This is a genomic window from Robertkochia sediminum (assembly GCF_016786255.1).
In the GTDB taxonomy this organism is placed as follows: Bacteria; Bacteroidota; Bacteroidia; order Flavobacteriales; family Flavobacteriaceae; genus Robertkochia; species Robertkochia sediminum.
In genome coordinates, this window is record NZ_JADMKT010000078.1 from 317,958 (window position 1) to 367,828 (window position 49,871).

The window sequence follows — 49,871 nt, forward strand, 5'->3', positions numbered from 1 at the left end:
ATTTTGCCAAAATTAAGTGTTTGGAATCACCCCCGTTAAGGATTTAACCTCACCTTAACAAAAATGTTAAAATCTTTGATGTTTTTTAATTTTTAACATAAAGTTGGTGAATATTTTTCACTATTCGCAATGTTTCCTCCAATTCTATGTTTTCTATAACAATATCGGCCAGCGGAATCTTCTTTTCATCAGGCCATTGATTATTCATACGTTCCAGCACCTGTTCACGGCTGGCACGGTCTCTTTTGGTCACCCTGGAAATGCGTATTTCCCGGGGTGCTGTTACCAGGATCACCTTATCGCACTTTTCATTACCTCCCTGCTCGAACAAAATGGCAGCTTCGTAGATCACATAGGGGGCTTTTTGTGCCTTATACCAAGTATCAAACCTCTTGTGCACTGCAGGATGAATGATCCCATTGAGCTTATCGAGCATCTCCCGGTCTTTAAATACTACAGACGCGATATAGGCACGGTCCGGTCCATCATCATGATAAGCTTCCTTTCCCAACAAAGCACATATCGCCTCCTTCACCTCCTGATCGTGATCCATGATGCTTTTTGCTTCCTGATCGGCGATGAATACCGGAACACCTAAATCGCGAAACATGCCTGCTACTGTCGATTTTCCGCTCCCTATCCCTCCTGTTAATCCTACTATCATGACCTGTTTATTAAATATTCTACCTTGTTATCCAGTAGCGTTGCAGATCTTACGAATGATGGTTTTTCTGTGATATGGGGAAGTAAAAAAGGCTGGTCTGACCGGGTTTCCTTAAAATCGCATTCGACCCTGAACCCGGAAGGCACTAAACGCTTGAGGTCTGCAATATCGGCCTTACAAAGTACTCTTATGGCCGAAGGAAAGGTCTTGATACTTACCCCTTCCGGTACATTGGTCACCGATAAGGGTACTTCAAGCATCTTCTCTGAATATCGCGATACTTCTGCATTGATCACCACCTTTTGCTCATCAAACTTTAATTTTTTCAGGGAGTCGGGAATAAAGAGGCTCACCTCTCTTACAAAGTCTTCTTTTACCGAACGCAATACGATCTTTTCTGTAATTACACTGTCCATGGCAGAGACCATATCTTCCGGACCTCTTACCCATATACTGTCCGGCTCTACTTCTAGCGGAGTGGCATATTCATGGTCTTCCTGAAAAGTCACGGTCAGATCCGGAACTACTTTTACCTTTTTAGCAGCATTCGAACCAAGCGACAGCCATAAGGTATCTTTTAAGACCCGTCGGATCTCCAAGCCCTCCAGTTCTCCTTTCATTTGATTCTCCAAGTCGGTACGGGTGAGGTAATACCCTTGCTTACCCGCATTAAAAGACGACACATTAAGCGCCAGCTCCTTACCAAAGAACCGGTTGTTAAGCAAACGGTATCCGTTGGCATAAACACTGGCATCTACATAATGATCAGGGTCGCCAAGCAAAAGTTTTTCCTGGGGAACATTCACGTAAGCCACCTGCATTCTCACTGTAGTGATGTATTTCCCCGAAAGGGTGATCATGAGCCATATAAGGAAAGACAACAACAAAAATCCCAAAAAAACAAGGGATTTAGGTCTGCGTAATGCCTGGGAAACCTTTTTCACGAATAGCGATTTTAATTAAAGAAAAGATTTGGAAAGACCTGTTTCGGGTCCTTTCGCAGTAAATTAACTAAAATATGAGAGTATACAAAGGCCAAACCGTATCCTGTAAATTGCACCAGCACGGCGACAACGGCCATTAGCGCTACCTTGGGCGAACCTTCTTTTCTAAGGGCATCTGCGAATACGGCAACGAAATACGCACCATAAGCGAGTAATGGCAGATACCAACCCAACAAGGCGGCAAAGAGGGATATCAACAGTCCGAGCACAAAAACCGTCGGAAACCAGTAAGTGAGCTTTCGGGTATGAGGATGCCAGGAATTTAAGATCGGCCGCGTCTTTCCAAATTTCCTCACCTGTGTATAAAAGGTATTCCAGGAGATCCTGCGCTTATGAAACACATAGGCTTCCGGGAAGAGCCGGGTCTCGTATCCGGCCTTCCAGATCCTGATCGTGAGATCGGGATCTTCTCCGGGATGTATCGTACCGAATCCGCCGGTGCGTTCAAATGCCGCTTTAGAGATCCCCATATTGAAGCTCCTGGGCTGAAACTTGTTCACAGCCTTTTTACCACCGCGAATTCCTCCGGTGGTTAGTACCGAGGTCATAGCGTAGTTGATGGCTTTTTGCAGATCGGTGAACGAGGTGTGTGCAGCGTCAGGACCCCCGTAACAATCTACATAAGCCGTTCTAAGTTCCCTGTCTGCAGCCTGCAAATACGAAGGCGGTAACAGACAATCCGAATCGAGAATGATGAAGTAATTACCTCGCGCATGCCTCATACCATAATTACGAGAGTCTCCGGGTCCCGAGTTCTCCTTTTGATAATAGGAGATGTCAAGCAGGTTGTCAAATGCAGCAACCACCTCCCGGGCATCGAGGTCAGAGCCATCTTCCACGATAACCACCTCGAACGGAATATCCCCCTCCAGGGCGGTCATGGTCTCCAAAAGTTCCCTGATCTCCTGAGGCCTGTTATATACGGGGATAATAAAAGAATACGATAGATCCATAGCAGTAAAAAAATACTATTGGCGCCTAAGGCACCAATCCTTACAAAAATAGACATTATGGCATAAAAAAAGCCACCTTTGGGAAGGTGGCTTGTGGGATATTTTTTAAAATGAGTTACGACATGAACTTGTCCATAACCTCATTACTCACTCCGGTGTTCGAGAATCCTCCATCGTGGAAAAGATTCTGCATGGTTACCTTTTTAGTAAGGTCTGAGAACAGCGAAATGGTATAGTCTGCACAATCATCGGCAGTAGCATTCCCCAGAGGCGACATCATATCTGCATACGCCAGGAATCCGTCAAATCCTTTAACCCCTTGTCCGGCCGTGGTAGGAGTCGGAGACTGAGAAATAGTGTTTACACGAACCTTTTTGTCTTTACCGAAGAAGTATCCAAAACTTCTTGCGATCGACTCGAGGTACGCCTTGTTATCGGCCATATCATTGTAATCAGGGAAGGTACGTTGAGCAGCCATATAGGTAAGGGCTACTACACTACCCCACTCGTTCATAGCATCTTTCTTATAGAGCGTTTGACACACCTTGTGGAAAGAAAGCGCTGAAACGTCCCATCCTTTTTCTGTAAAACTGTAGTTCTCGTCGGTATAGGCGCGGCCTTTTCTAACGTTTACAGACATACCGATAGAGTGCAGCACAAAATCGAGCTTTCCTCCAAGGATCTCCATAGACTTCTCTACGAGATTCTCAAGATCTTCTATATTGGTCGCATCGGCCGGGATGATCTCTGCTCCGGTCATTTCTGCCAATTCCTTGATCTTACCCATACGCATGGCAATAGGCGCATTGGTCAAAACGAACTGAGCTCCTTCTTCATGAGCCCTTACAGCTGTTTTCCACGCGATCGAATTCTCATCAAGAGCTCCGAAGATGATCCCTCTTTTCCCTTTTAATAAGTTGTAAGCCATATACTTAATTGTTAATTTCTGTTATCAGTTGTTTATTGAGGGTTCAAAAATATTGAAATTATTCTTAAAACCTTGAGTGAAGCGCACAATTCTAAGGGCTTGGGCATCGCAAAAGCCTATTCTTTTACGGCCAGTAATTCCTTGGCATGAGCCAGTGCAGAATCGGTCAGGGTCTTCCCGCCCAGCATTTCTGCCAATTCTTCAACGCGTTCCTCATCGCTCAGTTCCTTGATCCCGGTAACGGTTCGCCCATTGGCCTCTGCCTTAAACACCTTAAATTGCCGGTTACCCCGCGCTGCTACCTGAGGGAGGTGCGTAATGGTGAACACCTGCATGGAAGCGCTCATTTTTTGCATGATCGCTGCCATTTTGTTAGACACCTCTCCCGACACTCCGGTATCGATCTCATCGAACATGATCGTAGGGAGCTTCATATATCCCGCCAGCATGGATTTGATCACCAGCATGATCCTCGACAATTCTCCCCCGGAAGCCACCTTCTTAAGTTCATTAAAGCTACCTCCTTTGTTGGCAGAAAAAAGGAATTCGAGTTCATCCATACCATTAGGTCTGAATTCATCAACCGGTACGATGGCCATATCAAAACGTGCATTGGGCATTCCCAAGGGCATAAGTGCTGTCTCCAACGCTTTCTTCAGACCGGGGATCACCTCGGTTCTTTTCACCCTAATGGCTTTGGCGGCGGTATGAAGCTCCTCCCTAAGGGCTGCAACCCTTGCCTCGGCCCTTGCGATCTCCTCGTCAAGTCCTTCGGTGGCCACTACCTTCTCTTCAAGGGCATCTCTGATCTCCATTAGTGTTTCTACTTCCTGCACCCCATGCTTCTTTTGCAGGTCATAGAGTTGTTGTAACCTGGTGTTTACCTGCTCAAGCAGGGCAGGATCGTCTTCCAAATTCCCCTCCAGGCCGATCAATTCATTCCCGGCATCATCGAGCTCGAGAAAAACCGATGCTATTCTTCCGGCCAGTTCTTTGTATTCCTCCCCAAAAGAAGCCAGCTTATTTACAGCATTCTTAAGGTCGGTAAGTTGGTTAAGGATGCCATATTGCTCTGCTTCGAGCAATTGTGTACCATAGCCTAACTGCTCTTTGATGAGCTCTACATTACTCAGGCGTTCGTACGTGCCTTCAAGCTCTTCAAGAAGTCCGGGTTCTAATTTTGCTTCGATGAGCTCATTGAGCAAAAACTGGTTGTAATCATGTTCCTTGATGGCCTGCTGTTTCTGCTCCTGCAATTGCATGAGTTGCTTTTCTTCTTTTCTGAAAGCGCGCAGTTTCTTTCTGTAATCCTGAAGCATGCCACCCACTCCGGCAACGGCATCGACAAACCTGAACTGAAAATCGTTCTCTGTAAGCCTCAGGGTTTGGTGTTGGGAGTGGATATCTACCAGCTGTTCCCCAAGTGATGCAAGAACGGTCAGGGTCACTGGGGTATCATTAATAAAAGCCCTTGATTTTCCACTAGGCAGGATCTCTCTCCTGATAATTGTTTGCTCCTCATAATCGAGATCTTCTTGCGCAAAGAATTCTGCCAGTTCGTAACCACGTACGTCAAAGGCTGCTTCCAGAACACATTTTGACTCCGGGTCCCTGAGACTGTTCAGGTCGGCTCGCTTCCCCAGGATCAGGGAGAGTCCGCCTAGGAGAATGGATTTTCCGGCCCCTGTTTCACCGGTTATGGTGATAAATCCCCCATCGAAATTCACTTGAAGTGTATCGATAAGGGCATAATTCTTAATACTTAGAGATCTTAGCAAGACTTAAAATTTTATCCCCAAATATAAAGGTATTTTACCCTCGAAAAAAAGAGATTTTACTTGATCCTTGACCAGGTATCAGTGTAAAGCGGAGCTATGTTTCCCAGAGTTTCGACCAGCTTGGCCGTATCCATGGCAGGACCACCGGAAAAGATATTGGCGATCTCATCAGATTTCGCGTCAAAGAAGGTTTGCAACACGAACGAATTAGGCCTGTTCTGATTCAAACGGGCAAATAAATTCATGGAAGCTGCAACAGACCGTTTTCCCAGCATCGGATTTTCTGCCATGTTGTCCATCCCTAGGCGGTGGTAATTATACAGCGCCAAACGGTATTCTCTAAAGGTATTCGACAACAGGTTATCGGTAAGCTCCCAACGGGTTCGGTTTCCGTCGGTTTGTTGCCAACCTGCAAATCCGCTTCCCTGCGCCAATCCTACGATATTCTGCGCCTGCTTGAAGAAGGGTGTTCCCCCTTCTCTTGAAAACGTATCTGCATCGATGCCAAGGATCACGTAGATATAATAGGTAAGCACGGCGGTGAGGTTCGAATCAAAAACATTAGGATTGAAGAACAACGGCTGAAATTCGACGTAATTAAAACTGAATTGTTTATCGCGGTGATTAAAAACCGGCGATTGGTAATTGCTGTTAAACACCTCTCGATTAGACTGTATCTGGAGGGTACCGTTAAAGCTGCTGTTCTCGTAATCGGTAATGGTTAACAGCATGCTGCACTCTATTCTTTTTTCGGGCTCCACCTGCATGTTGGTCCATCGCGTGCGGTTTACGAAGTCGTTCAGGGAGCGCTCGAGGGTTCTGAAGATCTGCTGATTGGTCTGATCTACCTGATCGGAATTTACAATTACGGTGCAGTTAATTTCCTGTGCAAAGGCACAATAACCAAAGATCAGGAATAAAAGGAAGTTAATTCTCTTGAGCATTTAAGCGCAGCAGGATTTGGTTAAAGATATCGGCTGCCACTTCGGTCTTTGACTTCAGGGCAAACGGCACAGACTTTCCGCGGTTATCGATAAAAGTAATTTTATTTGTCGGTTTATCAAAACCGGCTCCTTCATCATTTAACGAATTTAACACGATAGCATCAAGGTGCTTGCGCTCGAGCTTCCCTTGTGCATTTTCCATCTCATTCTCCGTTTCCAGTGCAAAACCTACCAGGTATTGCCCCTGTTTTGCTTTACCCAGGGATGCCAATATATCTTGTGTAGGCTCCAGGGCGATCTCCATTTTGGCGGTCTTCTTTTTGATCTTTTGGTCTGCAACCTTTGAAGGACGGAAATCGGCTACTGCCGCCGCCATGACCACAATATCGGTATGGGGATAGTACTCATGAACCTTTTCGTACATATCTCTGGCCGTTACCACCCTAACCAGGGTAATTTCTGTATTGGCCACTTCAAGATGGGTCGGTCCGGAAATAAGGGTAACCTCAGCACCCATATCGGCTGCGCAGTGCGCCAGTTCAAAGCCCATTTTTCCGGAGGCGCGATTCCCGATAAACCGCACCGGATCGATGGGTTCATGCGTCGGCCCGGCCGTGATCAAGACCTTTTTACCGAATAACGGAGCCTGACGCTTAAGATGATCACAAATAAAAGCAACAATATCATCAGGTTCTGCCATACGCCCCTCACCCACTAGTCCGCTGGCTAGCTCGCCGGTGCCGGCAGGGATCACCGTATTGCCGAAGGATCTTAATTTCTCAAGTGATTTTGATGTGGAGGGATGCTTGTACATATCCAGGTCCATAGCCGGGGCTACAAAAACCGGACATTTAGCAGAAAGGTATGTGGCCAGCAAGAGATTATCGCAAACCCCATTGGACATTTTCGAAAGTGTATTGGCAGTAGCGGGAGCTACCACCATCAGGTCTGCCCATAGCCCAAGGTCTACATGACTGTTCCATACATCGTTCTCATCTTCTTCATTTACAAAAGATGACAACACCGGATGTTTAGACAATGTAGAAAGCGTTAAAGGGGTAACGAATTCTTTAGCACTCTCCGTCATTACCACTTTAACGCTTGCTCCGGCCTTGATAAGTGATCTTACCAAAATGGCCGATTTATATGCGGCTATACCACCGGATATTCCAAGTAGAACTTTTTTGCCGCTAAGTATGGACATGCCCTACTCTTTTTCTGTGTTTCTGTAATAGATCTTATCGTTAAGCCACTCCTCGATAGCCATGGCATGAGGCTTAGGAAGCTTTTCGTAGAATTTAGAAACTTCAATTTGCTCCTTATTCTCAAAGATCTCCTCGAGACTGTCGGTATAGGTTGCAAACTCTTCGAGCTTTTCGATAAGTTCCTTTTTAATTTCTGCATTGATCTGGTTTGCTCTCTTAGCAACCACAGAAATAGCCTCGTAGATATTTTCTGTAGGGGTATCCACCTCATTACGGTTATAAGTAATGGTAGAAACCGGTGCTTCAGAATTTCTAAGTTCGCTCATGATCTTCGTTATTTACTAAATTGTTCTAATTCACTCTGTATATCGGCCAGCATTTTATCGGCCTCTTCGCGATAACTACCCTCAGGATAATCCTTTATGAGGGTCTCATAGGTAGCTACAGCGTTATTATATCGCTCTTCCCTCTTACTTAAAATACTGTTCGAGGCAAGGTTATATTCTGCAAGATACTTATTAAAAAGCGCATCTTCACGGTATGCTGAACCGGGATGATCTTTTAAAAATAACTCAAAAGCCTTTATCGAACCAAAATAATCGGATATGGTGTTGTATTGTTTCGCTATTTCAAAAGCTTTCTTATCCAGCTTATTTCTAAGCTCCTGCACCATGGCATTGGCTTCTTCCTGGTGCTGGGATTGAGGATACGAATTTATAAAAGCCTGCAATCCAGTTAAAGCCTCCCGTGTTAATTCCTGATCCAGACTGTATTTCGGAGCGGTAAGAAACTTACTCTTTGCACCCAAAAAAGAAGCTTCTTCTGCTTTTTCACTCTTTGGGTATGACTTCGAAAAACGTTCGAACTGGTAGGAAGACTGATAGTACTGACCTACCTGGTAATAACTGTCTGCATAGAAATAGATCAATCGCTCTCCCTGTGGCTTACCAATATAGTTAGGAACGATCTGGTCAAAAAGCCTTAAGGCCTTTCTGTGATCACCTTCATTATACAGCTTTTCAGCCATATCGTATTTCTGCTTCATATCATCTTCCTTGAGCACTTTCTGATACTCACTACATGAAGACAATAGCACAGTGGTCAATATACCGGCAATAAGGGGTAGGTACTTTTTAATCATCGGGCAAAATTAGATAAATATCTTAAAATTAAAAAACTATTTAATCCGTACTAAAAGTAAAACAGGCAAGTTAAAGTTAAAACAGATTAATACAACTTTAACGCCCGCCTGTATTTTGGCAATTTAGCATAAAAAAAGGCTTTAACAAGGATATTGCTAAAACCTTTCCATGTATTTGTTCATGTCCCGGATCAGGTAAATGCCGTACCTACCTGAAGGTATCTGGAGATCCTGGAACGCAATTCTGAAGTTGCCACTACCAAAGGGAGGCGAACCTCAGCACTCTCGACAATATCAAGTTGTTCCAGTACCGCTTTGATCCCGGCAGGATTCCCTTCCTCAAAAATAAGATCGATAATATCCATGAGATCGTAATGGAGGGCATTGGCCTTCTCGAGATTACCCTCGAGCGCTGCATTGACCATAGCAGTGAACTTTTCGGGAAGTCCTTGTGCGATAACCGAGATCACTCCTGCCCCTCCGCTAAGCGTCATAGGCAAGGTAAGCATATCGTCTCCTGAGATCACCATAAAATCATCCGGCACACCTTTAAGCAATCTAAAAGCCTGAACAAGGTCACCCGCAGCTTCTTTAATACCGATGATGTTGCCAAATTTCTCTGCCAGACGAATTACGGTTTCCGGGAGCATATTAGACCCGGTTCTGCCCGGAACATTATAAAGGATAACCGGCAGTGGGGAGTTCAGGGCTACCTGCTCGAAATGCTTATAAATACCTTCCTGCGTAGGTTTGTTATAATAAGGAGATACCGATAATACGGCATCGAAACCATTAAGCGCTTCTTTGTTGAGCGCTTTTACAACGGCCGCGGTATTATTACCGCCTACACCCAAAACAAGAGGCAAACGGCCGGCATTAACCCGAATCACGGTATCCTTCACCAATTGCTGCTCTTCTGCGGTAAGGGTAGCCGGCTCTCCGGTAGTTCCCAATACCACGAGGTAGTCGACACCTCCGGCAACAGCATACTCCACCAAACGCTCCAGTGAGCGCACATCAACACTTAGATCGTGCCTGAACGGTGTAACCAGCGCTACACCTGTTCCTGTAAATGATTTCATCCTTACAATTTATTTAAGATCCTTAAATACTTTACCAACTCTTTCTGAAACCCCTCCAGATCATTCTCTCCAACCATTAGGGTAAGATCATTGATACCGGAATTAGCCTCACCAAGACCTACCTTAAAGGAAGCCCTTGTCAACACCGAAACCAAATGCATCACACTTTCAGCACCTGAATAATAATTCACCAACAGGTCGTAATCCCGGGTTAAAAACTCCTTTGCTTCAGGCGTCCGGACCGTACCATTAGACTTTACAGAACTTGAAGCGAACACAGGAATAAGGTAATTCACATTCTTATACACCTTTTCTACGTGCCCCAGGATGTAAACACTGTTGTTGTCTACACCCAAAGCTGATGCCAAATTCATTAACGGCTTAAAATCGGAAAGCTTATCGTAATCGATAATGATCGCCAGGGTATTAATCCCCTTTTTATCCGTATTGCCAGGAACCACGGCATTTCCGAGCTCCTTTTTAATGATTTTATTTATGGCCTTTTCCTTTAAACTCCTGAAAATCATCTATCTTTAAGATTTGGAGACAAAGGTAAAATTTTAATGGTTATCGTTCTCAAATTTACAACAGTCATGCGTATTTTTTTGAAACATTTTGTTGTATTTATAACACTTGTAGGTGTTGTAAGTTGCAAGCAAGAAAACAAACATTTGGAAAAGGTCTCCTGGGAAGAGATCGAAGTTACTGAAGTACTGGAAAAGCCAGACAGCCTGGAGCAATTTGTAGCTCCTTACAGGAAACACCTCGATTCGGTATTGGCAGAACCCCTGTGCTATGCCCCTACCACCTTATCGAAGAGCGACGGCCAATACAATACAGCCATAGGAAATCTGCTCTGCGATATCATTTACGAACAAGGCGCTCCGATCTTCGAATCGCGAACAGGGAAAAAGATCGATATGGTCCTGATCAACCACGGTGGGATACGCGCTGTGATCTCACAAGGCCCCGTAACCCGCAGAACAGCCTATGAGGTCATGCCTTTTGAAAACACCATCAACGTACTGGAGATAAGCAGCGAGAAACTAAATGAAATGGTTGACTACCTCGTACGATCAAATCGCCCGCACCCATTTAGCGGACTCACCATTTCGATCAATGAGAACGGAGAGCTTCTGGAATACAAGGTGAACGGCCGTGATCCCAAAAAAGGAGACACCTATTTTGTAGCAACCTCCAACTACCTCGCTAACATGGGCGACAATATGAAATTCTTTGGCAACCCCATACAGCGTTATGAATTGGATTATCTCATTCGCAATGCAATGATCGATTATTTTGAAAAGACCGACACCCTTCGGGCAGCGACAGACAAGCGATTCGCTATTATTAATTAAGCTGAGACCGTTATGAAAAGAAGAACATTTATAAAACAGACCCTGGCCGGTTCGGTAATTTTAGGATCGGGAGCCCTGGGATGGCAAAGTTGCAAGACCGACCCAAAACAGTACCACGTTACCATATTGCACACTAACGATGTACACAGTCATATAGACCCCTTCCCGGCCGACCACGCACAATACGCCAATATGGGAGGAGTGGCAAGACGCGCTTCCCTTATCGAACAGATACGCCGGGAGAATCCTAACAACCTCTTACTTGATGCCGGAGACATCTTCCAGGGCACACCCTACTTCAACTTCTATGGAGGAGAACTCGAATTTAAGCTCATGAGCAAACTGGGTTATGATGTAGCTACCCTGGGAAATCATGATTTCGACAACGGCATAGAAGGGTTTTATGCCCAGCTACCCCATGCAAAATTTCCTTTTGTAAACGCTAATTACGATTTTTCGAATACGGTACTCGACGGACTCGTATCTCCTTACAAGACCTTTCAAAGAGGAGCCATTAAGATCGGTGTGTTCGGATTGGGCATACAGCTCGAAGGCCTGGTAAATTCCAAACACTACAAGGAAACCAAATATTTAGACCCTGTTGAGATATCACAAGACATGACCCGCATTCTTCGTGAAGAGGAACAATGTGACCTCATCATCTGCCTGTCTCACCTCGGATATGCTTACGAGTCTGATAAGGTAAGTGATCGTACCCTGGCCGCTCAAAGCCGCAATATCGATCTGATCATAGGAGGACACACGCACACCTTTATGGAACAACCCGAGATCGTAAAAGACCTGGACGGAGAATCAGTTGTGATCAACCAGGCAGGGTGCCATGGTATTCTTGTGGGTCGGGTAGATTTCTTCTTCGAACAGGGAAAGAAAAAAACAGGCGCAGAGGTTATATACGTTTAAAGTCAAACTCATCTACAAAACGCATCAGGAAAAAGTAACCTGCCGCAGTCGCAAATGAAAAGGAGATCTCAAAGATCAAGGCCGGTGTTACGTAATAATACATTCCCATTACGATATAACGCCCCACAAAGGTAAGTGCCACGATCACCAGATAGAGAAACACCTTTTGCTCATCATTAAAGAACTTGATAAGCGTAATGATAAAATAGACGCTTAAAAGTATCGCATAGGCCATAATATACGGATAGGATTCACCCATCTGTGCTCCGAAGATATCTTTCATACTATAATTAAAGTAAATGAGCCACAAGGCGATAAACGGGATGGCTGAAAAGAGAATACGCTTCACATTAAAATCTTCCATACAACGGTAGCATATATATGAAATGATGAGATGACCGATCGAATACCCTATCAGGATAATAGGCGCTATAACAGGAGTCGTCCAGGGCTGAAGCACATCGGCAATGTAGTATCCTCCAAGGATTGCCCACACCCACCCACTTAGTTTGGAATGACGACTGGCGTAAAAACCAAAAACCAACGGAAGCAATCCGAGCCGGAGCAGATCCCTCACCGGCTCCCACTCAAAAACTGTAGCCAGCATGTAGAGCAGGCTTAACAGTAAATACCACTTCCATTGTAAGAATTTTTTCATTCGAGCATATTCATGAATTCTTCTTCGCTGATGATTGGAACATCCAGTTTTTCTGCCTTCTCACGTTTGCTTGGCCCCATTTTATCACCGGCGACCAAATACGTGGTCTTCGAAGAGATGGAAGAAGCTACTTTACCCCCATTGTCCTCAATAAGTTTTTTGAGGTCGTTCCTGCTAATTTCGGCAAACACTCCGGAAACCACAAAATTCATTCCCTTGAAACGCTCGCTCGACGGAACTCCTTCTCCTTCAGGCATCTCTAATTTAACACCATAATTGCGAAGACGTTCTACAATTTCGATATTTTTTTCATTTTTAAAGAATTCTACTACACTTTCAGCGATCTTGATCCCGATCTCATCTACAGCGACCAATTGCGCTACATCTGCTTTTGCAAGAGCATCAACCGTCCGGAAGTTTCTGGCGAGCTTCTTGGCAACGGTTTCGCCTACAAATCGAATTCCCAAAGCAAAGAGCACGCGCTCAAAGGGAATTTCCCTGGAATTCGCGATACCCATGATCAGATTCTCTGCCGATTTCTCTGCCATGCGCTCCAACGGGATCACCTGCTCTTTTGTAAGTTCATAAAGATCGGCGTAATTTTCAATGAGCCCCTCCTTGAACAGCAATTCTACAGTTTCTCCACCAAGCCCTTCTATATCCATAGCCTTTCTGGAAATAAAATGCTGGATCCTCCCGGTGATCTGGGGCGGACACCCATAAGTGTTCGGGCAGTAGTGTTGTGCTTCCCCTTCCTTTCGCACCAGGGCAGTACCACATTCAGGGCATTCAGAGATATAATTGGTAGGCAGCATTTCTTTGGATCGCTTGGAAAAATCGACTCCCGTGATCTTAGGAATGATCTCCCCACCCTTTTCAACATATACGGTATCACCCTCCCTGACATCCAGTTTCTGGATCTGGTCGGCGTTGTGGAGCGAAGCCCTTTTTACGGTAGTTCCTGCAAGAAGCACCGGCTTAAGATTGGCAACAGGAGTTATGGCACCTGTTCGCCCCACCTGGTAGGAAATATGCTCCAAAATGGTTGCAGCCTGCTCTGCCTTAAACTTGTACGCCATGGCCCATCGCGGCGATTTGGCGGTATAACCCAACTCTTCTTGCTGGTTCAGATCATTGACCTTAACAACGACCCCATCGATCTCATAGGGCAGCTCATGACGATGCTGCTCCCAATGATCTACATACGCAAGAACCTCTTTCAGATTCTTACAATGTGTTGCTGCTTCCGGAACCTTAAACCCCCATTCCCGGGCTTTCTCCAAGCCCTCATACTGGGTGGTCACACCCAGGTTATTACCGGCCAGGTTGTACAGGAAACATTCCAGCGGTCGTTTTGCCACCTCTGAACTATCCTGCAGCTTTAAACTCCCACTAGCCGTATTTCTCGGATTCATATACGGATCTTCCCCTTCGGCAATACGCTCGGCATTCATCTTAGCGAAGCCCTCTAATGGCAGAATGATCTCTCCCCGGATATCAAAACGCTCAGGATGATCGCCACCCTTAAGCGTTAATGGCACAGATCGAATGGTACGCACATTATTGGTGACATCGTCGCCCTGCATTCCATCACCACGTGTTACTGCTCGCACCAACTCCCCATTTTCATAGGTAAGACTAATCGAAGCGCCATCGTATTTAAGCTCACAGGTAAACGACACATTGGCCGCACCCAGCACACGCTCAATTCGCTTCTCCCAATCTTCGAGGTCTTCGCGGGAATACGAATTATCAAGCGAATACATTCGATGCTCATGAGCAACAGTCTCGAACTTTTTGGTAACAGCACCCCCAACGCGCACCGTTGGTGAATTGGGATCGTACATCTCAGGATGTGCTGCTTCGAGTTGTTGCAATTCACGAAGTTTCATATCGAACTCGTAATCGCTTATTTCGGGAGTATCTAATACGTAGTACAGGTAGTTGTGTTTGCTGAGTTCTTCTCTCAGCGCTTTGATCTTCTGGATCGCGTCCATATGGTTATACTCGATCTTTGGTGATGCGAATTCGGGCATCTTGAGCCTTCCAGTTTCGCATTGATGTTAACAATTCATTCTTTGATTCACTCTCTAAGAGTCGGCTTCGGAATTGCGGCTTTAAGAGGCCATGGGCAACCATATGATCCAGCAGGGCAAAAAGATGGTCATAGTACCCTCCGCAATTCAATACTCCTACAGGCTTATGATGCAGACCTAACTGAGACCAGGTGATGATCTCAAAAAGCTCCTCCAGGGTTCCGAATCCTCCGGGAAGGGTTATGAACCCATCTGCTCTTTCATTCATGATAAGCTTACGCTCATGCATATTTTCTGTTGTCACCAGCTCTGTTAGTCTGGTGTGCACCACTTCTTCTTTCTTTAAAAATTCAGGGATCACCCCCGTTACAGTTCCGCCGGCATCAAGCACACCATCGGCAACACATCCCATAAGGCCATTCTTACCACCCCCGTAAACAAGTCGGATCTCCTCACGGGCCAGGAGTTGCCCCAGGCCATATGCTTCTTCCCTAAAAGACGCTTCATTCCCGGGAGCACTTCCGCAAAACACTGCTATACTCTTCATTTTACAGCTTTTATCATTCTGAAATTACCTAACAGATCTTTCCTGAGCTCCACTTCAGTAAATCCGGTCTCCCGCAACAAGGCTTCTGTTTCCGGACCAAGATACTGATTGATCTCAAAATAAAGTCGCCCCCCTTTCAATAAATTGGCATAGGCCAGGGATGCGATCTTCCGGTAAAAGATCAACGGATCGTCATCAGACACAAAAAGTGCCGACCCCGGCTCATGATCCAAAACATGAGGTGCGATCTCTTCTTTTTCAAGGTTTCTTACATAGGGCGGATTGGACACGATCACCTCGTAAGACGGGTCATCCTCCCGGTCACGAAGATCAGCCAGCGAGGCAACCTCCAGAATATCCTTTTGCAAAAACCGTACTTCTGCCCCCTGTTCCCTTGCATTTTCACGAGCTACTTTAAGTGCTTCTGTACTCACATCTACGGCATCGATATTGACCTTTTCAAACGCTTTTGCCAGGGCAATGGCGATACACCCTGACCCGGTACCAATATCGAGTATTGCAGCTCCGGGCACAACACCATCGCCGGTGATCCAGGCTACCAACTCTTCGGTTTCCTGCCGCGGAATTAAGGTATGTTTATTTACCTGTAAATGCATCCCCCCGAACCAGGCCCTTCCCAAGATGTATTGCAGAGGCTCATGAGCCAACAATCGTTCAACCACCTGTTGCAGACACAGGAGATCTTCGCTTTCTAAGACTTCTGAACGCCTCAGGCTCATCTCAAAAGGCTTGTAACCCAGCACTTCGGTTATCATAACCTTACACAAAGAAGAAGCCTCTTCCCTGCCGTAAATAGCAGTAAGCGCTTCGGTAGTTTGACGTTGAAAGGTTTCGAGGTTCATAGGCTGGTCAGAGATCTTTTAGCAACCAAACAGGGCAGGCCGAATGCCCTGTATCGCCCATGGGTTTATCAATATAACGAAAGCCGTTCTTTACATATAGCTTTTGAGCCTGCTTCATATACGGCATGGTTTCTATGTACATCTGTTCAAATCCGAACTTACGTGCATAATCCATACACGCCAGGATCATTTGCCTGCCATACCCCTTTCCTCTTACTTCGGAACGGAAGTACATTTTTTGAAGCTCACAAACCGGTCCGTCATAATTCTCGAGTTGTGCCACTCCAACACCGCCCAAAACAACACCGTCTTGCTCGAGCACCAGGTAAACGGCCCTATCGGTGTTGTAGGTCTCGTACATTTCGTCCACTGCAGGGTCGGCATAGGCCGTACCTACCTTTGGCACTCCAAGTTCTTCGAGCACGGTGCGAAGCACGGTTGCCACTTGTTTATTATCTTCCGGCTGTATTTCTCTTATCACTATGCTACTCATAGCAGATTTAAAATAGTAATTTTGCGAGGGTGAAGATACATGAATTCTACATAAACCGATGCCTTGAACTCGCTAAAAACGGACTGGGGAACACCTATCCTAATCCGTCTGTAGGCTGCGTGATCGTCCATAAAGACAAGATCATTGGCGAGGGATATACCAGTGCGGCAGGAGGCCCGCATGCCGAGGTCAATGCCATCAATGCAGTAGCCAACAAGGAGTTACTCAGGTCATCGACCATTTACGTTACCCTGGAGCCATGCTCTCATTACGGTAAGACACCACCATGTGCCAACCTCATAGCAGACATGGGAATCCCAAAAGCGGTGATCGGCGCTACAGACAGCAATAAGGCGGTTAGCGGAAAAGGCATACAAAAACTCGAGGACAGTGGTTGTGAAGTCATAACCGGAGTGCTGGAAGAAGCGTGCAGGGCATCGAACAAACGCTTTTTTTGCTTTCATGAAAAAAAACGCCCTTACATTATTCTTAAATGGGCAGAAAGCCAGGACGGATTCATCGCTCCGGACCCGGAACAAAGAAGCTCCCTGCATCCCGAACCGGTATGGCTAAGCGGTAAAGCCTCCCGACAATTGGTGCATAAATGGCGGAGTGAAGAACAGGCGATATTAGTCGGAACCACGACGGTACTTGCAGACAATCCCAGCCTGACCACCAGAGACTGGTTTGGAGCCCATGCACTACGCGTATTTATAGACAAACACGGAAAGGTACCTCAGAAAAGCCACCTTCTCGATGGCAGCACGCCTACCCTCGTGTTCACCGAGAACGAAGCTCATTACAACAACAGCAATACCAACCAGCTGGAAGTTTGTATTTTAAACAAGGAACTGCCTTACGAGCAGCAACTCATAAAAGCCCTTTATGCAAGAAACATTCAAAGTATGATCATAGAGGGAGGAGCCACTACCTTAAAGGGATTTATCGAGAGCGGACTCTGGGATGAAGCCAGGATCTTCAAATCCCCTGTCAGCCTGGATCATGGCATTACAGCTCCGGATATTAACGGCCGAAAAAGGGTCGTATCACAAATAGGCAGCGATACCCTCACCGTGATCACCCATTCAGAAGAATAGCATTTAAAACGCACATGAACGAGAAGATAAAAAACATCATTTTTGACTTTGGCGATATATTCATCAACCTCGACAAAGAAGCGCCGCTAAAAGGGATCTTCGAACTGGACCCTCATTTTAGCCTGGACCCTGAGACCGACAAAGCCAATAAGAATTACGAAACAGGCCAGATCGATACCGACGCCTTTGTAGCACATTACCTGGATAAGATACCGGGCGCTCATGAAAAAGACCTGATCAGGGTATGGAATTCGATCATCCTGGACCTTCCTGACTTCCGCGTTGACTTCCTTGAATCCCTGTCAGCCAGCGGTAAATACCGCCTATTCCTGCTAAGCAATACAAATGCCCTTCATATGGAACAGGTATTGATCAACACAGGGATGCCACTCTTTGAACGCTTCAAAGGGCAATTTGAACAGTTCTACCTTTCTCATGAAATAGGCATGCGAAAACCCGATGCCGAGATCTACAATTTTGTTATTGAAGAGAACAAGCTGGAAGTATCAGAAACCCTGTTTGTAGACGACCTTCCGGAAAATACCGATTCGGCAGCGAGCATTGGACTGCACACCTGGAACCTCCAACCCGGAAAAGAAGACGTTACCCAATTATTTTCTAAAGACCTTCCCCTGTGATCTATCTCGTTCTAAGTATTCTGGTATCGAGTTCACTTTTCGTGATCTTCAAACTCTTTAACAGGTTTCAGGTAAACACCTTTAACGCCATTGTGATCAATTATCTGGTCGCCTGTGTCACCGGGTTACTTATGTACGACGCACCCTGGAACCTAAAGGATATCACCAACAGCCCCTGGTTTCCGGGAACGATCTTTTTAGGTCTCATGTTCATTGTGATCTTTATGGTCATGGCCCGAACCGCACAACAGATCGGACTAAGTGTTGCCTCGGTCGCCGGAAAGATGTCGCTAATTATTCCGGTGATGTTCGGTATCATAGCGTATAAGGAATCGCTAAACCCTGTGAAGATCGCAGGGATACTTTTAGCGCTGGCTGCAGTATACCTGGTATCGGCAAAAAAAGAAGAAACCCGCCTGAGCAGAAGAGACCTGCTCCTGCCCCTCCTGCTATTTGCTGGTTCGGGCATTATCGACACCACGCTTAAGTACCTGGAATCGAAGTACGTTGCCCCAAGGGAGTTCCCGCTGTATTCCTCGAGCATTTTTGCTATTGCTGCGATCGCAGGAACCGTTATACTTCTTTTCCGAACCCTATTGCACCGACAGCCCTTCAGACCGAAAGATATCCTTGGAGGCTTTGCCCTGGGAATTCCCAATTACTTTTCGATATACTTTATCTTAAAAGCCCTGGGACAGGACACTATGGAAAGTTCTGTAGTATTCTCTATTAATAATGTTGCGATCGTTATGCTCACAACGCTTTTAGGTATTGCTTTGTTCGGAGAACGACTCCGACCAAGAAACTGGCTGGGAGTAGCCCTTGCTATCGTTAGCATCATCCTTATTTCATTACCCAAAACCTGACAAGACCATGACCAACGACACCTATAAAACCCTCGAAAGCCCGGGAAGTGAAGTCCTGTTTAAAGAGAAAGGCAGCAAGTTCTTCGGATATGCCTTTCCGGTAACCTCAGAAGATGAGGTCAGGGAATGCCTGGACACCATAAAAGCGCAACACCACAGCGCAAGGCACTGGTGTTATGCCTGGCAACTGGGCACCGAAAAACAGCGGCATCGCGCCAATGACGACGGAGAACCTTCAAATTCGGCAGGAATGCCTATCTACGGACAAATACAAAGTTTTGAGCTTACGAATGTCCTGGTGATCGTTGTGCGCTATTTCGGAGGCACGAAATTGGGTGTAGGCGGACTCATACAGGCCTACAAAACAGCGGCACAAATGGCACTGGAAGCATCTGCCGTTGAAGAAAGAACCATTGACACCGAATTTCTTCTGGAATTCCAGTACAAGGATATGAGCCACGTCATGCGGGTGATCAAAGAGAGAAATCTTAACCTGTTAAACCAGGAAATGGGCATGGACTGCCGCATCACCGTAAGCACGCGAAAAAGTGAGGCTCACCTCGTGATACCGGCTTTTGAACCCTATTACGAAGTAAAGGTAACCCCCGCAGACCAGGACTAATACCTTTTACGCCAACCCCCACGTCTTACGATCCGTAACCGGCAAATGTGCAAAGTGGCTGCGGTATATCCCCCTTACGAAAAACACCCTTAAAAACGCAACATACGTATCGTTAATATGGGATGATATTAAGGGTTAAGCCCCATAGCTGTTAACTCATACCCCAAACGTTAGCGAAAATCAGGTGTAGTAATTATTCTACGATTCATACCCTTGAAACTGTCAGTAAATTTTTCTTCTATAATTTTTCAAGGATATATTCGGGGCATTTCATAGGCTTTCCTGTCTCCATATTTACGAAAGCTAAAACCGTATTTGCCTCGACCAAAACCACCCCATTTTCACCCAGGATCGTATAATCAAATTCGATCTTGACACCGGGTGCTTTTTTAAGGTTAACAACTACGGTTAAAAGGTCGTCGTAACGGGCCGGATTTTTGTAATTGATATTCAATGAGATAACCGGTAACATCACTCCGTTATCCTCCATCCATTTATAAGAAACTCCGAGGTTCCGAAGCCACTCAACCCGCGCTACCTCCAGATAATTCGCGTAGTTCGCGTGATACACCACTCCCATCTTATCGGTTTCACCATAGCGAACACGAATGTTAATTTCCATTGTTTTCTTCATTATCCCTGTTAATTTTTGTAGTTTAAGTAACTGTGAATAAAACGTTAAACGATATGAGAAAAAAATATCGTAAAATCAACGCCATTTTCATTTTTTTTTTAAAATAATTGTTCACATATTTGTTTGACCTTAACGGGGTAGTTAATGAGTATTTTTTGGCACGCTATCTCTCCTAACTAACTAAACAAAATTAATTCTGGTAATGAACTTAACTGCGGAATCAGTATGGAAGAATTGTCTTACGTTCATAAAAGATAATATTCAACCTCAGGCCTACAAAACATGGTTTGAACCCATTAAATCCGTAAAATTAACAGATAATGCCCTAAGTATTCAAGTACCGAGTAAATTCTTTTACGAATGGCTGGAAGAACACTACGTTAAACTGTTAAAAGTTGCCCTTACCAAAGAACTGGGAGAAAACGCCAAATTGGTCTATGTGATCAAGATGGAAAACACTTACGGAAACAAAAAGCCGTATACCGAAAGTATCCCCAGTTCCAATCGCGCAAATATGACTCCCCAGGAACTTGATGTTCCTGTAAAGAACAAAAATCCCGAACTCAAGAATCCATTCGTGATTCCCGGGATCAGAAACATCAAGATCGAGTCACAGCTTAATCCGAACTACAGTTTTGATAATTTCCTGGAAGGCGACTCCAACCGTCTGGCACGCTCGGCAGGTTTAGCCGTAGCCAGCAAACCGGGAGGAACCTCCTTTAATCCGCTTCTCATTTTTGGTGGTGTAGGTTTAGGGAAAACACACCTCGCCCACGCTATCGGAGTGGAGATCAAAGACAAGTATCCGGAAAAAACAGTACTCTATATTTCAGCTGAGAAGTTCACTCAGCAATACATCGAATCGGTAAAGAAGAATACGCGTAACGACTTTATTCACTTTTACCAACTTATCGATGTTCTTATCATCGACGACGTTCAGTTCTTCTCTGGGAAATCAGGGACACAGGATGTATTTTTCCACATCTTCAACCACCTGCATCAAAATGGGAAGCAGGTGATCCTCACCTCAGACAAGGCTCCTGTAGACATGCAGGATATTGAGCAACGTCTTCTGTCAAGGTTCAAGTGGGGCTTATCTGCAGAATTACAGAGCCCGGACTTTGAAACACGTATCTCCATCGTGAAGAACAGATTGTACCGCGACGGTGTAGAAATGCCCGACGAGATCATTAATTGCGTTGCTCAGAACATCAAGACCAACGTAAGAGAACTCGAGGGTGCAATTATCTCTTTGATCGCCCAGTCGTCTTTCAATAAGAAAGAGGTTACTCTGGAGCTCGCCCAACAGGTGGTTGAGAAATTCGTAAAGAACACCAAAAGAGAGGTATCTATCGATTACATACAAAAGGTGATCTCCGAATACTTCCAGATGGATGTTGAAACCCTGCAGTCGAAGACCAGAAAACGCCATATTGTTCAGGCCAGACAGCTCGCCATGTTCTTTGCTAAAAAGTACACCAAAGCATCTTTGGCCAGCATCGGCTCTCAGATCGGAAAAAGGGACCACGCCACCGTGCTTCACGCCTGTAAGACCGTTGACAACCTCGCCGATACCGATAAGCAATTCAGAAAGTATATCGAAGACCTGAATAAAAAGTTCGCCCAGTAATGGCAAAGATCAACGTTCTTATGGTTTGCCTTGGCAATATATGCCGCTCTCCCCTGGCAGAAGGTATCCTTAAGCACAAAGCCCCATCTGGCGAAGTATTCGTTGATTCTGCAGGAACCTCTAATTACCATATCGGAGAATTACCGGACCAACGCTCAGTTGCGACGGCCAGAAAATACGGGATCGACATCACCGATCAACGGGGACGTCAATTCAAAACCTCCGACTTTGACGCTTTTGATCTGATCTACGCCATGGACCAAAGCAATTACCAGCACCTGGTAGCCATGGCCCCTGACGAGGCCTCGCGACAAAAGGTTCATCTTATCCTTGACGAAGTTTATCCCGGCGAGCGCATGGATGTTCCCGATCCTTACTATGGCGGAGATATGGGGTTTGACAATGTCTTTAAAATGCTGGACCAGGCCTGCGACCGTATCCTTGAAAAGATCCTGTAAAAACACTCCTATAATTTTGTAACTTGGGCCATAAATGGTCTTATGAACACTGCATCTCAACAGAAGGGAAAATTATACCTGATCCCCTCAACTCTCGGAGACAACGATCCGCTGGAAGTTCTTCCTGTCACGGTTAAAGCGGTTATTGAGAACACCACCTATTTCATTGTAGAAAATCAGAAAACCGCCCGAAGGTTCATCAAAAGGATCGCCCCCGAGAAATCACAGCCTTCTCTTCAACTTTTCACACTCAACAAACGAACAGAGGCATCAGAGTATGCCGATTTTATTGCACCCTGTCTAAAAGGCCATGATGTGGGCATACTCTCTGAGGCCGGATGCCCGGGAATTGCAGATCCCGGCGCCGATATTGTCGCCCTGGCCCATCGCAATGCGATCGAGGTATTACCACTGGTAGGGCCTTCGTCTATATTACTGGCCATGATGGCAAGCGGTATGAACGGGCAGAGCTTTGCTTTTAATGGCTATCTGCCTATTGACAAAGGGGAACGCAAACAAGCCTTAAAACGCTACGAAAGAATATCCAGAGAGCAACAACAATCACAGTTATTCATAGAAACCCCATACCGCAACGACAAATTATTGCAGGACCTCATTCAACAGCTGCATCCGGAAACCAGGCTTTGCGTAGCAGCAGACCTTACCCTGCCCACTGCGTATATCAAGACCTTACCGGTCATTGCCTGGAAAAAGGAACATCCGGACCTCCATAAACGACCGGCTATATTTATTCTCCACGCCACATAAAAAAAGCCCCGGCCTGAAAAGCCGGGGCTATTATTTTTTTATATGTTCACTACCATGGGTCAGATCCTTGCCCGACGCATGGGTTTTATGTGCGATACATCATACCCGGCAAACTTCTTCATGTAATACCTGATAGATGTTCCGAAGGCATCTTCAAAGCCTTGCTCTCCATAAGATCTCAGGAATCGCTTCACATTAAGCGCCCCACCCAGGTGAGCAGCAGCAAGAATACCGGATTCGGTGATCTTCACCCCGCCGATGGTTTGCCCGGCATATCGGTCTATGTACTCTCTGAGGATCCATTTATTACGTTGCAGGATAGCTTCGAACGCACGCTCCTGCATTTCGGGGTCGTGTAGAAAAGCTTCTTTATTCTTAACACCCACAGCCTTCATGGCCGAGGCACCAAACTGATACTTTCCCATATACCCATATGAATTCACCACAAAGTAATTACCGCGCGACTCGCTGTGAGCCAGAGCCTCTTTAAATCCGTTAAAGGATCTGCCGAGAAAAGGAGGAGCTACCTCTGTATTTTCATCGGGGGTCATTGCAACTTCGTAATTAAGGGGTTGTGTTGCACTATGTACTAAAAGAACTTCTTCGGCTTTGTTTATTTGAGTAAAACCGAAACTCAGTAAAATAATTAAAACAGCTATTAAACAAGGTAATTTAAATGCCTGTTTCTCCATAAGAACATTTTTCTTAAGCGATTGATCCTGACGGATTTTTGCTTAAAATTTGGTCGACAAAGATAGGCTTTTATTTAATATCTCCCAGCCCTTATAGATAAAGCGTACGAAACTCCCTTCCTAGCGCTTAACTCCCTGACTATCAATCCACTGCCTGTATTTCGCAGCATTTCTGTTGTGCTCTGCCAAGGTCTTTGCAAATTTGTGATAGCCGAAATTCTGCGTATCGGCGACAAAATAGAGGTAATTATGTCTTTCTGCCTGAAGCACAGCATCTATAGAAGAAATGTCGGGCATGGCAATTGGCCCGGGAGGAATTCCCGCATTGCGATAGGTGTTGTATGGCGAATCGATCTTAAGGTCTTTTAAAAGCACTCTTTTAACGACCATGTCGAAGTTTCCCGATTCCTTTTTCATGGCATAGATCACCGTTGGATCTGCTTGTAAAGGCATGCGCTTTCTAACCCGGTTCAGGTACACTCCGGCCACTCTTGGTCTTTCATCGACCTTAGCCGTTTCTTTTTGAACTATGGCAGCAAGGGCAGTTACCTCTCCCGGAGTTAGATTAAGCTTATCGGCTTTTGCCAGGCGATCTTCATTCCAAAACCGGTTGTACTCTTTTAGCATGCGGTCCCTGAACGATTCAGCACCGGTATTCCAGAAGAACTCATAGGTATTTGGTATATACATACCCAAGGCGGTATCTTCATTAAAACCATTTTCCTTTAAAAATGCTGCATCCCGAAACGCCTGAATAAGCTCCAGGCTGTCGGCTTCAATTTGCACCGCTATACGTCCCGCGAGATCTTCCAGACGTTCCTGGTTGTTGAAGGAGATATCTAAGGGCAGGTTGCGACTGCGAATCGAGTTAACGATATCATTATTGTTCATCCCCTTCTTTATGAGAAAACGCCCAGGTTTGATATTAGACACATAGCCTTTTTTACCGGCTATATCGGCAAAACTCTCAGGATCTTTCAAAAGGGGTGAGATCTGCTGGAGAACATCTTTAAACGTATCATCAGAAGCCACATAGACATAGGCCTCTTTATTATCAAAAGCCGTGTTCGGAGCGAAAATAGCATCGTAAACCATATACACGAACACACCTCCTGCCAATACCCCCAGAAGGGCTATGGCCAATAAAATCTTTTTAATGTACATCTCTTAATTTTTGAAACATCAATTCATCTTTAAACTCCCCGTCGCGCAATACCCAGTCTTTTTTAATTCCTGATTGCACAAACCCCAGGCTGGTGAAAAGATGAATACTTGGTTTATTATCCTGGTTGATATTTGCGTAGAGCTGATGCATATCCAAAACACCAAAAGCATAATCCATCAACAGTTTAAGCGACTCTCTGCCGAGCCCTTTATTGCGATCGTCCCTATTCAGGATAACGATACCTACCCCTGCCCTCTTATGCCTTGGGTTAAAGTCGAAAAGATCGATAAATCCGACCACATGATGACTCATATCGCAAATGGCCAATCGCAACTGTTTTACCTCGTAAATATCTTTATGACTATTGGCAAGATATTCTTTAAGCACGAACCTGGAATATGGTGCCAGGGTCTCACTCACCTCCCAAACTGCAGTATCGTTCTCCAGGGTGTAGAGAAATTGCAGGTCTTCGGGCTCCAGAGCCCTGAGGTAACAATGGGATCCTTTTAAACTGATCATGAATCTATATTTATGGTGCCCTCGAACACGTTAACCGCAGGGCCCTGCAGCGTTATCTTGTGATACCCCTCCTCATTTCTGATAAAGGAGACCTTTAGCTCCCCTCCTTCGGTTCGCAACTTCACCGTAGATCTATCGGTTTCACCACGGTCGTACATGGCAAGCGCCACCGCAGTAACACCCGTTCCACAGGAAAGGGTTTCACCCTCTACCCCGCGTTCGTAGGTTCTTACCGCATAATGAGCGTCGCCCAGTTTTTCGACAAAATTGATATTACTGCCTTTTGCTCCGTATTTACCATAGCGGAGCCTTGCCCCCTCTTTATGCACATCAAGTTGCTCCAGCTGCTCACAAAGTTGCACGTGATGCGGTGACCCCGTATCTAAAAAACTATAGCCTTCAAAATTCTCCACTGTTCGCACATCGGTCATTTCGAGACTTACCTCTTCTCCACTAATGGAAGCCAGGTGTAATCCATCTACAGCCATAAACCGGGCCTCTTTCCCGACAATACCCAAATGATGGGCAAATGCCACGAGGCAACGTCCCCCGTTACCACACATGGTGCTTTGATTTCCATCGGCATTGTAATAGACCATACGGAAATCGGTGGTCTCATCATGCTCCAGAAGGATCAATCCGTCTGCTCCAATACCAAATTTCCTGTCGCAAAGATGCCTGACCAACGCCGTGTCATTTTTCGGAAAGAACAAGGCACGGTTATCGATCATGACAAAATCGTTTCCTGTACCCTGATATTTATAAAAATGCAGTTTCATGACGGTGAGGTTAGGCTGCAAATATACAATAATGTCGTGCGGAATTCCATTGTTAAAAATGGGTTAAATGCGTCACCCAAATACAATATTCAATTAATTTTATTGGTTAGTCGAACACAATCAAACAATTGTACCATGAAGAAAATTTCTAGTTTACTCTTGTTAGCGTTATTGAGTGGGGCCATTACCTTAGGAGCCTACAAAGTGTTCTTTGAGCCTCAACCAGTAGTCGTAAACGACAGGGAAGAAAACTCCCCTTTTGTAGCAACATCCCTACCTTCGATCCCCTTGGGCGAAGACGAGGTTAATTTCACTACAGCTGCCGAAAAAACCGTAAATGCCGTAGTTCACGTTAAGAACGTAACCCTGAGCCGTGGGCCATCCAGCCTTCTGGAGTTCTATTACGGTCATGGAGGAACACCAAGAGCCCAGGTGGGAACCGGTTCGGGTGTGATCATTTCTCCCGATGGTTATATCGTAACCAACAATCACGTGATCGCCAATGCTTCTAAATTGGAGATCACCCTGAACGACAACCGTTCATTTGAAGCCGAGTTAATAGGGGCCGATCCCGAAACGGATATTGCCCTTCTTAAAATAGACTCCGATAAAGAGTTACCCTACCTCCCTTTTGGAGATTCCAACCAGATACGCCTTGGCGAGTGGGTACTTGCCGTGGGTAATCCGTTTAACCTCACCTCTACCGTAACCGCCGGAATTATCAGTGCGAAGGGACGCGATCTGAACGACAGGGATCGCAGGTTCCAATCGTTCATACAGACCGATGCAGCCGTAAACCCCGGTAATAGCGGGGGCGCCCTGGTAAACACCAGAGGTGAACTGGTAGGTATTAATACCGCCATCTCCTCGCAAACGGGTTCTTACGTTGGTTATTCTTTTGCCGTGCCCAGTAATATTGCCAGAAAGGTCGTGGAAGACATCATGGAATACGGGAATGTTCAGATCGGGAACATCGGGATCATGGGTAGCGACCTGAAGAACATCAATACAGAACAATTCGGTATCGATGAAACCGAAGGGATCTATATCGCAGAGATCATTGAAGATTCCGGAGCCGATCGCGCAGGACTGAAAAGCGGAGACATCATCAAATCGATCGATGGTATCAAGATCACCAAATTCGCCGACCTTTCGGGATACCTCAGAAGTAAGCGTCCTGACGATAAGGTATCGCTAATGATCTTAAGAGACAATAAAGAGGTTACGGTACCGGTAACCCTCTTAAAAGAAAACACCTACCAGATCGACTTTTTAGACCTGAAGGTGAAAGAGCTTAGTAACAATGACAAAAAGACCTTTGGACGTAAAAAGGGTGTCAAGATCATTGATGCCGGAGAATACATTCGGGAAGAGCGATTTGAAGGCAAACTTCTTGTTGGCATTAACGATATGGAGATCGGCAGTATAGACGATCTTAAAAAAGCCCTGTCTAACCTCGAACAATACCGAGGCTTAAGCATCGTGATCATGGACGAGGACGGGGAGAAAGAGCGACTCATATTTAGAAATTGATCCTTATAAGTACATCGAAAAACCACATATAGAAAGAGCCTTTAAATAAGGCTCTTTTTTTTGGGAATTTAATTTTACGAAAACGTTTGAAATATCTACTTTTGCCGCAAAATCTTATACGCTTTAAACAACACTAACATTATGAGGTTAACTACTACCTACGACAAAGAGCTAGCTTACCAGGCCGACCGCCGAAAGGCTGCCGTAGAATTCATCAAAGTCGTTAGCGACCTTTGGTATGAGAATTCCATAGAGCTTGTACTCTTCAGGAATCAACTCATCGACAAGAGCATTAGCGAGGTGATGAATCTGCACAAATACGCTGCTGAGTTCGTAGAAAAGCCCATCTCCATCTTTGATACTGTAGAGATCGCTTACGCTATCAGAGACATGAACCTTCCTGCCGCTAAGATCGATATCGGGAAACTTACCTATGAGTATCACCTGGAAGACAATCACAAAGAAGACGCCAGCGAGTTTGTTCACCACAAACTAAGGGATGCCAGAAATTGTGATGATATCGCTCCCAAAGATGTAGTACTCTATGGATTCGGCCGTATCGGGAGACTTCTTGCCCGCGAACTTATGCTCAAGACCGGAAGCGGAACACAGTTGCGACTGAGAGCCATTGTAACCCGTGGAGCGGTAACCCGCGAGGTCCTTGAGAAAAGAGCTTCTTTGCTTCAAAATGACTCTGTGCATGGAGAATTTCCAGGAACTGTCGGGATCAATGAAGAAAAGCAGGCGCTTATTATTAACGACACCACCGTATATATTATTAGCGCTAATGATCCCGAAAGCATCGATTACACCAACTACGGGATCAAAGATGCCTTAGTGATCGATAACACCGGAGCCTTCCGCGACCAGGAGGCGCTAAGCCGACACCTTAAAGCCAAGGGAACAGAAAAAGTGCTCCTTACCGCACCGGGTAAGGGTGTTCCTAATATTGTTCACGGAGTTAACCACCGTGAATACGATGCAGACGAATTAAATATATTCTCTGCGGCTTCCTGTACCACCAACGCCATTACACCAATTCTCAAAGTTGTCGAAGATACCCTGGGTATTGAAAAAGGACACCTTGAGACCATTCACGCTTACACCAACGACCAGAACCTTGTTGATAATATGCACAGCAAATACCGACGCGGTCGCGCTGCTGCCCTCAACATGGTGATCACAGAAACCGGAGCCGGAAAGGCCGTTTCAAAAGCCCTGCCTGCCCTTGAGGGGAAACTCACCTCGAACGCCATTCGCGTTCCCGTTCCTAACGGATCACTGGCCGTACTCAATTTACAGGTGAAGAAAGCCACCGACAAAGAAGAGATCAACAATATCGTAAAGCGATATGCCCTGCAGGGAGAGCTGGTAGAGCAGATCAAGTATTCCTTGAACAATGAATTGGTTTCTTCTGATATCGTGGGTACCTCTGCCCCATCGATCTACGACAGTAAGGCCACTTTGGTGTCTGAAGACGGTGAAAACATTGTGTTATACATATGGTATGACAATGAATATGGATACAGTCAACAGGTGATCCGACTCGCAAAATACATCGCGAAAGTAAGAAGATTCACATATTACTAGTATTCAAATCGTTGAAATTTTTTTTTTGGGTAAAAACAATATGCAAAAGGTATGTTCGTTACCAAGTAAATAACATAAATTTGCATCCCAAATATTAATTTTTCAGGACATGATGAAGACCAAAAAGAACTTGTTGACCGCCTTTGCTCTAACCTTGGTTGTAAGTTTTTCGGTATGGGCCCAGGAAAAGGAAGAACCTTCTTTGAATGACGGCAGTATCGATCAACAATTTGAATACATAATGACCGAGGCTAACAACTACCGTAATTACAAGGTGGTTAAAACGGCCTGGCTGAATACCTTGAAAAAGAACACCCTTGACTCCATAGCCAGACTGGAGAAAGAATTAAGTTCAAGCATCGAGCTTACTTCTACCCAAAAGGCAGAGATCGACGGACTAAAAGAGGAATTGGCAGGTACCAATGAGCAATTGACCAATGTAACCGAGGAGAAGGACAGTATCTCTTTCTTTGGTGCATGGATCGCCAAGCCGGTTTACAAATCGATCATGTGGGGTATCGTTGGTGTACTCACCCTGGTACTGTTGTTCTTTATTTACAGGTTCAAGAACGCCAATGCTGTAACCCAGCAGGCCAAGAAATCGCTTGCAGAGCTTGAAATGGAATATGAAGAGCACCGCAGAAAAGCACTTGAAAGAGAGCAAAAAGCCAGAAGACAGTTACAAGACGAGATCAACAAGCAGAAAATGCAGAAGTAATCTCAACGAGAACATATGCTAAAATCATAGAAAAGCTTCCCCTTGAGGGAAGCTTTTTATTTGTAGCACCTCCTCGTTCAAAAGGTGAATATTTCGCATCTTTGCAAAAATCTTCGAAACACATGCGCATTGATATCATTACCGTACTACCCGAACTCATGAAGAGTCCGTTCGAGGCTTCGATCTTGCGACGTGCCATTGATAAAGGACTGGTAGAGGTACACTTTCACAATTTACGGGATTACGCCACCAACAATTACAAAACGGTAGACGACTACCAATTTGGAGGCGGGGCCGGAATGGTTATGATGATCGAACCCATCGATAAGTGCATAAGCGCATTACAGGCAGAGCGCACCTATGATGAAGTGATCTATATGACGCCAGACGGTACCACCCTCAACCAGGGCATCGCCAACACCTTGTCGTTACAAGAGAATATGATCATACTTTGCGGACACTATAAAGGGGTAGACCAAAGGGTACGAGATAAATTCGTTACCCGCGAGATCTCCATAGGCGACTATGTGTTATCGGGAGGCGAATTGGGCGCTGCTGTACTTTGCGACGCAGTGATCCGTTTAATTCCGGGAGTGCTGAATGACGAGACCTCTGCCCTTACCGATTCTTTCCAGGATAATTTATTGGCTCCCCCCGTATATACAAGGCCGGCCAATTATAAAGGCTTGGAGGTTCCCGAAGTATTACTTAGCGGAAATTTTGCACGGATCGAAGCATGGCGTGAAGAACAAGCCCTAAAACGCACTCAGGAAAGAAGACCCGACCTTTTAGAAGAGTAATTTTTTTTGGGCTAAGATTGTATATTAGAATTAAATAACTAATTTTGCATCCAATTTCAGATCAACCTCTGGCGATAATCGTGAATGTTGGTATGATATAATCCTAAATTTAGCATAATGGAAGCTTTAATTAAATTTGTTCAGGACGAATTTGTAGAAAGAAAAGAATTTCCTGAATTCTCTGCAGGAGACACTATTACTGTGTATTACGAGATTAAAGAGGGTGAAAAGACCCGTACCCAGTTCTTTAGAGGAGTAGTTATTCAAAGAAGAGGTACCGGTGCTTCAGAAACCTTTACTATCAGAAAGATGTCTGGTACTGTTGGGGTAGAAAGAATTTTCCCTGTTAACATGCCTGCACTTCAAAAGATCGAGATCAACAAAAGAGGTAAAGTGCGTAGAGCACGTATCTTCTACTTTAGAGGACTTACCGGGAAGAAAGCGAGAATCAAAGAGGCTCGTTCTTAATTCCTTACCTTTTAAGCATACAGAAATCCCGCCTCGTGCGGGATTTTTTTTGTTCATAACTCAAAGCTCCGGAACACCCAACCCTGTTGATAAATACACTACACAAACTATTGCTTTTCAGCGACTTATGTCGTATCTTTAAAAGACTAAAACGTTCTTAAATACATTAAAGAAATTGCAATTCGATTATGTCTGAAAACATTATAGCTGCCAACCAAAAAGAGTAGTATGTTTTCAGAAAGTTTGAATCTTTCATCGAATTGAAAGGTCAGTGCCAAAAGCCTGATTTAACATCAGGAAAAAGGAGATCTGAATTGTAATATCAGAGCTATTCCACATATCATTTACAGGTATCAAGAATAACTCAACATCGGAAAACGGATCAATACATGTAGTTGAAGTAATTATTTAGAGTTTTTAAGTATTGAACCCTTTCCAAAGAAAGCCATATCATCTCAATTATGTCATGATATGGCTTTTGTTTTTTACGCACATCGTACCAACTACGCAGGATACATGGAGAAAACAGGTTTAAAATTGTATATTAGCGCAGTTTAATAAAAAAAGTACGTAAGATACATGTCTGATAAACCAACAATTTATTACACCAAGACTGATGAGGCCCCGGCCCTGGCCACTTATTCATGGTTGCCTGTGGTTAAGGCTTTTACCTCTTCATCTGCAATCGATATAGAAACTGCCGACATCTCTCTAGCCGGTAGAATTTTAGCTGTTTTTCCAGATAAACTGGACACACCATACCCTGACGCATTAAGCCAGTTGGGTGCTTTGGCCAAAACTCCGGAAGCGAATATTATTAAACTTCCGAATATTAGTGCCTCCATTCCTCAGCTGGAAGATGCTATTGAAGAGCTTCAGGCTAAAGGATTTAACATCCCGGATTATCCTCACAATCCTCAAACAGAAGAGGAGAAAGACATTAAGTCCCGATTTGACAGTGTTAAAGGTAGTGCCGTAAATCCTGTGCTTCGCGAAGGGAACTCAGACCGTCGTGCGCCAAAGGCTGTTAAGAACTACGCCAAAAAGAATCCACATTCCATGGGGGCATGGAGCAGCGATTCTAAATCGCATGTAGCTACCATGAGCGAAGGTGATTTTAGACATAATGAAAGATCGGCTACCCTTTACAAAACTCAGGAACTTTCTATCGAGCTGGTAAAAGCTAACGGTGAAGCTACTGTATTAAAAGATCATTTACGTGTTCTCGAGGGCGAAGTGATCGATGCCAGTGTTATGAGCAAAAAGGCGCTGGTGGCATTTCTTGAAAGGGAGATCGCCGATGCCAAAGAACAAGGCGTACTGTTCTCACTGCACATGAAGGCTACCATGATGAAGGTATCAGACCCTATCATCTTTGGTCATGCTGTACGCATCTTCTTTAAAGAGCTATTTGAAGAATTCGCGACTACTTTTAAAGAGATCGGAGTAAACGAAAACAACGGATTGGGAGATCTTACCGATAAGCTTAACACCCTTCCGGAAGATAAGAAGAACGAGATCCAAAACAAGCTCAAAGAGCTTATGGATGTACGTCCGGACCTTGCCATGGTGAATTCAGACAAGGGAATCACCAACCTTCATGTTCCCAGCGACGTGATCATCGATGCATCCATGCCTGCCATGATCAGAAACTCCGGACAAATGTGGAATGCCGAAGGCAATCCTCAGGATACCAAAGCCGTAATTCCCGACAGCAGCTATTCTGGTGTTTACCAGGCTACCATTGACTTCTGTAAAGAAAATGGAGCATTTGACCCTACTACCATGGGAACTGTTCCGAACATCGGACTAATGGCTCAAAAAGCAGAAGAATACGGTTCACACGACAAGACCTTTGAAATTTCTGAGAACGGTACGGTTCAGGTTAAAGACGAGGCAGGAAACATAGTTCTGGAGCACAAGGTTGAAGCGGGTGACATCTGGAGAATGTGCCAGGTAAAAGACCTTCCTGTTCAGGACTGGGTAAAACTTGCCGTTACCAGAGCCCGCGCCACAGAAACTCCGGCGGTATTCTGGCTCGATAAAGACAGAGCACACGATGCCGAACTCATCAAAAAAGTAGAGCGTTACCTGAACGATCACGATACTGAGGGACTGGAGATCCATATCATGTCTCCTAAGGAGGCTACCCTGTTTACCCTAAAGCGTATTAAAGAAGGTAAAGACACCATCTCTGTTACCGGTAACGTGTTAAGAGATTACCTTACCGACCTCTTCCCTATCCTCGAGGTGGGAACCAGTGCGAAGATGCTCTCTATCGTTCCTTTAATGAATGGTGGCGGACTCTTCGAAACCGGTGCAGGAGGTTCTGCTCCAAAACACGTACAGCAATTCGTGGAAGAAGGCCACCTGAGATGGGATTCTCTTGGAGAATTCCTGGCCCTGGCCGTTTCATTAGAACATTTCGGTAACAAGAACAATAACCCTAAGGCCCTGGTATTGGCAGAGGCTTTAGATAAGGCTACTGAGCGATTCCTTGACGAGGATAGATCTCCTAAGCGCAAGGTAGGGCAGCTTGATACCCGTGGAAGTCATTTCTATATGTGCTTGTATTGGGCCCAGGAACTAGCCGGTCAATCGGCAAATACCGAGTTACAAGCAGAGTTTAAACCCATTGCAGAAGCCCTTACCGCAAAAGAAGCGGTGATCGTTGAGGAGATCAACAAGACCCAAGGGAATACGATCGATATTGGCGGATACTACCTTCCTTCTGAAGATAAGGCCGGAAAAGCCATGCGACCAAGTGCCACTTTTAATGAGATCTTGTCGCGACTAAATTAGAAGTAAAATACACGTAGAAAGATCAAAGGCCCGTTGTCTATAACGGGCCTTTTTCTTTACCATTTAGTACAAAAAGTCGTTAATTCTGTTTAACTTTATCGCTAAAAAGTTATGCAAAATAAATGCCGGCTTGTCTGCATTTCAATACTACTGCTCAGTATGCTCTCTGTTGCCAGGGCGCAAACCATGCATACCATCAGTGGGGAGATCAACGAACTAAGCACCAAGGAATCTGTGATCGGAGCCAGCATCTTTGCCGTAGGAACCCGACTAGGTACAGCCACCAACGAATATGGGTTCTATTCCCTTACCTTACCCGAAGGCCGGTATGAACTGGTGGTCTCTGCGCTGGGTTATAAGACCATCACCAGGAAGATCGACCTTAAAGAAAATCTGCGACTTGACTTTTTACTGGAAGAAGACGCCCAACTTCTTGAAGAGGTGGTGGTTACCGAAAACAGTGAGCGCATAGATATCAAACGACCTCAGATGAGCGTGAATTCACTGCGTTCCACCACCATAAAGAACATCCCTGTAGTGCTTGGAGAGCCCGATGTGCTGCGGTCTCTCGTACTCCTGCCCGGTGTTTCCAACGGCGGTGAAGGAGCCTCCGGCTTTAATGTACGAGGTGGTGCTGCCGATCAGAATCTTATTCTTCTCGATGAGGCGATCATCTTTAATTCTTCTCACCTTTTTGGCTTCTTCTCTGTATTTAACCCCGACGCTATTAAAGATCTCAAGTTGTTTAAAGGTGGTATTCCCGCGCGATATGGCGGAAGGGTATCCTCGGTATTAGATATCTACCAGAAAGAAGGAAATAAGAACGATATCAAGGTTACCGGAGGTATAGGAGCAGTAGCCTCAAGACTTCTGGTCGAAGGCCCTATTAATAAGGAGCGTTCATCCTTTCTTTTTGGAGGAAGAAGCTCTTACGCCCAACTTTTCCTTCCTCTCCTTGACATTGACAATTCGGCGAGCTTTTACGACCTGAATACCAAATTCAGCTTTAAACTCAACCAGAATAACAACATCTATTTTTCAGGATACTTTGGTCGTGATAAGTTCCGTATCTCCGAAAGCTTCGTCAATTATTATGGCAATGCGGTATTCAATTTCAGGTGGAATCACATTTTCTCAGAAAAACTATTCTCTAACCTCTCCATGATCTATTCAGACTACGATTACGGACTGGAGCTCGATTTTGTCGGATTCGAGTGGGATTCGGGAATACAGAACCTGAACTTCAAGTATGACCTGAAGTATTACCTGAACAACGACATACAGGTAAACTTTGGAACCAACAACATCTATTATACCTTTAACCCGGGAAGGATCTCTCCGAACCGCGAGGATTCCGGGATCACCGAAGATCAGCTCACCAGAAAGTACGCAAATGAGTTTGCCTTATATGCCGACATAGAGCAAAGGATCACAGAACAACTAAGCGTGCAATACGGTATCCGTTTCAGTCACTTTACTCGTTTGGGACAGGATGACCTGGCCATTTATGAAAACGATCACGCCGTAAAGTTCAACCCTGAACTTGGTATTTACGAGGAGGCCGAACCTATCGAGATCATTAACCCCGGAAGGGGAAAGAGTCTGGCCACCTTTGCCAATCTCGAACCACGAGTATCTCTTACCTATTACTGGAATGATCAAAATGCGATCAAAGCCAGTTATATGCGGGTCACTCAATACCTGCACCTACTTTCAAATACCAGCTCTCCTACTCCTTTGGATGTATGGACGCCGAGCGGGCCATTCATTGAACCCCAGATCGCAGATCAGATCGCTGCGGGGTATTTCAGAGAATTTTCAGAGAAAGGCTATAGTCTTGAGGCCGAGGTTTTCTATAAAAAGATTCAAAATCGGATCGATTATATTGACGGGGCCGACCTGATCGCCAAAGAATATATAGAATGTATTATCCTCAACGGGGAGGCCAGGGCTTACGGAGCCGAATTACTGCTGCGAAAGAACACCGGTAACCTTCAGGGATGGCTGGCCTATACCCTAAGCCGCTCGGAACAGCGAACCCCGGGAAGAGGCCCTGTAGAATTCGACGGTCAATCGGTAGATGAACCGGGCATCAATAACGGAGCCTGGTACAACACCCCATGGGACAAAACCCATGATATTTCATTATACACCAGTTATAAGTTGAATTCGAAATGGAAATTCAATGCCAACTTTATTTACCAGACGGGCCAGCCTACGAACTACCCTACAGGTCAATTTGAGTTTGAAGGTATCAGTGTTCCGTATTACGGGTTGCGCAATGAAGCACGGCTGCCCGATTATCACAGACTGGATCTGGCAGTGACCCTCACTCCCGAAAAGAACAGAAACAGAAAATGGCAGGGCGAATGGGTATTTAGCGTCTATAATGCCTACAACCGAAGGAACGCCGCTTCGATCAATTTTCGCCGCAACAGCGATAGCGGAGTTAATGAAGCCGTGCGTACAGCCATCTTTGGTATCGTTCCTTCAGTAACCTATAATTTCAACTTCTAGATCATGAAAAGATTTCTATATACGACCCTCAGCACGTTATTCTTACTGTTCTCTTCATGTGAAGATGTGGTAGATATCCCTTTGGAAGATCCGGAACCGCGGTTGGTGGTCAATGCGTTGATCAGGGTCAATTCACAGGAACCCATCAATACCGTGACCGTGGGCTTACTGCTCTCCAGTAATTTTTTCGCAGACAATCCGCCTGTAAACGATGCCTCGGTAACCCTCGAAGACCTGGAAACAGGAACGCAGTATGCATTGGACCTTCAACCGGACAACACCGGCACATACACCGCAGACATTTCTACCGAAGTATTAACTTCAGGAGTCATGGAACTACAGATCTTATATAAGGGTGAACTATATACGGCTACCAGTGAGTTCGTTCCCTCTACCCCTATTATAGTGCTGGAACAGGGAGACAGTTCGTTGTTCGACGAAGAGAGTATCGAGATCATCATTGGCTACAACGATCCTGCCGACCAAGTCAACTACTATCTGCTGGATTATGATCAGGGGGAATTCTTTACCTCAGAAGACACCTTTTACCAGGGACAATTCATTGAATTCTCCTTTTTTCACGGTAAAGCTTCACCCGGAGATGTACTGGAGGTCTCTATACTTGGAGCAGACCAGCGATTCACGAATTATATGAATCAAATTCTTGAATTGAGCGGTGCCCAGGGATTTACCCCCTTTCAAACTCCGGTTTCTGCAGCGCGCGGAAATATTATCGGGCCCAACGACCACAACAGGAACTTTGCCCTGGGATATTTCGCCATTGCCGAAGCCTACTCCCAAACCTTATTGATCGAATAACACAACGCGTTTGAAAGGCCTTCTAACTCATTTTAAAAAGACTTAATGAGTTCATCATCATTAAGAACATTGTAGCGCAATACATCCAATAAGGTGGGTTTTTAGTACCTTTAACGGCGAAACCCGTCCAAATGAAAAAGACTAACAGAGAACTCATGTTCAAGAGCTTTAAGTATTTTGCCTATACGGTACTCCTCATGTTTACAGCTCCCGTGGTGATCTACCAGGCATTTAAGAACCAAACCCACCCGTTTTACTGGCCTGTACTTATTGTTGGGATCATACTGTGTATTGCAGCCATAGGTATGGGATTTTTCAGCCTTAGACTTATTATGAGATCCTTGTTTGGTAAAAAAGAGTAACCCTGCCGGTAAGCGTGCTATTCATCACATAAATGATGATCCTGAAAGTAGTTACCGGCCATGTGATACAATTTTTGCTGAGCATGGTCAAGATTCCATCTTAAAGATCGTTCCATATCATTAATTACCACCACCTCGCTGATCCCGATAACCACAGCTCTTTCTTTGTCAAGTGTATTTTCCCCACAGAATGCCACTAAGAGTGTTTTGAGGCCCGTAAACGCGAGCCGCCCCATGAGGGCCATAAAGTACATTAATCACATCGTGTACGGCATACACCTCCAGATCAGGCCATTTCCGGCCAGGCGCAAGAATATGCAGTGATCTCCCGCCCCAATGGATCGGTTACCCGTGCATATACCCTTTCTGCATCGGGAATTACAGCACCAACAGCCAACAGAAATCCATCGCCCCCGTCAGACAACGTATAGGTATCGATATGCGCCTCAGGGAACGTTTCAGACAACGACTTGCACAATGTCTCTTTAGCATCCTGCTGGGTCAGAGCTCCTTTAAACTTATCTGATGCTACAAGTATTTTCACTGGCATATACTATACGATTAAAGACAATGTAAATTGAAAGGATGCGTCCGTGCCAGTATGCACTTTGATCCGGCTCAAAAAAAAAAAAAAAGAGCCTCTAAAGAGACTCTTTTACCCGAACATTTACATATCTATGAACAGCTCAGGAAAATTCATGACATGCCTTATGATCATTGAGATAGGATTCTTTTAACGCTTTCCGGTTAAGTTTTCCGGTATCGTTCTTAGGCAGCGTTTGGCAGTGCACCACTTTAGCGGGGATCTTAAATTTAGCAAGTTTATCGCTACAGTAAGACCGCACCTCTTCAGTACTTAGGGCTTTGTCGCTCACGACAAAGGCTACTCCACTTTCGCCCCATTTCTCATCGGGAACACCAATAACCACCACCTCTTTTATTTCGCTATGGGTAAGTAAGACCCGTTCAACTTCTACGGGGTAAACATTTTCCCCACCGCTTATGTACATATTCTTTTTACGGTCTACGATATAGATAAAGCCTTCTTTGTCGCGAATAGCAACATCACCGGTTCGCATCCACGCCCCGAACCTGGCTTTTTCTGTTGCTTCAGGGTTATTCCAGTACCCGGGACTCACCATCGGGCCGCCAATGAGCAGCTCTCCGCGTTCGCCCTGAGGCACATCTTTCCCCTGGTCATCTACTACGCGGATGTCAACGTAAAAGTTGGGTTTCCCTATAGAGCCTTCCTTTCGGTTAGCATCATCCTGGTGAAGTGATGTCAGGTTAGGTCCTGCTTCGGTAAGTCCGTACCCCTGCCTAACCGGTATCCCCTTTCGGTGAAAGGTTTCTATAAGTGGTACAGGCATACTTTCTCCACCAACGATAAGATACTTTAGTGATGACAGATCCCTCGAATTAAAGTCCTCCTGATCTACCATCATTTTAAGCATGGTGGGTACCGCCATGAACAGATCTAGTCGTTCTTCTTCGATACAATCCATCACGGCAGAAGGATCGAACTTATTAAAAAGCAAAAGGGTACCACCGTGGTGCAATACCGGGGTGAGGAAGACATTCCATCCTCCGGTATGAAAAAGAGGCATACAATTAAGGGTCGTTGTATTATTAGCAAGGCTAAGACTCAAGGCGGTATTGATACTATTCCAGAACATCATCTTATGCGTATACACAGCACCTTTTGGAAAGCCTGTGGTTCCACTTGTGTAGAGTATGAACACGGGATCATCATTATCGAGCTTTTCCTGCACCGGAGCAGATCGCTGGTCAAAACATTTCGCTAAATCATCAATAGGAATACGTTCTCCGGTAAATTGCAATTTCTCTTTTTCGACCACGGTATCCCTGTAAAATAAAAGCTTACACCCTGAATCATCCAGCATATAGTCCAGCTCCTCCGGCGCAAGCCTGAAATTAAGCGGCACCAGAACAAATCCTGTTTTAAGGGCTGCTGCGAAGAGCATGACCTGGTAGATGCTGTTATCACAAATGATACCCAGGCGGTCTCCCCGATCAATAGTGTAGGTATCCTTCAACCAGGTAGCAAGCGTATTGGCCGCCTCATTGAGTTGCCTGTAGGTAAAGGCCTCTCCGGTTTCTCCGATCTTTATAGCTGTTTTTTCAGGGCTGTATTCGGCCCATTTTGAGAACCAGTCGTAGGTATTGATCATAGTGTCATTTTAAATTAGAGAACAAAGGCATTTGCAGCGAAGGCCAAGCCACCTCCTGAGCCGATAAAAAAGAGGGTGTCGCCTTCTTTGATCTTTCCGTTTTCCCAGGCTTCATGAAAAGCGATTGGAATACAGGCCGATCCCGTATATCCGTATTCGTGCATCACGGTTTGCGCCTTATCTTCCGGCACTCCTAATATATCTAAAGTAGCGCGAATAGCATTGATATTGATCTGAGTGATCAGGAACTGATCTACCTCTTCCATACCAATATTCATCTCGCTCGCAAGATCTTTCGCAAGGTTACTCCACATGGTAGGGTTGAGTTCCGGCGGAAATTTCTTTACGAATTTTAATTGATGGTCGTTATTCTGGATCCTGTTACAGTTAACCGGTTGCTGGGTACCTCCGGAATAGATTCCCATCCAATCGGCATACTCTCCTCGGGTTTGCAATTTTCCGGTTTGAAATCCGGTTTTCATATCGTCTGTTGCCGTGAGCAATACAGCTCCGGCCCCATCGGCAAAAAGTGTAACGGTTTTCTTATCGGTCTTATTCAGGTACTTACTCATGGCATAAGCCCCGATAACCAGTGCGTTCTTTACACTGCCGCTACGTATAAAATGTGAAGCTGTTTCCATGGCAGTCACAAAACCGGCACAAGCCGAATTCAGGTCAAAGGTTCCTGCCTTGGTAGCCTTCAGGCGATCCTGTAAAATGGCCGCTGTAGAAGGAGAAACATATTCAGGGGTATCTGTCGCGATAATGATCAGGTCCAGACTGTCGGCCGACATTCCTGCCCTGTCTAAACATTGCCTTGCTGCATTTTCACACAGATCGGCAGTTGACTCGTGCTCTGTACACCACCTTCGGTTGTATATTTCTACATTTTGTCTGAGCCAGGTATCTACATCTTCACCCAGCACTTCATTAAAGTAAGAATTGGGAATGATCTGATCAGGAACATACATCCCTGAAGAGATGATCTTTGCATTTTTCATTCGCACATTTGCTTTTTTTTAAAACCGGGCAGGCATGGTACATGCCCATCGCCCTGCCCGGCTCTTAAATATTCTGTTATCTTCTGTTTACGGGACTAAAAGTTAAATTTGGTTTCCAAAAGGTAGAGTCCGCGTGTTGGAGGAGCTGCTGTAAATTCTCTCAGGTCCTGGTTCAACAAATTGGTTACAGCTAAGCCTAGGCTAAACTTCTCGCTAAAGCGATACCCAAGGTTGAAGTCTACTGAAGCAAATCCTCCTAATGGTCCGTAGTTGAATGAATCGGTACCCGGAGCTCCCTCTACGATAGGCGTACCTCTGTAGGTCTCCCCTGGAATAGTTTCAGAAGCGATCTGGAAACTTGAGAAATAATTGTACTTCTCTACCCAACGGGTAAATACACTTCCGTATAAACGATCACCCGAATAGTTCACTGCGATACTTCCCTTGTTGTTAGGAGCATTCACGAGGAAATCAAAATTATTTACCTCGCCATCGCGATTGAAGTCATTTTCAGGATTGTCTTCGTCATAAGAATAATCAAAGAATGAATAGTTTGCCGTTACATTTAAAGAAGGGTTGATCATATAGGTAACGCTAAGATCTGTACCATAGGTATTCACTTCCCCGAAGTTAATGTACGTTGCTACCAGTCCGTAAGGAATGGCCTGTACTTCTTCGATCGGAGTGTCTCCTCTGAACGTTGGGGCAAGAAAGGCAGTAACCGGACTTAAGAAGTCCTTGTTGTTATTGTAGAATGCGTTCACATCGATATAAAGTTTCTTACCAATGGTTCCGCGGTATCCGATCTCATAGGTGTTAAGTTTCTCAACGGTCTGAGGATCAATAACGGTTCCATCTGCAAGGGTAAATCCTTCTGCATTACCAAGAATAAGACCTCCGAAAAGGTTACCGTACATGTTCAGGATCGTTGGCGCAGCAATACCCTGACCATAAGTAAGACGAAGCGTACCTTTGGCGAACTCCTTAATAATACCTGCTTTAGGGATAAAGTTCGTACCGTAAACTTCGTGATTATCGATCCTTGCGGCTCCAAGCGCCTTAAATCCAAGACCCATATCCCAAAGTAAGTGACCGTATCCACCGATCTGACCTACTTCGATAAAATCGTCTTCGTTCTCATCTAACAGGTAAGACCCTAAACTGTTTGCTCTATCCAGCTGCCACTGTACTCCGGCAACCACTTCCAGTTTGTCATTAAACACGCTATTGGTATACTGAGCCTCTGCATTCCAGCGATTGGAATCATCGCGAAAACGCGCTCCTGTGGCGAAAGAAGCCTCTCCACCGGCGATGTCTTCAGGAACACCTGCATCGATAGCGGCATAATAAGCCTTGGTTCTGTCATCAATGCTATAGGTATCATCGGTTTTTGAGGTCGTATGATATACTTGGGCAAAGAAGTTCTTAGTCTTAAAACGAAGTTGGAATACGTTGATCTTCCAGTCTACGATCTGGTTTCTACCAACGTTGGTTGGAGAAAGATATGTACTGTTACTATGCTCATAGGTAGCGATAAGGTCTGTACCCGGTGATGGTGTATAGATCGCAGTGGCACCGGCCTTAATGAACTCTACATCAGGATCGAGCTGAAACTCGTTATATCCCTCTTTCACTCCGTCGAGTCCGGCAAAGTTCGGATCTGAAGGCAGACGTCCGGCAGCATCCTTACGATCGATATATACAGAGTCTACATACTCGAACTCCTCAGCACGGGTATATTCTCCGGTAACCTTATAGGCAAATTTCTCACTCACCTTATCGGCCCAGCGCATTCTAAGTGAATTAAAGGCATTTCCATCGCCATTCACTCCAATATTACCTACTACAGTACCTCCCTGATAAACGCGTGGATCTTTGGTTCTGATATTGATGAGACCATTGTGTGCATTCGGTCCGTACAAGGTAGCGTTAGGTCCGAGAATTACCTCGGCCTGCTCGGTATCTTCCTTGATAACGGTTGATAGCGGACCAAGAGGGAGGCCTGTAGCAACAAGTGATGAAATACGGTTATCGATCACCTGAAGGTTCTTTGAGTTAAAGTTAGAGTTGAATCCGCGAATGTTAAACGCAGGAGCGGCAATACCGGCGCGGAAATAATCAACACCTTTTTTACGCGCTACTAACTCCGCAGGATTTCCAGGGAATTCTTCGATCTCACGCGGACTAATAGAAACGATCGTCGAAGGTGAGTTCGTTAGTTTTTCTGCTTTTTTGGAACCGGAATAAACAACCACTTCATCCAGAGCTACTCCGGGACTCAGGCTAAAGTCTACTCCTGTCTTGTCTTCATTTACCAGGATCTCTCTCGAAGATTTAGAGAATCCTACATAGGTAACCTCGAGGATCACTTTTCCGGAAGAAACAGTAACCTCATAAACCCCATCTGCATTGGCAGAGGTTCCTACCCCCTGATTGGCCACAAATACAGCAGCACCGGGAAGGGGTGTTCCAGAATTGTCAGTTACCGTACCCTTAATGGTGTACTGTTGGGCAAACACCCCGGTACTAAAGACCAGAGCGAAGAGCACCAAAAAGAAATTCACAATTTTCATAATGTTCAAGTTTAGGTGATTTAAAAAAGTTAGTTGGTTTTGTTATTGATCTATTTTAAAGTGAAGCGAACTCCATAAGGAGCAACGCTAATTTTTCAGGCTGATCCCAGGTTAAAAAATGCCCTCCGTTATCTACGGTCATGAACCTGCTCTCATCATGAGGAAAGTTGCATTTAGCCTTTAGATCTTCAAGGGTCATATCAGGGTGCAAGATCTTATTCGGGATCAGGTAATCCTGTTTACCGTAAACTACCCATACGGGCACTTCAATACTTTCAAACTTATCGGCAACCGGCTCGCTGAGCATGGCTTCCACATTTCGGCTTACGGTCTCCAGATAAGTTCGGTAAGCATCCGGATCTGATTTTATAGCCATACGCTCCTTCAGCATAAACATCGCATCTTCAGGGAGTTTCCCCGCTGCGAAATTGATGTCGAAATTCTTGCGTATTTGTTCGTCGGGTAGCATGGACATCATTTCTGGCGTCATATATTGCATGAACCAGCTTTTCTCTTCTGCTGTAAAAGTCTCGATCCCGGCGGGAGCGATCAGGAAAAGTCCGTGAAGCCAGGCTTGAGATCGGGGGTCCATGGCGATGGTCATCGCTATTTGTCCACCCATAGAATGTCCGGCCAATACCACATCCTTATATCCGCGCTGCCGAACAAACTCAATGATCAGTGCAGCATAATTTTCCATACCGGGGTCAAAACTACCCTGTTCACTATTTCCGTATCCGGGAAGGTCAATGACCACAGTCTTATGTTGCTCACTAATGAGCTCCTCCATTTTTTTAAATCCACCGGAATTACTTCCTAGTCCGTGGATCATGAGCACAACCTTATCGCCTTCTCCTGACTCTCTGTAAAACATAGACACATCAGAAGATTCGGGAGCATATGCGCCGGACGCAATCGTTTGCGAAGAAATAAAATGAACAGGCATGAGCATGATGAATAATATGAAGTACTTCATTTGTTTTGTTTACTAATTAAGTTGATCTGTGTGGTTAATTGCTTCCCAGGGTTTGAGGTTTACTTACCACCTTTTTTCCCGCGGCAATACGGTCATAAAAAAAGATGACCGAAGCAACTGCAAAAGAACACATCAAGGACAAGGCCGAAGCTATAGCCGGATTCTTAGGACTTACATCTTGCATATAGGGAGTAAGCTCCAGATAGTATACCGAATAATACACCAGTAAGGCGGTAAGTGTTCCCACTGTCGGGATGATCTTATTTTTGGTTTTAGTGAAGATCCCAAAGAACACCGGAACAAAGGCAGCACTAAAAAAAGCATATACCCCGTTTTGGGCGAAAATAGCAACACTCAGGTTGGGCGATACCAGCTGTTGGTACGACAAGAAAACTACCACAACAGCGATACAAACCGTGATCACCCTGTTTATCTTCATAGCCGAACTGTGCTCAGAATCTTTCCCTGTAAGTGGCAGGAACAGATCGTTAGTTAATGACGTAGGCAGGGATTGTATAAGTCCTTCAAGGGTAGACAGTCCTGCGGCAATGAGCCCGATGATAAGCAATAAACTAATGTATCCGGGAAATCTGGCAATTACAAAAGCCGGAATGATCCCATCCATCTGAAGAAGCTCTCCTTCAAACATCAGGTCAGGGAAATAAGCCCTGGCGTAAAATCCAACAAATACAACAGAAAAGAATAGTATTAAAAGGAGGATAGAATACAACAGGAACCGATTTACCTCGCTGTCTTTTTTAAGCATTAGTGATTTGGTCAATATATGGGGCTGACAAACGATTGCGATCCCGATCACCGCGTTGCAAACCACTACTTCGAAGAAATCGCGAAACAACGGACTAGTCTTATTGAAGGGTTCTACCAATTGCGGATCTATTCCTTTTAACTGAGAAAAAAGATCCTCACCACCACCTGAAAAAATAGTATGAGCCCCCGAATACAGCAAGATCCCGGCAACGATCACCATAACGACCGCCTGTGCAGAATTCGTGTATACAAGAGAATTTGCCCCACCAAACATAATATAGGTGAACACCACAATAACAAGACCGATAAGAACATAGAGCTCTTGAACATCTATCGCTTTTGAGATCACTTTGGTGATCCCCACACATATAAGTACGATGAAGGCAATGAGCAAAATGCTCAAAGCACCAAATAACTTTTGAAGAAATGAAGAGTCAAATCGTTTACCTACCCAGTCGGCAATACTGAGTGATCCAACATTTACACCATATTTCCTGAATCGCTTCATTAAAAAGACCAGAGCTATAAAGATCGCAAGAGGCATAACCACCCCAAAAGCGAGATAAGCCCCCATACCATATAATGAAATAAAACCCGGATTAATAATAAAGGTAGCCGCACTGGTAAGCGATGATGCCAGAGCAAGAGCAACCATTAAAGGACTGAAACTCAGACTCCCAACAGCATAAGATTTTAAATTGTCTGCAGTTGTCCTTGACTTTAAGACCATTCCGATCATTAAAAGCACGAACACTGCCAAAGCCACCATAGTAAGTCCGGGAGAAAGCTGATTCATAGTATAAATTCTGCAATTTTATAATAAACTCGTTATAGCATTCTTAATAGGGATGCCATCTTTTTCATAATTTGATGGCTAATATTAATTATTATTACACCAGCTGCAAGAAAATATATCTAAAATAATAGGGGTGGACTTTTTTTTAATGATTGCTACTTAATTTCAAAAAATGCTAACAAATTAACAGGAAAACCTCATTATTCATGCATATATTTTTACTGAAGAAGAAAAATCAAACGTTTGAACAGCAGCAAAACACAAAAGTCCACAATAGTAAAAACCAATGCTAACTTCTATCCTACAGCACTTTACAATATTTTCTGCATTATTTATCAGATAAGTCAATATTTGTTATATTTATTTGCTCATGATTTCACGGTTCTTTTATAAATAGATTTGAAAAAAAATCTTACATATGTCTCAATTCAACAACAAAGTCATTATTATAACCGGTGGAGCAAACGGTATCGGAAAGTCCACTGCAGAGCTGTTCTTAAGCCGAGGAGGTACTGTGATCTGCTGGGATATAAACGAAGCACAAGGTGCTGCGCTTCTCGAAGAACACAAGGGAGCCGATCTGGAATTCCAAAAAGTCAACGTTACCGATCGCAATTCTGTTTCTGAAGCAGTAGATAAAGTGATCGCTAAGCACGGTAAGATCGATGTTCTGATCAATAATGCCGGGATCACCAAGGATGCGACCCTGAAGAAAATGACCCCGGAACAATGGCAACAGGTTATTGATGTTAACCTTACCGGAGTATTTAACTGCACCCAATTGGTATCGGCTCATATGGTCGAGGCAGGCTCAGGAGCGATCCTGAATGCTGCATCTGTGGTTGGCCTCTACGGAAACTTCGGTCAAACTAATTATGTAGCCACAAAGTCAGGGGTTATCGGGATGACCAAAGTTTGGGCACGTGAGTTAGGACGAAAGGGCATCAGAGTAAATGCTGTAGCGCCAGGATTTATTGCTACCGAAATGGTTACTACCATTCCTGAAAAAGTGATACAGGACCTGGAAGGTAAAACGCCGCTGGGATGCCTGGGACATCCTGAAGACATAGCCATGGCCTACGCATTCCTGGCTTCTGATGATGCTAAATTTATTACAGGAACAACCTTAAGCGTAGATGGTGGATTAGTAATGTAATGAAATTAAAGAAGTTCATAGCATATACCGACACGCTTTTACCCCATGAAGTAAGCTTACTGAATGGTAGAAAGCAGTTTCGTGATAAAGACCGTCTTGATATTTTCGAGACGGTCTATCACAATATCCACTCCGGTGGATTTCAACGGGATTACAGCACTACGATAAATAAAAGGAAGTACTCCCACCTTATGCATTGGATGCAAACCAATCTGGAGGAAACAGACACCGACCTGTTCTACCAAAGACTTAATGATTTGGATACCCGGATAAAATCGGACGTGATCGACACCGATGAAGAAAAAGAACTTCTCAAACTCATTACCGATTACCAACCCCATCACTTTCACTTTATTCGCTTTTATGAAGTTGTAAAAAGCTACCTTACTTTTTTGCTGGTTCGCGTTCGTATGAATGATTATCAGATGATCAACAATTTTATCCATATGTACCAGGATGAGTACACCCGCAGCAAAGAGCTTCACAACAGGATCACCCAGGCCACTTCTGACATTGTAGAAGATTATTACAAGAATACACTTACCGATAAATCGTCCAGATGGTTGCCATGGTTGCAAAAGAACATGGAAGACAAGAGCCTGGATGGCCTTAACCGTTACCAATCGCTTGTATTACTTACCTATCTGGCCATCATGGACCAGCGGTTCATACAAAATACCTTACAGTATTATGGCGATATAGAAGAAGATATTGTAAACGGCGCTTATTACTCCCGGAAATTGCTCATTAATTACTACGGGAATAAGCAGCTCCTACTTATGAAACTTCATAAACACGATCTGGCGCTACACTTTGGAGAGCTTTCCATCAAACAGGACGGACCGGATTATATCATGTATCTGAATAACTACAGCTATAACCTTATGAAGTTGGGGCGACCAGAGAAGGCTTTGAAATTGCTGCAAGAAGCACTCCCCTACGCACGAAACACCTCGAATCGCTATAACCGCACCCTGTTCATTTCGTCTCTTATAAGATGTTATAACCATAATAAGGAATACGAAAAAGCATATAGCTACGCTGCCAATCAGCTTGACCTTTACGAAAAAGATATTCTGGAATACAACTGGACCAAGTTCTTCCGGAATTATATAGAGTCTCTTATCTATGCCGGGAAATATGCCACGGTTAAAAAACTGATCAAGAAATACAAGATCCTGGAAAAGGAACACCTCATGCTCTCGCAATTCTCAGGTTATCCTTATTTCAAATGGTTTTACAAACTCACCTTGTACAAGGAAGGGCAGCTTACCGAGAAGAAATTTAAAGACCAGATCGATCGGGAAATGGAGTCACTTAAAAGCTCCCATCGCACACCACCTTCAGAAAGCATCCTGAAATTATTTGAAACCGCCATTTACGAGCTGGTTTAACAAGCCAATTCTATATCCTCAGGTCGAAGGATAAGGAGTCTGCCTCCATGAAACCTTTGTTTCAAGGTAATTTTAAGTAACTTAAGGACATCGTTCACCATAAACCATTTGTCTTATGAAAATACTCGCCTTTGCAGGAAGTAATTCTTCTACTTCCATCAATTTTCAATTGGTAAAATATACCGTTTCCCTTCTAAAGGACCACGATATTCAATTGTACGACATGGCCGGAATGCCATTCCCTATGTATAGTGCCGACACCGAAAAGGAGGCCGGATTTAAAAATTCACTCCGTGAATTCCGCGAAGAGATCAGAAAAGCCGACCGCATAGTCTTATCCGTAAACGAGCACAATGGTGGGCCGTCGGCCTATTTTAAGAATTTCCTGGATTGGCTCTCGCGCCTGGACCGTGAGTTTATGGCCGGAAAGTCTGTATACTTAATGAGTACCTCCCCGGGGCGTGGTGGTGCCGAAAGTTCCCGTAATTATGTAGAGATCGCTCTTAAGCACGCGGGTGGAAACGTAGCAGAAACCTTTTCCCTGCCATCTTTTAACCATACGTTCGACAAGGAGCAGCAGGTAATTTCAGACGAAGCTTTAAACAAAGAACACAGCGAGAAACTGGAAAGTTTTATGAAGGGGGAGTAATCGGGACCTTGGGGCTATAACCAAGCCGTCAGCGCTCGCAATACCGAAACCTTCCCCTGGATCAGGGGGAGGAGATCGTTTTTTAGTAATAAGATGTTGATGTTTGAACAAACCACACCGTCAGTGCCATGCACTGACACCCCTCCTTGGGAAGGAGAGGGTAGCTCTGTTTTTATAGTGAGCCTTTGGGTCAATTTTAAATACCCCTTCCGTCAGCGTCGGAAGCGCTGACACCTTCCCCTGGCAGGGGAAGAGGATCGTTCGATAATTACACAGACGTTGAATTTGAGGAGAACCACCCCGCCTACACCAGG

At 44.9% G+C, this 49,871-nt stretch carries 51 protein-coding genes (1 of these 51 only partly in view); 21 read left to right on the forward strand and 30 right to left on the reverse strand.

The features are described from left to right. From IS446_RS12730 to IS446_RS12785, 12 genes are all read right to left on the reverse strand, one after another. Window positions 1-2: a 2-nt sliver of a sensor histidine kinase gene (locus IS446_RS12730; RefSeq protein ID WP_203061127.1), read on the reverse strand. Its footprint begins 1,567 nt before the window's first position; only 2 of the gene's 1,569 nt are visible here; its start codon straddles the left edge of the window (only 2 of its three bases are visible, at window positions 1-2); its stop codon lies off the left edge, out of view. 83 nt (window positions 3-85) lie between these two features. Then, entirely contained in the window at window positions 86-664 is a 579-nt protein-coding gene (gene coaE / locus IS446_RS12735) for a dephospho-CoA kinase (protein ID WP_203061128.1), read from the reverse strand. Beyond that, window positions 661-1,608, reverse strand: coding sequence for a CdaR family protein (locus IS446_RS15445; protein WP_203061129.1), 948 nt, complete (start codon window positions 1,606-1,608; stop codon window positions 661-663). Before IS446_RS15445 ends, coaE begins: the two co-directional genes overlap by 4 nt. Before the next feature lie 11 nt (window positions 1,609-1,619). After that, window positions 1,620-2,621, reverse strand: a complete 1,002-nt coding sequence (locus IS446_RS12745; protein WP_203061130.1) for a glycosyltransferase — start codon at window positions 2,619-2,621, stop codon at window positions 1,620-1,622. 115 nt (window positions 2,622-2,736) lie between these two features. After that, window positions 2,737-3,549, reverse strand: coding sequence for an enoyl-ACP reductase FabI (locus IS446_RS12750; protein ID WP_203061131.1), 813 nt, complete (start codon window positions 3,547-3,549; stop codon window positions 2,737-2,739). 116 nt (window positions 3,550-3,665) lie between these two features. Beyond that, window positions 3,666-5,327 (reverse strand): DNA repair protein RecN, encoded by a 1,662-nt coding sequence (gene recN, locus IS446_RS12755; RefSeq protein WP_203061132.1) that lies wholly within the window; start codon window positions 5,325-5,327, stop codon window positions 3,666-3,668. A 56-nt stretch (window positions 5,328-5,383) separates the two neighbouring features. Beyond that, the gene (porD, locus tag IS446_RS12760; RefSeq protein ID WP_203061133.1) at window positions 5,384-6,271 is read right to left on the reverse strand and encodes a type IX secretion system protein PorD; all 888 of its coding nucleotides are present in this window, start codon (window positions 6,269-6,271) and stop codon (window positions 5,384-5,386) included. After that, on the reverse strand, window positions 6,255-7,475 hold the full coding sequence (gene coaBC, locus IS446_RS12765; protein WP_203061134.1) for a bifunctional phosphopantothenoylcysteine decarboxylase/phosphopantothenate--cysteine ligase CoaBC: 1,221 nt from the start codon (window positions 7,473-7,475) through the stop codon (window positions 6,255-6,257). Before coaBC ends, porD begins: the two co-directional genes overlap by 17 nt. Window positions 7,476-7,478: 3 nt before the next feature. Next, the gene (locus IS446_RS12770; protein ID WP_203061135.1) at window positions 7,479-7,802 is read right to left on the reverse strand and encodes a DNA-directed RNA polymerase subunit omega; all 324 of its coding nucleotides are present in this window, start codon (window positions 7,800-7,802) and stop codon (window positions 7,479-7,481) included. Window positions 7,803-7,810: 8 nt separating this feature from the next. Next, window positions 7,811-8,617, reverse strand: a complete 807-nt coding sequence (locus IS446_RS12775; RefSeq protein WP_203061136.1) for an outer membrane protein assembly factor BamD — start codon at window positions 8,615-8,617, stop codon at window positions 7,811-7,813. A gap of 191 nt (window positions 8,618-8,808) precedes the next feature. Continuing rightward, on the reverse strand, window positions 8,809-9,699 hold the full coding sequence (gene dapA, locus IS446_RS12780) for a 4-hydroxy-tetrahydrodipicolinate synthase (RefSeq protein WP_203061137.1): 891 nt from the start codon (window positions 9,697-9,699) through the stop codon (window positions 8,809-8,811). 2 nt (window positions 9,700-9,701) lie between these two features. After that, window positions 9,702-10,226 (reverse strand): DUF6913 domain-containing protein, encoded by a 525-nt coding sequence (locus tag IS446_RS12785; RefSeq protein WP_203061138.1) that lies wholly within the window; start codon window positions 10,224-10,226, stop codon window positions 9,702-9,704. 66 nt (window positions 10,227-10,292) lie between these two features. Between IS446_RS12785 and IS446_RS12790 the strand changes: the two genes are divergently transcribed. Together IS446_RS12790 and IS446_RS12795 are read left to right on the forward strand one after the other, a co-directional pair. Then, a complete protein-coding gene (locus tag IS446_RS12790) occupies window positions 10,293-11,057 on the forward strand; it encodes a 5'-nucleotidase C-terminal domain-containing protein (RefSeq protein ID WP_235996493.1) in 765 nt (254 codons plus the stop codon). Window positions 11,058-11,069: 12 nt separating this feature from the next. Continuing rightward, the gene (locus tag IS446_RS12795; RefSeq protein ID WP_203061140.1) at window positions 11,070-11,978 is read left to right on the forward strand and encodes a bifunctional metallophosphatase/5'-nucleotidase; all 909 of its coding nucleotides are present in this window, start codon (window positions 11,070-11,072) and stop codon (window positions 11,976-11,978) included. On the opposite strand, the gene IS446_RS12800 is transcribed toward IS446_RS12795, so the two are convergent. From IS446_RS12800 to IS446_RS12820, 5 genes are read right to left on the reverse strand one after another with little or no spacing between them, the layout of a single operon-like run. After that, window positions 11,965-12,636, reverse strand: a complete 672-nt coding sequence (locus tag IS446_RS12800) for a hypothetical protein (protein ID WP_203061141.1) — start codon at window positions 12,634-12,636, stop codon at window positions 11,965-11,967. The two genes, IS446_RS12795 and IS446_RS12800, sit on opposite strands and share 14 nt — an antisense overlap. Beyond that, window positions 12,633-14,633: an NAD-dependent DNA ligase LigA gene (ligA, locus tag IS446_RS12805; protein WP_203061185.1), complete on the reverse strand. Its 2,001-nt coding sequence runs from the start codon at window positions 14,631-14,633 to the stop codon at window positions 12,633-12,635. Before ligA ends, IS446_RS12800 begins: the two co-directional genes overlap by 4 nt. A 4-nt stretch (window positions 14,634-14,637) precedes the next feature. Beyond that, on the reverse strand, window positions 14,638-15,219 hold the full coding sequence (locus IS446_RS12810; RefSeq protein ID WP_203061142.1) for an LOG family protein: 582 nt from the start codon (window positions 15,217-15,219) through the stop codon (window positions 14,638-14,640). Continuing rightward, entirely contained in the window at window positions 15,216-16,082 is an 867-nt protein-coding gene (gene prmC / locus IS446_RS12815; protein WP_203061143.1) for a peptide chain release factor N(5)-glutamine methyltransferase, read from the reverse strand. The genes IS446_RS12810 and prmC overlap by 4 nt, the downstream gene beginning before the upstream one ends. Before the next feature lie 7 nt (window positions 16,083-16,089). Then, window positions 16,090-16,575: a GNAT family N-acetyltransferase gene (locus IS446_RS12820; protein ID WP_203061144.1), complete on the reverse strand. Its 486-nt coding sequence runs from the start codon at window positions 16,573-16,575 to the stop codon at window positions 16,090-16,092. Between the two features lie 29 nt (window positions 16,576-16,604). Between IS446_RS12820 and ribD the strand changes: the two genes are divergently transcribed. The 4 genes from ribD to IS446_RS12840 are packed head-to-tail and all read left to right on the forward strand — an operon-like array spanning window position 16,605 to window position 19,798. Further along, complete coding sequence (gene ribD, locus IS446_RS12825) at window positions 16,605-17,672, forward strand: bifunctional diaminohydroxyphosphoribosylaminopyrimidine deaminase/5-amino-6-(5-phosphoribosylamino)uracil reductase RibD (protein WP_203061145.1); 1,068 nt, start codon at window positions 16,605-16,607, stop codon at window positions 17,670-17,672. 14 nt (window positions 17,673-17,686) lie between these two features. After that, window positions 17,687-18,310: an HAD family hydrolase gene (locus IS446_RS12830; RefSeq protein WP_203061146.1), complete on the forward strand. Its 624-nt coding sequence runs from the start codon at window positions 17,687-17,689 to the stop codon at window positions 18,308-18,310. Continuing rightward, window positions 18,307-19,176: an EamA family transporter gene (locus IS446_RS12835; protein WP_203061147.1), complete on the forward strand. Its 870-nt coding sequence runs from the start codon at window positions 18,307-18,309 to the stop codon at window positions 19,174-19,176. The genes IS446_RS12830 and IS446_RS12835 overlap by 4 nt, the downstream gene beginning before the upstream one ends. A 7-nt stretch (window positions 19,177-19,183) precedes the next feature. Then, on the forward strand, window positions 19,184-19,798 hold the full coding sequence (locus IS446_RS12840; RefSeq protein ID WP_203061148.1) for an IMPACT family protein: 615 nt from the start codon (window positions 19,184-19,186) through the stop codon (window positions 19,796-19,798). Window positions 19,799-20,036: 238 nt separating this feature from the next. On the opposite strand, the gene IS446_RS12845 is transcribed toward IS446_RS12840, so the two are convergent. Then, complete coding sequence (locus IS446_RS12845) at window positions 20,037-20,432, reverse strand: acyl-CoA thioesterase (RefSeq protein WP_203061149.1); 396 nt, start codon at window positions 20,430-20,432, stop codon at window positions 20,037-20,039. Between the two features lie 202 nt (window positions 20,433-20,634). On the opposite strand from IS446_RS12845, the gene dnaA reads away from it, so the two are divergent. The 3 genes from dnaA to IS446_RS12860 are packed head-to-tail and all read left to right on the forward strand — an operon-like array spanning window position 20,635 to window position 23,288. Then, on the forward strand, window positions 20,635-22,062 hold the full coding sequence (gene dnaA / locus IS446_RS12850) for a chromosomal replication initiator protein DnaA (RefSeq protein ID WP_203061150.1): 1,428 nt from the start codon (window positions 20,635-20,637) through the stop codon (window positions 22,060-22,062). Further along, window positions 22,062-22,520: a low molecular weight protein-tyrosine-phosphatase gene (locus tag IS446_RS12855; RefSeq protein WP_235996494.1), complete on the forward strand. Its 459-nt coding sequence runs from the start codon at window positions 22,062-22,064 to the stop codon at window positions 22,518-22,520. The genes dnaA and IS446_RS12855 overlap by 1 nt, the downstream gene beginning before the upstream one ends. Window positions 22,521-22,562: 42 nt before the next feature. Beyond that, on the forward strand, window positions 22,563-23,288 hold the full coding sequence (locus IS446_RS12860; RefSeq protein ID WP_203061151.1) for an SAM-dependent methyltransferase: 726 nt from the start codon (window positions 22,563-22,565) through the stop codon (window positions 23,286-23,288). A gap of 59 nt (window positions 23,289-23,347) precedes the next feature. Here IS446_RS12860 and IS446_RS12865 read toward each other — a convergent pair whose 3' ends face one another. The 4 genes from IS446_RS12865 to dapF form a co-directional block, all read right to left on the reverse strand. Further along, window positions 23,348-23,839 (reverse strand): peptidoglycan-binding protein LysM, encoded by a 492-nt coding sequence (locus tag IS446_RS12865; RefSeq protein ID WP_317192211.1) that lies wholly within the window; start codon window positions 23,837-23,839, stop codon window positions 23,348-23,350. A 261-nt stretch (window positions 23,840-24,100) separates the two neighbouring features. After that, the gene (gene mltG / locus IS446_RS12870) at window positions 24,101-25,144 is read right to left on the reverse strand and encodes an endolytic transglycosylase MltG (protein ID WP_203061153.1); all 1,044 of its coding nucleotides are present in this window, start codon (window positions 25,142-25,144) and stop codon (window positions 24,101-24,103) included. After that, window positions 25,134-25,664 (reverse strand): GNAT family N-acetyltransferase, encoded by a 531-nt coding sequence (locus tag IS446_RS12875; RefSeq protein ID WP_203061154.1) that lies wholly within the window; start codon window positions 25,662-25,664, stop codon window positions 25,134-25,136. Before IS446_RS12875 ends, mltG begins: the two co-directional genes overlap by 11 nt. Further along, on the reverse strand, window positions 25,661-26,443 hold the full coding sequence (gene dapF, locus IS446_RS12880) for a diaminopimelate epimerase (RefSeq protein WP_203061155.1): 783 nt from the start codon (window positions 26,441-26,443) through the stop codon (window positions 25,661-25,663). The genes IS446_RS12875 and dapF overlap by 4 nt, the downstream gene beginning before the upstream one ends. Window positions 26,444-26,578: 135 nt before the next feature. On the opposite strand from dapF, the gene IS446_RS12885 reads away from it, so the two are divergent. The 9 genes from IS446_RS12885 to IS446_RS12925 all read left to right on the forward strand — a co-directional run bounded on the left by IS446_RS12885 (window position 26,579) and on the right by IS446_RS12925 (window position 38,052). Further along, on the forward strand, window positions 26,579-27,976 hold the full coding sequence (locus IS446_RS12885; protein WP_203061156.1) for a trypsin-like peptidase domain-containing protein: 1,398 nt from the start codon (window positions 26,579-26,581) through the stop codon (window positions 27,974-27,976). Between the two features lie 141 nt (window positions 27,977-28,117). After that, on the forward strand, window positions 28,118-29,566 hold the full coding sequence (locus IS446_RS12890) for a glyceraldehyde-3-phosphate dehydrogenase (RefSeq protein WP_203061157.1): 1,449 nt from the start codon (window positions 28,118-28,120) through the stop codon (window positions 29,564-29,566). Window positions 29,567-29,675: 109 nt separating this feature from the next. Further along, window positions 29,676-30,284 (forward strand): tRNA (guanine-N1)-methyltransferase, encoded by a 609-nt coding sequence (locus IS446_RS12895; protein WP_203061158.1) that lies wholly within the window; start codon window positions 29,676-29,678, stop codon window positions 30,282-30,284. A 122-nt stretch (window positions 30,285-30,406) separates the two neighbouring features. Further along, window positions 30,407-31,084, forward strand: a complete 678-nt coding sequence (gene trmD / locus IS446_RS12900; RefSeq protein WP_203061159.1) for a tRNA (guanosine(37)-N1)-methyltransferase TrmD — start codon at window positions 30,407-30,409, stop codon at window positions 31,082-31,084. Window positions 31,085-31,201: 117 nt separating this feature from the next. Continuing rightward, window positions 31,202-31,552: a 50S ribosomal protein L19 gene (gene rplS, locus IS446_RS12905; protein ID WP_203061160.1), complete on the forward strand. Its 351-nt coding sequence runs from the start codon at window positions 31,202-31,204 to the stop codon at window positions 31,550-31,552. 579 nt (window positions 31,553-32,131) lie between these two features. Further along, entirely contained in the window at window positions 32,132-34,354 is a 2,223-nt protein-coding gene (locus IS446_RS12910; protein ID WP_203061161.1) for an NADP-dependent isocitrate dehydrogenase, read from the forward strand. 111 nt (window positions 34,355-34,465) lie between these two features. Further along, complete coding sequence (locus IS446_RS12915; protein WP_203061162.1) at window positions 34,466-36,871, forward strand: TonB-dependent receptor; 2,406 nt, start codon at window positions 34,466-34,468, stop codon at window positions 36,869-36,871. A 3-nt stretch (window positions 36,872-36,874) separates the two neighbouring features. Beyond that, window positions 36,875-37,690, forward strand: a complete 816-nt coding sequence (locus IS446_RS12920; protein ID WP_203061163.1) for a DUF4249 family protein — start codon at window positions 36,875-36,877, stop codon at window positions 37,688-37,690. Between the two features lie 131 nt (window positions 37,691-37,821). Then, window positions 37,822-38,052 (forward strand): DUF6095 family protein, encoded by a 231-nt coding sequence (locus IS446_RS12925; RefSeq protein WP_203061164.1) that lies wholly within the window; start codon window positions 37,822-37,824, stop codon window positions 38,050-38,052. A gap of 17 nt (window positions 38,053-38,069) precedes the next feature. On the opposite strand, the gene IS446_RS15450 is transcribed toward IS446_RS12925, so the two are convergent. The 8 genes from IS446_RS15450 to IS446_RS12960 all read right to left on the reverse strand — a co-directional run bounded on the left by IS446_RS15450 (window position 38,070) and on the right by IS446_RS12960 (window position 46,358). After that, window positions 38,070-38,249 (reverse strand): hypothetical protein, encoded by a 180-nt coding sequence (locus IS446_RS15450; protein ID WP_235996495.1) that lies wholly within the window; start codon window positions 38,247-38,249, stop codon window positions 38,070-38,072. Then, window positions 38,221-38,331 carry a glycerate kinase gene (locus tag IS446_RS15595; RefSeq protein ID WP_203061165.1) on the reverse strand — a complete coding sequence of 37 codons (111 nt, stop codon included), beginning with the start codon at window positions 38,329-38,331 and terminating at the stop codon, window positions 38,221-38,223. Before IS446_RS15595 ends, IS446_RS15450 begins: the two co-directional genes overlap by 29 nt. 7 nt (window positions 38,332-38,338) lie before the next feature. Further along, entirely contained in the window at window positions 38,339-38,602 is a 264-nt protein-coding gene (locus IS446_RS12935; RefSeq protein ID WP_203061166.1) for a glycerate kinase, read from the reverse strand. 136 nt (window positions 38,603-38,738) lie between these two features. Continuing rightward, window positions 38,739-40,244: an o-succinylbenzoate--CoA ligase gene (gene menE / locus IS446_RS12940; RefSeq protein WP_203061167.1), complete on the reverse strand. Its 1,506-nt coding sequence runs from the start codon at window positions 40,242-40,244 to the stop codon at window positions 38,739-38,741. Between the two features lie 14 nt (window positions 40,245-40,258). Continuing rightward, complete coding sequence (locus tag IS446_RS12945; RefSeq protein WP_203061168.1) at window positions 40,259-41,245, reverse strand: 3-oxoacyl-ACP synthase III family protein; 987 nt, start codon at window positions 41,243-41,245, stop codon at window positions 40,259-40,261. A gap of 95 nt (window positions 41,246-41,340) precedes the next feature. Beyond that, on the reverse strand, window positions 41,341-43,818 hold the full coding sequence (locus tag IS446_RS12950) for a TonB-dependent receptor (RefSeq protein ID WP_203061169.1): 2,478 nt from the start codon (window positions 43,816-43,818) through the stop codon (window positions 41,341-41,343). Window positions 43,819-43,873: 55 nt separating this feature from the next. Then, window positions 43,874-44,794: an alpha/beta fold hydrolase gene (locus tag IS446_RS12955; RefSeq protein WP_203061170.1), complete on the reverse strand. Its 921-nt coding sequence runs from the start codon at window positions 44,792-44,794 to the stop codon at window positions 43,874-43,876. Between the two features lie 34 nt (window positions 44,795-44,828). Beyond that, the gene (locus IS446_RS12960; protein ID WP_203061171.1) at window positions 44,829-46,358 is read right to left on the reverse strand and encodes a sodium:solute symporter family transporter; all 1,530 of its coding nucleotides are present in this window, start codon (window positions 46,356-46,358) and stop codon (window positions 44,829-44,831) included. A gap of 418 nt (window positions 46,359-46,776) precedes the next feature. Here IS446_RS12960 and IS446_RS12965 point away from each other — a divergent pair, with 418 nt between their 5' ends. The 3 genes from IS446_RS12965 (at window position 46,777) to IS446_RS12975 (ending at window position 49,557) form a co-directional block, all read left to right on the forward strand. Then, window positions 46,777-47,514 carry a beta-ketoacyl-ACP reductase gene (locus IS446_RS12965; protein WP_203061172.1) on the forward strand — a complete coding sequence of 246 codons (738 nt, stop codon included), beginning with the start codon at window positions 46,777-46,779 and terminating at the stop codon, window positions 47,512-47,514. Continuing rightward, window positions 47,514-48,908, forward strand: a complete 1,395-nt coding sequence (locus IS446_RS12970) for a tetratricopeptide repeat protein (RefSeq protein WP_203061173.1) — start codon at window positions 47,514-47,516, stop codon at window positions 48,906-48,908. The genes IS446_RS12965 and IS446_RS12970 overlap by 1 nt, the downstream gene beginning before the upstream one ends. A gap of 115 nt (window positions 48,909-49,023) precedes the next feature. Beyond that, on the forward strand, window positions 49,024-49,557 hold the full coding sequence (locus IS446_RS12975) for an NAD(P)H-dependent oxidoreductase (RefSeq protein ID WP_203061174.1): 534 nt from the start codon (window positions 49,024-49,026) through the stop codon (window positions 49,555-49,557). The last annotated feature ends 314 nt before the right edge of the window (window positions 49,558-49,871 follow it).

Excerpts from the sequence above, each read along its gene's own strand:
- coaE (WP_203061128.1), bottom strand. The coding sequence starts at position 664 with ATGATAGTAGGATTAACAGGAGGGATAGGGAGCGGAAAATCGACAGTA.
- IS446_RS12745 (WP_203061130.1), bottom strand. The coding sequence starts at position 2,621 with ATGGATCTATCGTATTCTTTTATTATCCCCGTATATAACAGGCCTCAG.
- IS446_RS12750 (WP_203061131.1), bottom strand. The coding sequence starts at position 3,549 with ATGGCTTACAACTTATTAAAAGGGAAAAGAGGGATCATCTTCGGAGCT.
- porD (WP_203061133.1), bottom strand. The coding sequence starts at position 6,271 with ATGCTCAAGAGAATTAACTTCCTTTTATTCCTGATCTTTGGTTATTGT.
- coaBC (WP_203061134.1), bottom strand. The coding sequence starts at position 7,475 with ATGTCCATACTTAGCGGCAAAAAAGTTCTACTTGGAATATCCGGTGGT.
- IS446_RS12770 (WP_203061135.1), bottom strand. The coding sequence starts at position 7,802 with ATGAGCGAACTTAGAAATTCTGAAGCACCGGTTTCTACCATTACTTAT.
- IS446_RS12775 (WP_203061136.1), bottom strand. The coding sequence starts at position 8,617 with ATGATTAAAAAGTACCTACCCCTTATTGCCGGTATATTGACCACTGTG.
- dapA (WP_203061137.1), bottom strand. The coding sequence starts at position 9,699 with ATGAAATCATTTACAGGAACAGGTGTAGCGCTGGTTACACCGTTCAGG.
- IS446_RS12785 (WP_203061138.1), bottom strand. The coding sequence starts at position 10,226 with ATGATTTTCAGGAGTTTAAAGGAAAAGGCCATAAATAAAATCATTAAA.
- IS446_RS12790 (WP_235996493.1), top strand. The coding sequence starts at position 10,293 with ATGCGTATTTTTTTGAAACATTTTGTTGTATTTATAACACTTGTAGGT.
- IS446_RS12795 (WP_203061140.1), top strand. The coding sequence starts at position 11,070 with ATGAAAAGAAGAACATTTATAAAACAGACCCTGGCCGGTTCGGTAATT.
- IS446_RS12800 (WP_203061141.1), bottom strand. The coding sequence starts at position 12,636 with ATGAAAAAATTCTTACAATGGAAGTGGTATTTACTGTTAAGCCTGCTC.
- ligA (WP_203061185.1), bottom strand. The coding sequence starts at position 14,633 with ATGGACGCGATCCAGAAGATCAAAGCGCTGAGAGAAGAACTCAGCAAA.
- IS446_RS12810 (WP_203061142.1), bottom strand. The coding sequence starts at position 15,219 with ATGAAGAGTATAGCAGTGTTTTGCGGAAGTGCTCCCGGGAATGAAGCG.
- prmC (WP_203061143.1), bottom strand. The coding sequence starts at position 16,082 with ATGAACCTCGAAACCTTTCAACGTCAAACTACCGAAGCGCTTACTGCT.
- IS446_RS12820 (WP_203061144.1), bottom strand. The coding sequence starts at position 16,575 with ATGAGTAGCATAGTGATAAGAGAAATACAGCCGGAAGATAATAAACAA.
- IS446_RS12830 (WP_203061146.1), top strand. The coding sequence starts at position 17,687 with ATGAACGAGAAGATAAAAAACATCATTTTTGACTTTGGCGATATATTC.
- IS446_RS12840 (WP_203061148.1), top strand. The coding sequence starts at position 19,184 with ATGACCAACGACACCTATAAAACCCTCGAAAGCCCGGGAAGTGAAGTC.
- IS446_RS12845 (WP_203061149.1), bottom strand. The coding sequence starts at position 20,432 with ATGAAGAAAACAATGGAAATTAACATTCGTGTTCGCTATGGTGAAACC.
- dnaA (WP_203061150.1), top strand. The coding sequence starts at position 20,635 with ATGAACTTAACTGCGGAATCAGTATGGAAGAATTGTCTTACGTTCATA.
- IS446_RS12855 (WP_235996494.1), top strand. The coding sequence starts at position 22,062 with ATGGCAAAGATCAACGTTCTTATGGTTTGCCTTGGCAATATATGCCGC.
- IS446_RS12860 (WP_203061151.1), top strand. The coding sequence starts at position 22,563 with ATGAACACTGCATCTCAACAGAAGGGAAAATTATACCTGATCCCCTCA.
- IS446_RS12865 (WP_317192211.1), bottom strand. The coding sequence starts at position 23,839 with ATGACCCCCGATGAAAATACAGAGGTAGCTCCTCCTTTTCTCGGCAGA.
- mltG (WP_203061153.1), bottom strand. The coding sequence starts at position 25,144 with ATGTACATTAAAAAGATTTTATTGGCCATAGCCCTTCTGGGGGTATTG.
- IS446_RS12875 (WP_203061154.1), bottom strand. The coding sequence starts at position 25,664 with ATGATCAGTTTAAAAGGATCCCATTGTTACCTCAGGGCTCTGGAGCCC.
- dapF (WP_203061155.1), bottom strand. The coding sequence starts at position 26,443 with ATGAAACTGCATTTTTATAAATATCAGGGTACAGGAAACGATTTTGTC.
- IS446_RS12885 (WP_203061156.1), top strand. The coding sequence starts at position 26,579 with ATGAAGAAAATTTCTAGTTTACTCTTGTTAGCGTTATTGAGTGGGGCC.
- IS446_RS12890 (WP_203061157.1), top strand. The coding sequence starts at position 28,118 with ATGAGGTTAACTACTACCTACGACAAAGAGCTAGCTTACCAGGCCGAC.
- IS446_RS12895 (WP_203061158.1), top strand. The coding sequence starts at position 29,676 with ATGATGAAGACCAAAAAGAACTTGTTGACCGCCTTTGCTCTAACCTTG.
- trmD (WP_203061159.1), top strand. The coding sequence starts at position 30,407 with ATGCGCATTGATATCATTACCGTACTACCCGAACTCATGAAGAGTCCG.
- rplS (WP_203061160.1), top strand. The coding sequence starts at position 31,202 with ATGGAAGCTTTAATTAAATTTGTTCAGGACGAATTTGTAGAAAGAAAA.
- IS446_RS12910 (WP_203061161.1), top strand. The coding sequence starts at position 32,132 with ATGTCTGATAAACCAACAATTTATTACACCAAGACTGATGAGGCCCCG.
- IS446_RS12915 (WP_203061162.1), top strand. The coding sequence starts at position 34,466 with ATGCAAAATAAATGCCGGCTTGTCTGCATTTCAATACTACTGCTCAGT.
- IS446_RS12920 (WP_203061163.1), top strand. The coding sequence starts at position 36,875 with ATGAAAAGATTTCTATATACGACCCTCAGCACGTTATTCTTACTGTTC.
- IS446_RS12925 (WP_203061164.1), top strand. The coding sequence starts at position 37,822 with ATGAAAAAGACTAACAGAGAACTCATGTTCAAGAGCTTTAAGTATTTT.
- IS446_RS12935 (WP_203061166.1), bottom strand. The coding sequence starts at position 38,602 with ATGCCAGTGAAAATACTTGTAGCATCAGATAAGTTTAAAGGAGCTCTG.
- menE (WP_203061167.1), bottom strand. The coding sequence starts at position 40,244 with ATGATCAATACCTACGACTGGTTCTCAAAATGGGCCGAATACAGCCCT.
- IS446_RS12945 (WP_203061168.1), bottom strand. The coding sequence starts at position 41,245 with ATGAAAAATGCAAAGATCATCTCTTCAGGGATGTATGTTCCTGATCAG.
- IS446_RS12950 (WP_203061169.1), bottom strand. The coding sequence starts at position 43,818 with ATGAAAATTGTGAATTTCTTTTTGGTGCTCTTCGCTCTGGTCTTTAGT.
- IS446_RS12955 (WP_203061170.1), bottom strand. The coding sequence starts at position 44,794 with ATGAAGTACTTCATATTATTCATCATGCTCATGCCTGTTCATTTTATT.
- IS446_RS12960 (WP_203061171.1), bottom strand. The coding sequence starts at position 46,358 with ATGAATCAGCTTTCTCCCGGACTTACTATGGTGGCTTTGGCAGTGTTC.
- IS446_RS12965 (WP_203061172.1), top strand. The coding sequence starts at position 46,777 with ATGTCTCAATTCAACAACAAAGTCATTATTATAACCGGTGGAGCAAAC.
- IS446_RS12970 (WP_203061173.1), top strand. The coding sequence starts at position 47,514 with ATGAAATTAAAGAAGTTCATAGCATATACCGACACGCTTTTACCCCAT.
- IS446_RS12975 (WP_203061174.1), top strand. The coding sequence starts at position 49,024 with ATGAAAATACTCGCCTTTGCAGGAAGTAATTCTTCTACTTCCATCAAT.